This window comes from Archangium sp. (genome assembly GCF_045802675.1).
GTDB lineage: Bacteria > Myxococcota > Myxococcia > Myxococcales > Myxococcaceae > Archangium.
The window spans coordinates 1-43,027 of sequence record NZ_JBJMQO010000146.1 but is presented as its reverse complement, the minus strand read 5'-3'; the positions used below and the strand labels follow the sequence as shown (position 1 = coordinate 43,027).

The following is a 43,027-nucleotide window of genomic DNA, read 5'->3' as shown; positions in this document are numbered from 1 at the left end:
GGGCGCTGGGGTTTTGGGGGGGGGCGGTGCGGGGTTTTGGGTGGGGGGGGGGCACGGCCATCGACGAGTACGGGAAGGACGCGGCGCTCGGCGGGGTGATGCAGCCGGTGCTGGACTTCCTGTACGAGCGCTACTGGCGGGTGTCGGTGCAGGGGGCGAGCCACGTGCCGGCGGGGCCGGTGCTGCTGGTGGCCAACCACTCGGGGGCGCTGCCCTTCGACGGGCCGATGCTGCAGCAGGCGCTCTCGAGGGAGCGGCCGGACCTGCAGGAAGCGCGCTGGCTGGCGGAGGACCAGGTCTTCTACGCGCCGATGCTGGGCACGCTGATGAACCGGCTGGGCGCGGTGAGGGCCTGCCCGGAGAACGCGCTGCGGCTGCTGGACGAATTGCGCCCGGTCATCGTCTTCCCCGAGGGCATCCAGGGATTGGGCAAGCCGTACGCTCAGCGCTACCAGCTCAAGCGCTTCGGGCGGGGTGGCTTCGTGAAGCTGGCGCTGCGCACGGGAGCGCCGATCATTCCGGTGGCCATCGTGGGAGCCGAGGAGACGGCGCCGCTGCTCGGGAAGATTCCGGCCGGCTTCCTGGGGATTCCGTACCTGCCGGTGACGCCGCCGCCGCTGCCGGCGAGGTGGACCATCCGCTTCGGCGATCCCATCGGCGTGGGCGAGCTGCCGCCGGAGGCCGCCGAGGACATGTCGCAGGTGCAGCGGCTCACCGAGCGCACCCGCGAGTCCATCCAGGGCATGCTGCAGGCGCTGCTCAAGGAGCGCCGCTCCGTCTTCGCGGGCTGAGCCGAGCACCCGCGTCGCCGCCATGAGAACCGGCCCCTCGAAGACGAGGGGCCAGCGCTGGACCCGATAGCTCCAGGCACTGCGCGGGAACCGGCCTACTGCATCTCCGTGCGGACCTGATGGTGCAGTTCCGTGCTCTCCAGGTCACCCAACAGGTGGGGCTCGCTCAGAGGGCGCAGACGACTCGGCACCGACCCCAGGGGCCCGGGCTCACGCGCAGACGCGGTTGCGGCCCGCGGCCTTCGCCTCGTACAGCTTGGAATCCGCCGCGCGCTTCAAATCCTCCGGGTCCCGGTGGTCCGCCGCCAGCAGCGCCACTCCCAGCGAGATCGACACCGGAATCACGTTCTTGTCGAACTCGAAGCGCTGCTTCTCCACCAGCTTGCGCGCCTTCTCCGAGAGCTTCACCGCTCCCGCCAGATCGACTTCCGGCAGCAGCAGCCCGAACTCCTCCCCGCCGTACCTCGCGAACACGTCCTCGCGCCGGATCTTCGTGCGCAGCGCCGACGCCAGCTGCTTCAGCACGTAGTCCCCCGCCAGGTGCCCGTACTTGTCGTTCACCTGCTTGAAGTGGTCCACGTCGAACATCACCAGCGCCAGGCTGCGCTCGTACCGGCGCGACCTCGAGACCTCCCGCTCCAGCGCCTCCTCGAAGTAGCGCCGGTTGTAGATCTGCGTCAGCCCGTCCATCGTCGTCAGCCGGTAGATCTCATCGTGGTACGCCGCCTCGATGTTCCCGTCCGCGATGAACTTGAAGATCGTCCGCCCGATCTTCACCAGGTCCCCGTTGCACAGCTGCTTCTCGCCCTGCACCGGCTCGTCGTTCACGAACGTGCCGTTCGTCGACTCCAGGTCCTTGATGAACACCCCGCGCTTCGTGTTCGCGATGCACGCGTGGTTGCGGCTGATGGACTCCTGGTCCACCTGGATCTCCGCCTTCGAGGAGCGTCCGATGAGGATCTCCTCCTTGAACAGATCGTACTTGCGGCCCAGATCCAGGCCGTAGATGACCACCAGCGCCGCGTCTTGATCGACCGGCCGCTCCGAGATCTTCGAGATGACGGTGACCACCGTCTCATTCTGCGCCATACCGGAGAAGACGGTAGCACCCGGAAAACCCCATAAGCCAGTGCACGCACGCATTCGTGCACCGGCGTACGCCCGGTACGTAACGATCTCGTCCCGCTACAAAAGGCAGCGGGGCTCGGGTGCTCAGGGGCTGAGGGTCAGGGTACGCGAGCTCGTCACGGGGGGAGTCAGGGGCTCGCCCGCCGGGTCCACCAGCGTCGCGGTGAGCTGCACGCCCGTCCCCGAGCACGCCAAGGGCAGCGGCAGCTCCACCTCGCCCCGCCCCTGCGAGTCCACCACGTACCCGGACACCGTCTGGCCCTCGCACCCCGCGCCGCCCGCGAACGTCAGCCGCACGGAGCCCTCATCCTGCGGGCCGCTGCCCACCCGGAAGGCCAGCACGCGCACCGTCACCTTGGAGCCTCGCGACCGCATCTGCCCGTCCTCGGCCGGGTCCACCCACGTCACCAGCGGCCGCCCGTACTCGAGCGCCGAATACGCCACCGTCAGCGCCCCCAGGTGCTCGAGATCCACCCCGTCCGCCTCGACCAGCTCGTGGAGATCCAACACCGCTCCCGCCGATGTCCCCGTGCGGCGCAGCGTCAGCGCCTGCATCCCCAGGGGCGAGCGCGAGCCCGACAGGTCCCCGAAGTACGTCCGGTCCTCGAAGGACTCCGGAGGCACCGGCAGCCGCACGCCCGTGGTGGCCCCCGACACGTCCATCAGCACCACCCAGCGGTGCTCGGCCCGGTTGGTGAACACCGCGCGCAGCACCGTCCCCGTGGGCAGCTCGGGCGCCGAGATGAAGCGCAGCTGCCGGCCCTCGAGCCCACCCGCCGCCTCCCGGTTGTAGTTGTAACGCGCGCCCTCGGGCACCGGCAGGAAGGGCCCGCCCACCGCCACCGGTGCGCTCCCCTTTGGATCGAACGGCAGCTTCTCCAGCATCCGGTGGATGAGCACGCTGGAGGCCGCTCCCGCCGTCGCGTCGTTCGCGGCGGCCGAGGACGAGGCCGTGACGACCAGGTCGTACGGACTGCCCTCGAGCCCGTGGTGCGCGGGCGCCATCCGCACGCTCACCAGTCCCGCCGCGGGCAGGCCCGCCTGCTGATCCGTGTTCGGGTCCGCGGGGCTCGTGTTGACGCCCATGCCCAGGCCCAGGGGCACCACGCCGCGCCCCGGCACTCGCGCCGCGCCGAGCACCGCCGCGCTGTCCATCCAGACGCCCCGGTAGCGAGGCAGCGCCGGCACCCGGACGGCGAACGAGAAGGCCAGCCCCATGCTCTGGTCCGCCTTGAAGTCGTGGTCCACCGGGGTGAAGTGCGTCTGGTCGCCGAAGTCCGGCGCGCCCGAGTCCGCCCCCGGCGTGTCCTTCAACTGGAACTCCACGTCCCGCACCACCGAGGAGCTGAAGGTGCGCAGCAGCGGAATCGTCTGCGCCAGCATCTGCCCCACGTCCATCGTCCCGCCCGACACCAGGGGCAGCGCGTTGAGCGGGATGTCGCCACCGAGCGCCCACGCCGTGCGCGTGCCGCACGCCCCCGTGGCCATGGCCTCCTCGGGGCTCTCCACGCCCGCGAGCCCCGCGTCGCACACGCCCGCCAGGCCCTGCGCCGACACATCCGTCACCGCCAGCGTGCTGCCCGGGAGCACCACGTACACCCCCGCGGGCAGCGTCGCCTCGCGGGCCTGTCCTCCCATCGTGAAGCTCACGCGCCGCGCCGGGCCCGTCAGCAGCGACGCCGACACCTCCGACACCGCGTCCGGCGACGAGAGCCCCGCCAGGCCCGTGTGCATGTCCGTACTCACCGGCATGTTGCGGAAGGTGCCCCGGTAGCCGCCGTACCGGTCCGTCGGGTTGCGCCGCAGCGGCAGCGCCAGGTCCCTCGAGCCCGAGGCTCCCTCGTGCGCCAGCGTGAGGTAGCCGAAGTCCTCGTGGAACACGGAGACGCTCCCCGCCGCCGTCAGCGCGGGCAGCATCGCCACGCCGCTCGCGTCCGTCCGGGCCGAGGCCGTCACCGCCCCCTGCGCGTCCGCCGTCACCACCACCGCGTCCGGAAGGGGCCGGCCCGTCTGCTCGTCCGTCACCACCGCGCGCAGCTGCTCCGGCACCACCACCGCCCCCAACACCCATACCCGCGCCGTGCACGTGGCGCTCCCCACCCGCGCCTGCACCGACTCGAGCGCCGCTTCCGTCGCCGCCGACAGCACGAAGGAGGACTCCCCGCCGCTCCCGCCTCCCTGCACGCTCGCGTCCAGCGCCGTCCACGCCACCACCGAGGGCACCACCACCGGCTTGCCCGCCGCGTCCATCGCCAGCACCGAGAAGCGCGCCGAGGTCCCCTCGCGCGCCACCACGTAGTCCGGCGTCACCCGGCACGCCGTCACCGAGGCCGCCGCGGGCGCCGCCTGACACTGGCCGTTGCGGCACACCTGCCCCGCTCCCGCGCACTCCGCGTCCGCCGAGCACAGCGCCTGCACGCACCGGCTGTTGTCACACCGGCAGCCCAGGGGATTCGCCTCGCACTCGGCGATGCGGTACTCGCCCCGCTTCGCCGCCGTGCAGTCGTCCTGCGTCCGGCAGGCGGCCAGGCAGCGCGAGGTCGTGGTGTCGCAGAAGAAGAGCCCCGGATCCGGGCAGTCCTGATCCACCTGGCACGAGCCCGAGGTCGGCGTGTCCGGAGGCGGCTCGGGAGGCTCCGAGGAGTCGGCCGCGCCACAGGCGGTCCACAGGCACAGGCACGACGAGAGGACGGCGCATAGCACCAGACGAAGGGGGGGATTCATCGGCGGCTCCAGTCAGGGGGGAGGCAAACGGCTCCCCTCGGACCATGTCAATCAGGGGCTCGTATACACCGACTAGCCAGCTTCGTGCCGGAGCCTGATTCCGCGAGGTTGCACGTCCGCATTCCGTCCAACCCACGACAGCCCCGCCCTGGACTCCCTGCTCGGGCCCACCTGGCCCCATAGCCTCGAAGGACGCGCCCCTTTCGGGTAACTCCGGACACCCGCCCGTTGGATATGACCTGGAGTACCCGATGGACTCTCTTCGACCTGACTCATCCTGGAGCCGGACGTGGCCACCCGCACGGCTCGTGATTGTGACCTCCGTCGCCGCGCTCCTCTGCCTCTCCTGCTCCACCACTTCACTGCCCCAAGCCTCCTGGGGTGGACCACCCACCGGAGCACGCTCCCGGTTCAATCAGTCATGCGGCGCGGCCTGTGGCGCCACGGTCAGCCCGAGCACCGGGGAGATCCTCATACCGGTGGCCCGAGCCGGTCAGGTCCTCGAGAAGGCAGCCCAGGCGGCCGAGGCCCTCCAGGGCTTCATCACGGTGACCCGGTTCCTGGACGAAGCACAGAAGGGCATCGTCGAGGACGTTCTGAAGAAGTGCGTCAAGGAGGCCAACACGAAGGTGGACGACGAGCTCTTCGGGAAGGGCCGCTCCCTGCCTGACTCGGAGTGCGAAAAAGAGCCAGTCGTCCGGAAGAAGCTCGCTCCCAATTGGCGCAGGCACCTTGGGATCCTGAAGCACGCCGCTGCTTTCGAGTGCATTCAGCGCCGTCTCGCGGAGGAATTCCCCGATAACTTCTCCATCGAGCCGCGCCTTCGCAAAGACCCACTCACCGAGGACGTTCTCCTGACCGATCGGTGGGAGGGTTCGCTGCAACCGGACCTCGTCATCCACTTCACCCGGAACATCACCCGGATTCAGTGCATCTACGACCTCAAGTTCCCCTGCGGATTTGCCGTGGGTCGCAACCGATGGTCAGCGGAGGTCATCGAGCAAATGGCCTTCTATGCAGACCTCGGCGGTGAGTGTCCACCCGCCCTCGTCACCCCTCAGCTTGGCATCGTTCGCCAATAAGATTGAGCCGATGACCTCGACCTACCCGCGAGTCCGAATCCCAGGACCCATTCGATACACATCGTCGACACTCGAGTCAGGGACCGTCGAGCACCTCTGGGACCGCCTCATCGCGCGCGACATCGTGCGCATCGTCTTCTTCGTGCCTCGCGACAACTTCGACATCGCCGCGGGGGTGTCGCATGTCCTCGACAGCTACTTGCGCGCTGTAGAGGGACGCCCGAGCGCCCTGTTCGAATACACCTGCTGCGATTGGGGACCGTCGAAGCTCAGCGACAGGGGTTGGGAGCTCATCCGAGACACCCTGAACCCGAAAGAGCGCCGATACGCCAATGACTACACGCCCGAGGAGGCCTTCTACCCCCTGAAGGACGGTGCGGATCCCTACTTCGGCATCTACGGGGAACAGGACAGCGGCTTCTCATTCTCCTACCACGCTCGGATTCCCTGGCGCGAAGCTCCTCCCACAAGAGCCAGTGTGCTCCGCGTGACCCTGCCCACGGAGTTCCTCGAGGAGCGGGGCGCCGGCTTCGTGCGCGAGCTCGCCCTCGACATGGCTTCCCAACTCCCCTTCGCCTCCGGCCACGCGGGGCTTGCACTCGACGTCGCGTATTCCAGCCGGAGCCGCCTCGACGCCCTGCGCCCCTTCAGCTTCCGTCATCCCGGCTTCGACCTCCGAAACGCCAACATTCGCGACGAAATGGGCACCCGGGTGGATGGCGTCCATTGGATGAATTTCCTCGGCCAGCCCGTGCTTGGAGCACTGGGCGGAGCCACGAGCCTTCGAGCCCGGCTCCAGTCCCCCTCCACCGAGGTGCGTGAGTTGGATGGAGAGCGCGCTCTCGTAACGCTGGGGCCCGAGCCCGAAGCGGGAGACCTGACTCAGGGCCAGTCTCTCCCGGCCTACCGCGAGCTCGCGCGGGTGCTGGAGCCCTGGTTGGAGCCCTTCCCCTGGGGCCACCTGCGCAAGCAGGGCAAGGCCGCCGAGGAAGACGAGTGGCGCCGCTGGTGGCGACGGTTCCTCGACTGAGCTCGCACGCTCGCATTCCGTCCAACCCTCGCCCCGCGTCCCCTCCACTCGCCGGTTGGCATTCCCCCTGCCCCGGCCGATGATGCACCCCCATGGCCCGGCGCGATCCGCAGACCCTCGACCAGCTCCTCCCCCGCGTCCTGGCCCGCCTGGCCGAGCAGTCCGGGAAGGGCCGCACCCTCGTCCCGGTCTGGAACGCCACGGTGGGGCCCCACATCTCCAAACACTCCCGGCCCCATTCCCTCGAAGGAGGCACCCTCGTGGTCACCGTGGCCAGCGCCGAGTGGGCCCACACCCTCTCCCGCCAACAGGACACCCTGCGCGAGCAGCTCAACGCCCGCCTCGGGCCGGGCTCCGTCTCCGCCCTCTTCTTCCGGCTGGAGTAGCGATGCTCGCCCTCGCCCTCAGCGCCCTGCTCGCCTCCACCCCGCTCACCCCCGACGCCATGGAGGCCCGGGCCCGCGGCTACGTCACCCAGGAGTTCGAGCGCGTCGGTCGCCGCGCCCCCCAGGCCGACTCCGCCCTCTCCCAGGCCGCCCGCAAGCTCGCCCGCGAGGCCCTCGACGACAGCCCCTCCGGCGCCGTCGAGCTGCTCGCCCTCACCGAAGCCGTCAGCGACGCGGGGGGGCTCGACCCGAGTCCCCGCTCCTATGTCGTCCGCGCCGGCGCCCGTGAGCACGCCGTGGAGACACTGCTCGCCCGGAAGGATCTCAACCAGGAGCCCGCCACCCACATGGGCGTGGGCGTGGCCGTCGACGAGGACCGCGCCGCGCTCGTGCTGCTGCTCGCCGAGCGCAAGGCCACCCTCCAGCGCTTCCCCCGCACCTTCGACAAGGCCGGCGCCGGCCAGAGCCTCTGCGGCCAGCTCGAGTCCCCGCTGCGCTGGACGGAAATCTACGTCACCCAGCCGGATGGCCGCGTGGAGCGCCCCCCGCTCACCCGCGAGTCCGGGCCCTCGTTCTGCACCCGGCTCCTCTTCCCCTCCGAGGGCCGCTACACCGTGGAACTCATCGGCCGCGGCGCCAGGGGGCCCGAGGTGGCCGGCATCTTCCTCGTGGACGTGGGCAGCTCGAAGCAGGGCCGCGAGAACGAGCGCGTGGTGGAGCCCACCACCGTGCCCGAGGCCCGCGTGGCCGTGCTCGCCCGCATCAACGCCCTGCGCCGCGCCCATGGCGTGCAGGAGCTCGTGCTCGAGGACACCCTCAACGGCGTGGCCCAGGCCTACAGCGATCGCATGGCCACCGAGGGCTTCTTCGCCCACGTGGCCCCGGATGGCTCGGACCTGCGCGGCCGCCTGTCCGCCGTCGGCTCCGTCTACCGCACCGCCGGGGAGAACCTCGGCATGGCCTCCGGGCCGCTCGCCGCCCACTTCGGGATTGAGCACAGCCCCGGCCACCGCAGCAACCTGCTCGGCACCGGGTTCACCCATGCCGGCATCGGCGTCACCTTCCAGAAGGTGGACGGGCGCGACCAGGCCCTGCTCACCGAGGTCTTCTCCTCCGCCGGCGCCACCGCCGCCACCGCCAACCCGGTGGACCCGCGCGAGGAGGCCTTCCAGGCGCTCGCCTCGCACCGCGTCTCGCGGGGGCTGCCCAAGCTGGAGCGCAACCCCGTGCTGGACCAGATCGCCCAGGACCATGCCCGCCGCGCGCTGGAGCTGGACGAGCCCCGGGTGCAACTGCCCGGCTCCAAGGTGCACGACCGCGTCTTCGCCGCGCTGGAGACGGTGAAGAGCGCCTCGGTGGACTTCTACGTGGCGGAGAGCCCGTCCCTGCTCCCGGACTCCAAGAGCCTCGGGGACCGCAAGAACACCCTGGTGGGCGTGGGCGCCGTGCGCGGAGACTCACGCACCTACGGCAAGGGCCAGTACTGGATGGTCATCATCTACGCCGCCACGCGCTGAGCGGGCTCCCGGCCCGGCACGCCGGGAGCCTCGGTCGCGTGACAGCATGCCGCCTCAGATGGCGCGGCGCTGCGTGGCGTACGCCTCGATGCCCATCTGTGGCGGAGCCACTTGCTGGTTCATCTGGCACTTCACGCAGGTGAAGGACTGCCAACCGCGACGCACCGCCTCGTCGAGGCAGTTGTCGTAGTAGCTGCAGTTGAGATTGCGGTGCGTCTCGACGCCGGCCCGCTTGGGCCCGGCCTCGGGGTTGATGGTCTGCGGCAGATCAGTCGGACACGGCTTCAGCATGGAACGGAGCCCTCCCTCGTAGAGCTGTGATTCCCCCCCGAACGCATGGGGCCTTGGGTACGGCCCGGAACGCGAGGTCTCCTCATCGGCGACCTTTCAGGTCATGCGGCAGAAACAGCCGCGCAACCTATGAAGCGCCCCCTTTTGACGCAACGGGTCAGCCCGGTATACGCCCAGTAACACCCATTTCACGGATAACTGGAGCGAATGATTTGACAGGTGCTCAACACCTGACCTTGCCGTCGCGGGGGGGGATCTAGGGCTTGTCGGCCCGGCTGTCAAACCGCACCCTGAGCAAGCTCCCGTTGACCCCGGGTTTGGATGGGGTGGGAATGTGTGGTTTGGGTCTGCTGTTTTCCAGCCCCTCGCTCCGGCGACGGAGGCGGAAGAAGGAGATGCACATGCGGTGGTGGACCGGGACCGGGCTGCTCGCGGTGGTGGTGGGAACGGGGGCGGCGTGGGGACAATCCGCACAGACGCTGGAGGCGGTACGGCTCCACCGCGACGGCGCCCGAGCCCTGGCGCGCCAGGACGTGGAGGCCTGCAAGGCCAGCAAGTGCCCGGATTCCGGACGCATTTCCCTGCTCGCGGGCACGCTCGCGCTGGCGGAGGGGGATGTGGGCGAGGCACGCACCCTGCTCACCGGCGTCACCGTGTCCGAGCCGCTCCAGCCCTACCTGGCCTACTACCAGGGTCAGGCGCTCTTCTACTCGGGGGAGCCGGCGCAGGCGGCGAAGGCCTTCGGGCGGGCGGTGGAGAAGGGCTCGCCGGCGCTGGCGTCGCGGGCGCGGGCACGGCTGGGCGAGTCGCTGCTGGCCGCGGGCCAGGCGAAGGAGGCCGCCGCGCCGCTGGAGGTGGCGGCGAAGGAGGAGCCCTCGGCGGAGCTGCTCTACCAGCGGGCCCAGGCGCGCCGCGCGGCGGGCAACACCGCGGGCGAGCGCGAGGACTTGAAGACGGTGGCGCTGCGCTACCCCGCGCACCCGTACGCGGACGAGGCCCTGACGGCGCTCGAGGCGGCGAAGCCTCCGTTGCGCCTCACGCTCGCCGAGCACCTGCAGCGGGCGCGCGGGCTGCTCGACGCGGGCGCACCCAGGCGCGTGCTGGAGGAGCTGGAGAAGGCCGAGGCGGCGAAGTTGCCGCGCACGAAGCCGGACAAGGCGCAGGTGGCGCTGGTGCGCGCCAAGGCGCTGTACGCCACGGGGAAGAAGGACGAGGCGGAGCAGGCGCTGGCGGTGGCGCGCCAGGGGCCCGCTCCCGTGGCCTCCGAGGCCGCCTACGTCATCGCGCAGCGCGCGCTCAAGGCCAATGAGAACGAGAAGGCCCGCGAGCTGATGGCGGCGGTGGAGAAGACGTGGCCCAAGGAGGACGTGGCCGACGACGCGGGCTTCTACGTGGGCTGGCTGGATTTGCAGGGCGGGCGCTTCGAGGACTCGGTGAAGTCCTTCAAGGCGTTCGACCAGCGGCATGCGGGCTCGCGGCGCCGGGACGAGGCGATGTGGTACCGGGCGCTCGCGCACATCCGGCTGGAGCAGTACGGCCCGGCGCGCGAGGTGCTCGACACGCTGGTGAACACCTTCCCGGGCAGCAGCCTGTTGCCACAGGCGCGCTACTGGGCGGCCCGCAGCCAGGAGCTGGGAGGCGCCGCGGCGGACGTCACCGGGCCCGCGTACGAGACCGTCATCACCACGGCGCCCAACTCGTACTACGCGCTGCTGGCCACCGAGCGGCTGCGGGAGCTGGGGCGTGAGCCGCCCGCGGCCTTCCCCGAGGCGCCGAAGCAGGCGGAGACGGGCGAGACGCCGGCGGAGCTGAAGCTGGCGATGGCGCTCACCGAGGCAGGACTCTTCAGCGACGCGGCCGAGGAGGTACAGACGCGCACGGCCCGCATCCGCAACCCGGAGCAGGCGCTGACGTTCGCGCAGGCGCTGCTGCGGCTGGGCGAGTACGGGCACGCGCACGCGGTGGCGGCGAGGCACCTGTGGGGCCGGGCATTCGGAGCCCGGGCACCGGACGCGCTCGCGGCCTTCTACCCGCGCGCCTTCGCCACCGCGGTGGAGAGCGAGGCGTCGCGCTACAAGGTCAGCCCCTTCCTGGTGTGGGCCATCATGCGGCGCGAGAGCGCCTTCCGCCCCGAGGTGGCCAGCGCCGCCGACGCGCGAGGGCTGATGCAGGTGATTCCGCCCACGGCGCGGGCAATCGCGAAGAAGCTGGCGGAGCCGGAGCCAGCGCCGGCGGAGCTGTTCTCGCCCTCGCTGAGCATCCGGTACGGCTCGTGGTACCTGGCGCAGCTGATGAATCGCTTCTCGCACCCGGCGCTGGCGGCGGCGGCGTACAACGCGGGGCCGGACGCGGCGGTGAAGTGGGTGAAGGCGAAGGGCTCGCTGCCGCTCGACTTGTTCGTCGAGGAGATTCCGTTCAAGGAGACGCGCGGGTACGTGAAGCAGGTGCTGGCGGACCTGTACCTGTACCAGTCGTTCTACGCGAAGGACGGAGCGGCGCAGCGGCTGTCGCTCACGGTGCCCGCCCCGTCGGTCGAGGGCGTGAGCTTCTGAGCCGAGCCAGGCGCCCCTCTCGCCCCATCCCTCGAGCGAACGGCACGGCGAGGTGTGTCACGCCTGCTTCGAGCCCTGGGCGTAGGCCACGGCGAGCTGTCCGGCGAAGCGGGCGTTGTTGGAGAGCAGCGCGAGGTTGGCGCGCAGCGTCTTCCCACTGGTGCGCCGGGCCATCTCCGAGAGCAGGAAGGGCGTCACCGCCTTGCCGCGAATCCCCTGCCGATCGGCCTCGGCGAGCGCGGAGGCGATGTGCAGTTCCACCTCCGCGCGAGGCAGGGACGTCTCCTCGGGAGGGGGCACGGTGAAGAGCACGCCGCCCTGCGCCAGCGTGTCGAAGCGGACGCGGGTGATGCGGGCCGCCTCGGCGGCGTCCTCCACCCGGTGCTCCAGCGTCAGCCCCGACGAGCGGCTGTAGAAGGACGGCAGCTCGTCGGTGCCCACGCCGATGACGGGCACGGCGGCGCTCTCCAGCGCCTCCATCGTCTTGGGCAAGTCGAGCACGGACTTGGCTCCGGCGCACACCACGGCCACGGGGAAGCGGGCCAGCGCCCAGATGTCCTGGGAGATGTCGAGGTGCTCGGCGACGCCCCGGTGCACGCCGCCGATGCCGCCGGTGGCGAAGACGTGGATGCCCGCGGCGGCGGCCAGCTCGCAGGTGGCGCTCACGGTGGTGCCGCCGGTGGCGCCCCGGGCGATGGCCACGGCCAGGTCCCGCGAGGCCAGCTTGAGCAGGCGCTCACGGCCCTCGGCGAGCCGGCGCATCTGCGACTCCTCCAGGCCGATGTACACCTGTCCATCCACCACGGCGATGGGCGCGGGCACGGCACCCGCCCGGCGTACGGCCTCCTCGCAGGCACGCGCCGCCCCGAGGTTGTCCGGGTAGGGCAGCCCCTGCGCCACCACGCTCGTCTCCAGCGCCACCAACGGCACGCCCTGCTCCTTCGCGCGCCGGACCTCTTCGGAGAAACGCAAGTCCATGGGGGCGCATATACGCCACGGGCCCGAGGGCAGGACAAGCGCGGAGAGCATGCCCACCCAGGGACCGTTCGACAGAAGGCGAGGCCTCCGCCGGCATTGCCAGCCCTGCCCGGGGGCGGTATGGCGCTGCTCGCCTTGAGCACCACCACCAGCACTGCCTCCCTGCCCTCCGCCGCTCCGCGCGCGCTGTCCCTGTCGGATCTCGCCCTCATCCTCGTGGTCTTCATTTGGGGGACCAATTACACGGTGGTGAAGGAGGCGCTGGGCACGTTCCCGCCGCTGGCCTTCATGGCGCTGCGCTTCGCGGTGGCGGCGGTGGCCATGGCGGTGGTGCTCCACACGCGCGAGGGCTGGAAGCCCCTGCCGCGCACCACCCTGCTCAAGCTCATCGGACTCGGGTTCGTGGGCAACACGGTGTACCAGCTCTGCTTCGTGCTGGGCGTGTCGCACACCACGGCGGCCAACAGCGGGATGCTGGCCTCGGGCACGCCGGTGGTGACGGCGCTGCTGGGCGCGGCGCTGGGCGTGGACAAGCTGCGCAAGCCGCTCGCGATGGGGCTGCTGCTCGCGGTGCCGGGCATGCTGCTCATCGTCACCGCCCGGGGCCCCGAGCTGGATGCGTCGACGCGTCAGGGCGACTTCCTCATCCTCGGCGCCTCGCTGTGCTGGGCGCTCTACACGGTGGGCCTGCGCTACCTCGGCACCGAGCTGTCCGCGCTGCGCGTCACGGCGCTCTCGATGATCACCGGAGCTCCGGGGGTGGTGCTGCTCGGCCTGCCCTCGGTGATGAAGCTGGAGCTCGCGAGCATCGGGCCGAGCGCGTGGTTTGGCGTGGTGTACTCGGCGCTGATTCCGCTGGTGCTGGCGTACGTCGTCTGGAGCCGCAGCGTGCAGGCGGTGGGCAGCAGCCGCACGGCCATCTACAACAGCGGCACGCCGGTGGTGGCGGCGCTCACCGCGTGGCTCGTGCGAGGCGAGCGGCCCACGTGGATGCAGGCGGTGGGCGCGGCACTGGTCATCACCGGGGTGCTCGTCAGCCGGCGGCGCTGAGTGCTATCCAGGGCCTCCGGGAGTCCGTCCCCCGGTCCGAGCAAGGAGCACGTCCATGGCAGTGCTGTCTCCCACCCAGGCCGCGCCGCTGCTGCGCAGTGCCCACGAGGAGGGCCGGCTCATCCCCTTCCTGGGCGCGGGCTTCTCCATGCCGCTGAACCTGCCGAGCTGGCGGGAGCTGGTCGGGTGGATGGCCGATGAGCTCGGCTTCGAGCACGACCTGTTCGAGGTCCACGGCCGCAACGAGCAGCTCGCCGAGTTCTTCGGCCTCAACCCGAAGAACCTCAAGAACCTCATCTACCAGATGACGCGGCGCTTCGACTCGGCCGAGGCCGAGAAGAAGCGCAGGAGCTCGCCCACGCACCAGGCGCTCGCGAAGCTCGACTGGCACACGCTCTACACCACCAACTACGACTGCCACCTGGAGGGGGCCATCCGCGACGCGGGCAAGGCGGCGGTGGTGCTCGCCTCCTTCGAGGACTTCCAGGGCCCGCGCCACCCGAACGCCTGCGAGGTCATCAAGTTCCACGGCACGCTCGAGCAGCCGGAGACGATCATCCTCACGGAGAGCAGCTACTTCCAGCGCATGGCGCTCGAGGCGCCGCCCGACCAGCGGCTGCGCTCGGATCTGCTCAGCCACAGCTTCCTGTTCATCGGCTACGGCTTCAACGACTTCAACATCCGCTACATCTGGTACCGGATGCACCAGCTGCGCCTGCAGAGCCAGGCCCGGCACGGCTCGAGCACTTCCATGGGGCGCCGCTGCTTCTTCGCCACGCATGGAGCGGGGCCGGTGCAGCCGGAGATCCTCGCGCAGTGGGGCATCGACGTCATCCAGCTGGATCCCACGGACAAGACGGCCAGCGTCGCCGAGTTGCTTCAGCTCATCGGCTGACGGAGGGGGAACATGAAGATCGCCTGGTACAACACCCAGAACCCGGACAAGGTGCGCGAGGTCGAGCACTTCTTCGGCCCCAAGAGCCGGCTCGGCATCCTGCGCACGCCGGTGACGGAGATCCTCGACGCGGACCTGGAGAAGGTCATCCTCGCGAAGGCGGCCTCGGCGTACCAGGCCTGCCGGGTGCCGGTGGTGGTCGAGCACGGGGCCTTCTGCCTGGATGCGCTCGATGGGCTGCCGGGGGCGCTCATCAAGCCGCTGTGGGACACGCTGCGGCACCGGCTGAGCGACCTGGTGGCCCCGGGGCAGCCGAGGACGATGATCGTCAAGAGCGCGCTGTGCTACTGCGACGGCCGCACGCGCACGCTCATCGTGAAGGAAGTGAAGGGAGAGCTGGCGCAGAAACCCCAGGGGACGCGGGGCTTCCACTGGGATCCCCTCTTCATCCCCGAGGGGCACGCGCGCACCTTCGCGGAGATGACGCTGACGGAGAAGCTCGCGGTGTCGCCCTCGGGGCTCGCCTACGAGGAGCTGCGCCAACAGCTCTCGCTGTAGGCCGGGGCCACCCGGGAGGCCTCACATGCGGCGGCGCGACACGGTGAGGCCGTAGTCCTCGATCTTCTTGTCGAGGGTGGGCCGGCTGATGCCGAGCATGCGGGCGGCGACGATCTTCTTGCCGCCGGCGGTGCGCAGGGCCTCGGCGATGGCGTCGCGCTCGAGGCGGGAGACGCGCTCCTGGAGGCTGATGGGCGCGGGAGAGGGACTCCCCGCCTGGATCTCCGGAGGCAGGCCCAGGGCGTGGACGGGCGAGCCGCCGTGCACGAGCGCGAGCCGCTCGGCGAGCAATTCCAACTCCCGCACGTTGTGAGGCCACTCGTAGTCCACGAGCAGCTTGCGGGCCTCGGGGGTGAGCACGGGCAGGCCCCTCCGGGCGGCGCGAGCGCCCCGGGCGGCGAAGAGCTCGAAGAGCGGCGGGATGTCGGCGCGCCGCGTGTGAAGCGGAGGCACCTCCAGCTCGAGCCCCGCGAGCTGCCGGACGAGCGAGGCCTCCACCTCGCCCTTCGCGGCGAGCACATGCAGCGGAGCGCCCGTGGTGACGACGAGACGGAAGTCCACGGGCTCCTCGCCGCCCTGCCGGGCCGGAGCCGTCTTGCGCGCGAGCAACCGGGCGAGGCGCTCGGACAGGGGGCGCGGCAGCAGCTCCACGTGGTGGAGGAACAAGGTGCCCCCATCCGCGCGCAGGAGCGCCGAGGTGACGGGAGGCACGCCCGGCGCGCTGGAGCGTCCGAAGAGCACCTCCTCGAGCGAGGCGGCCTCGCGGCAGTCCACGCGCACCAGGGGCCCGAGGGCGCGGGGCGAGCGCGAGTGGATGTAGCGGGCGGCCAGCGACTTCCCGGTGCCGGGCTGGCCGGAGATGGCGACGGGGGCGGCGCTGGCGGCGGCTCGGCGGGCTTGTTCCACCACCTTGCGGAAGGGGCGCGAGTTGCCCGTCATGTCCACGCGGGCCGGCTGCGCGTCCACGCGCGAGCGCACGGCCGCGTAGGCCTCGCCGCCGAGCCGTCCGAGCATGGCGGCCAGCCGCCCATCGGCCTCGGAGAAGGGAGGCTCGGAGCGCTCCACGAAGAGCACGCCGAAGGGCAGTCCACCGGAGGCCACCAGGGGCGAGCACAGGGCGCTGGCGGAGCGTCCCTGCTCGGCGTGCTCGAGCGCGGCGCGGGCCATCTCACGGGGCACCTCGACGGAGGAAGCGCCCACCACGGCCGCGGTGAGCAGGCCCTTGATGTCTCCGAGGAGCGCCGCGGCCGCGTCCGCATGGAGGGCATGGAGCGATTCCTCGGCCACGCGGCGCAGCACCATGGCCTCGCTGGTGGCGCCCAGGAGCGCGGCCCCGGCCGAGTACAGCGCGGCCTCGGTGCCCACGTGGGGCAGCACCTCCTCGACGGGGAGCTGGCTGGTGCCCACGGGCGTCTGGACGACGAGGGCGGCGGCTCCGGGCGGCTCGACGAGCACGGTCGTCTTCCCCACCTGCACGCGGTCGCCGGGGTGGAGCACCCCCTCGCCGGAGACGCGCTCGCCGTTCACCGAGGTGCCGTTGCGCGAGCCCAGGTCCGCCACGTGTACCCGGCCGTCCCGCACGAAGAAGCGTGCGTGGCGGCGGGACATCTGGTCGTCCTCGGGGAGGGGAATCTCGCACGAGGGGCTGCGGCCGATCGTGGCTTCGCCCTGGACCTCGTAGCGGAGGCCGGCGGAGGGTCCGGAGAGGAGCAACAGGGCGGGCATGGGGGCGCGGGATGCTAGCACCCCTCCCCCACACCGGGCGTCACATCGGACGTTCGGCGATGAGCAGCGCGCGGACCTCGTCCTCTTCCAGGGTCCGGCCCTCGCGGCTGAGCGCGAGCGCGTTGAGGTCGGCCTCGGGCACCTCGACGTGGGCGCCCTTGCGCCACTCGGTGGTATGCACCGCGCCATCCACGAGGCGGCCGACGACGACGCCCTCGTCCCAGGAGAGCACCTCCATCCAGAGCTGCTCCGTGACGGTGCTGCCTTCCGGGTGGGTCTCGAAGGGGGAGCGCACCAGGAAGGTGAGCGGCTCCATGAGGCCGCGGCGCAGCAAGCGGGCCTTGAAGGCGGGCACGAGCGCCTGGGTGTCCTGGCGCATGGCTTCTATCCGCTCGGCGGGCTCCTGGGCGAAGCGCTCGCGGAAGGGGCGCAGCAGCTCCGCGGTGTTGTGCCGGCCCAGCGGCGACACCACGGTGAGGAAGAGGCCCTCATGGCCCTCGAAGGCCTCCAGCGGCACGCCGAGCAGGTTGGCGCGCGCCTCCTCCGAGGGCACCAGCATGAAGCCCTGGCCTTCGCTGGTCCCCATCTCCGTGCGCAGGGGCGGCCCCTGTCCGAAGGCCAGGTCCGTGCACAGCTCGTGGAGGAAGGCCTCGGCGGGCAGCAGGTCCTGCTCGCCCAGGTGGAAGATCTCCAGGTCTCTCGCGCCGAACTTCTCCATGCCGTGCGAGTGCACCCACAGGGGCGTCTCGCCTTCAATCACCTCCACGGCGTGGAGGTTGACGTGGTCGCGGATGTCGAAGTCCAGCTCGGTGATTTCCGCCACGTCCTCGGAGTCGTGGACCTTGGACGAGGTGATGTCCACGAGCACGCCGTCGGCGTGGGTCAGGACGATGCGGGCGCACATGAGCGCCACGAAGACGGGCACGGTGGGCTGGGCGCCGCCGGTCTCGAAGGCGAAGCGGTAGAAGGCGCGGGCGTGGCTGAGCGACTCCAGCGCGGTGTCGCTGCCCGAGAACAGGTCGTGGGTCCACTCGGTGGGAGTGGGCCGGGACTCGAAGACGACCTCCACGCGCGAGCCCTCGGCCTCCAGGGAGAAGCCCTGGCCGTCCGGGGCGGGCGTATAGGCCATCTCCTCGGACTCGAAGGCGGCGCGCAGCGTGTCCTCGGGGATGGCCGAGGCGCGTGCGATGGCGACGAGGTAGACCTCCTTCACAGGTGCTTCTCGATCTGTTTGAAGAGGTCCACGCGGTCCACGAGGTTGGTCAGATAATCCAGTTGGTCCGTCGGGAGAACCAGGACGGGAGACAACTTGTAGCCACTGAACCATTCCTCGTACAGGGTGTTCAGCCGGTTGAGGTACGCGGTGGGGATGTCCTGCTCCATCTCCCGTCCACGCAGGCGGATGCGCTGGCGCAGCGTCTTCACCGGGCAGCGCAGGTAGATCATCAGGTCCGGCGGGTGGAGCGTCTGGGCGAACGTCTCGTAGAGGTCGCAGTACATGCGCCAGTCGCGCTTGTCGATGTAGCGCTGGCGGTGGAGATTCTTCGCGAAGATCTCCGCGTCCTCGTAGAGGGTGCGATCCTGGAGCGTGGTGCCCGGGGAGCTCTCGAGCTCGCGCTGGAGGCGGAACTTCGCGGTGAGGAAGAAGAGCTGGGAGCGGAAGGCCCAGGTCTTCATGTCCTTGTAGAAGTCGGCGAGGTAGGGGTTCTCGTCGTTGGGCTCGAAGAAGGGCGTGAGGCCGTACTTCCGGCAGAGGAAGGACGTGAGCTCCGTCTTCCCGGCTCCAATGTTTCCCGCGATCGCGATGAACTTCTTCCTGGCCAAGGCCCGGTGCTTGTACCCCCACCGGGCGGCGCACACCAGAAACAAGGTGGCGTGGTAGATACGGGGCGCCCATGTCCGAGCCCCGCCCCCACCCCCGTCCCGGCAGCTCCGGCCCTCGTGGCCGTCCTGGCCCTGGACGGCCGGGGGCCCTCCCCCACCATCGCCGGGCGCACGAGCGTGCGGGCGGCCGCTGGCGCCTGGAAGAGCGCCGGGCGGCTGTGCGGTTCGAACGTTTTTGGCGGGACACCGGGTTCAGGGCCGTGGTGGGCTCTCCCCAGGACGAAGCCGAGGTCGCCCAAGGATGCTACGCAACCTGTTGTGCATAGTGGTCGCGGTGGTCGCCACCGCCATCTGCTTTCCCATGACGTTGGTGGTGGCGCTCGTCACCCTGGATCCGGGGGCCTCGGTGTGGGTGGCCCGCCGGCTGTGGGGGCCCATCCTCATCAGGACCGGAGGGGCGCGCGTGGTGGTGACGGGACAGGAGAACGTGGACCCGAAGCGGCCCACCATCTACGTGTCCAACCACCAGTCCACGCTGGACATCCCCATCCACTTCGCCACGGTGCCGGTGAACTTCCGCTACGTGGCCAAGCACCAGCTCAAGTACGTGCCGCTCATCGGCTGGTACCTGTGGCTCTGCGGGCACATCTTCGTCAACCGCGGCCGGCGCGACAAGGCCATCGCCTCGCTGGACGAGGCCGCCCGGAAGATCCGCGCCGGCACCAGCGTGTTCCTCTACCCCGAGGGCACGCGCTCGGACGATGGGCGCGTGCTGCCCTTCAAGAAGGGCCCGTTCGCGCTGGCGCTCAAGTCGCGGGTGCCCGTGGTGCCCATCACCATCGAGGGCTCGGGCTCGGTGATGCCGAAGAACTCGTGGAACATCAAGCCAGGCCCCGTGCACGTGAAGATCGGCAAGCCCATCGACACCACGGGCTTCGCCGAGAATGACCGCGAGGGGCTGGCCAGGGCCGTGCGCGACGTCATCATCGCGCAGAGCCTCGAGCTGGGTGGCAAGGGAGGCGATCCCGAGCGGGTCACCGCCGCCGCCGGTGTCGAGGGCGATTCCCCCACCCGCAACGCCTCCTGAGGAGACCGTCTCCCCGTGCGCCTTCCCTCCCCTGTCCCCCGTCTTTCGCCGCGCCCTCCGCGCCGCTGGCGCCTCTCCTGGGCCGGCGTGGCCGTGCTGGGGTTGGGCCTCGCCACCGGGTGTAGCCATGGCACGGCCGCCGAGCGCCCCCTGGATGCGCGAGCGCAGGCCCGCGAGTACCTGGCGAAGAACCAGCCCGAGCGAGCCCTGCCGCTGTTGGAGGCCGAGGCGGCGCGGGCGCCGGAGGACCTGGAGCTGGCGCGGGCGCTGACGGAGGCGCAGGTGAAGGCGGGCCACACGGACGCGTGGATCGCCGAGCTGCAACGCCGCAACGCGAAGGCCGAGCGGGCGGTGAACCACTACATGCTGGGGCTGGCGTACTTCTCGAGGGCCTCGGATGCGGGGGGCCCGGCGGTGGCCGCCTTCGAGCGGGCGCTGGAGCTCAAGCCGGACGAGCCGGAGTTCCACTATCGGCTGGGGCTCGCCCGCCTGGAGTCCGAGCAGTACGCGGAGGCGGTGGGCCCGTTGCGGCGCGCGGCCGAGCTCGCACCGGAGCGCGCGGGCATCCGTCTGCCGTTGGCCAAGGCGCTGCATCGCACGGGGGATTCCAAGGGAGCGGTGGCGGCGCTGGGCGCGCTGGTGCGGATGAACCCGAGCCCCTCCGAGGTGGCCACGGCGCGGGCGCTGATGGATCAGATCGCCGATCCGTTCGCGCGCTTCCCGAAGGCGGCCGAGGGCAAGCTGGAGGAGGGCATGCGCTACCTGCAGGAGCTGGACGCGCCCCACCCGGCCATCGCGGCCTTCGAGGAGATTTTGAGGGACTACCCGGACCTGGCGGTGGTGCACGCGCTGTTGGGGCTGGCGTGGCAGCGGCTGGACGACGCGGGCCGGGCGGTGGAGGAGTTCAAGCGGGCCATCGAGCTGGCGCCGGAGGACGGCAAGAACCACTTCTACCTGGGCGAGCTGTACCTCTCGAGGCAGAGGCCGGAGGCGGCGAGGCCGTACCTGGAGAAGGCGGTGGCGCTCAACCCGATGCTGGACATGGCGTGGTTCCGGCTGGGGGACCTCCACCTGGAGCGCAAGGATCTGAAGGCGGCGGGCGAGGCCTTCCAGGTGCTGACGGTGCTGGAGCCGGACCAGGTGCCGCCGAGGGGCAAGCTGGCGTTGGTGCGCCAGCTGGAGGGCGACTGGGCGGGGGCCGAGCGCGAGCTGATGGCGGTGGTGGACAAGGATCCGGAGAACGTGGAGTTCGCCTTGCGTCTGGGCATCCTCTTCACGGAGCAGGCGAGGCAGTCCTCGCGGCCCGAGGAGCGGAAGGAAGCGGCCGGGAAGGCGGAGCATTGGCTGCGCAAGGTGCTGGAGACCCAGCCGGAGAACGCGGTGGCGTCGCGGGCGCTGCAGCAGCTCAAGGGCCCGTAGGGGCCAGTAGCCAGGGGCGGCCCGCGCCCTCTAGACTGGAAGCCCGATGAGCAACGGTTCCAATCAGCCCCAGCAGCCGCGCGGAACGCCGTCGTCGGCGAACGTGCCCCGCGTGACGCAGACGAACCCGCGCGTGATGAGCGCCGCGCGTACGGCCCCCCTGCCGAAGGAGCAGCAGCAGGCCCAGCTCGCCCAGAAGCTGAAGTCCGAGGGCGCCAACGTGGCCCTGAACGCCCTCTCCATCGTGAAGGAGAAGGTCCAGGAGTTCCGCGAGCAGGACCGCTTCTTCAAGTACAAGGCCTTCATCGTGGGAGGCTGGGTGATGGTCTCGGTGCTCACCTTTGGCGCCACGTGTGGCCGGGGCGTGAAGCAGACGGGAGACTTCGGCGCGAAGCTGGTGCTCATCCCCAGCCGCAGCTCGGTGTCCATCCTCAACAAGAGCCAGGAGCCCTGGACGGACGTCACCATCGTCGTGAAGGACGATCGCGGCGCGGAGTGGCGGGCGTCGGTGGCGCTCGTGGCGCCGGCGAAGGAGGTCACCATCAGCCCCAAGCAGCTGCTGGGGGCGACGGGCCAGGCGGCTCCCTCGGACATCTCCATCCGGGGCCTGGAGATGCGCACTTCCGAGGGCCGGGCCACACTCCTGCAGGACGGCAACAACCTCACCGAGGACGCGCAGTAGCCCGCACAGGAGCTGCGCAGGAGCCCCGGCTTCACTCGGACGGGCGTCGAGGGCCTCCGGGAGCCCTCCGCCCACGTGGCGCTCACGGTGGAGCCCCGAAAGCGCGAAAGCGCCCTTCCCAGGAGGAAGGACGCTCTCGTGCACTGCCCTACGGACGGCCGACTACTCCGCCTTGGTCTCCGTGGCCTCGGAACCCTCTGCCTTGGCCTTGGCGGGACGATCCACCAGCTCCAGCAGGGCCATCTCGGCGCCGTCACCCTTGCGGAAGCCGAGCCGAACGATGCGGGTGTACCCGCCCGGGCGGCTGGCGTAACGGTCCTTGTACTCGCTGAACACCTTCTGGAGGATGGCGCGGTTGCGCACCGTCCGCTCCGCGAGGCGCACGTTGGCCAGGCCACCGCGCTTGCCGAGGGTGATGATGCGCTCGGCGAGGGCCCGGGCCTCCTTGGCCTTGGGCAGCGTGGTGCGGATGGCCTCGTGCTCGAGCAGCGAGGTAACCATGTTGTGGAGCATCGCGAGCCGGTGGCTCGTGTCGCGGTGGAGCTTCCTCTGTCCGACCTTATGACGCATGGTGCTGACCTCGGGCCCTTTCGGGGCCCACCACTCCGGCCGTACGAGGTACCGGGTGGGAAGGATGGAACCGGCACGGGCTCCACCGTTGCTGGGTTGGACCGGTGAGGGTCCCCTCCTCCCGCGGGGCATGGGGCCATGCCACCCCGTGGGAGGAGGTTACTGCGGGAGTTCTACTACGCCTTGGGCGCGCCGGGGGCGGGGGCCGGGGCACCCGCGGCGGCGGCGGCGGCAGCGGCGGCAGCGCCCGGAGCGGGAGCCGGGGGCGGGGTCTTCGGAGGCCAGTTCTCCAGCTTCATGCCGAGCGACAGGCCCATCTCCGCGAGGATCTCCTTGATCTCCTTCAAGGACTTGCGGCCGAAGTTCTTGGTCTTGAGCATCTCGGCCTCGGTGCGCTGCACCAGGTCGCCGATGGTCTTGATGTTGGCCTGCTGCAGGCAGTTGGCCGAACGCACCGAGAGCTCCAGCTCATCCACGGAGCGGAAGAGGTTCTCGTTGAGCTTGGCCTCCTCCTTGGGCGCCTCGACGGCCACGGGCTCCTCGGTCTCGTCGAAGTTGACGAAGACGGTGAGCTGCTCCTTGACGATCTTGGCCGCGTAGGCGACGGCGTCCTGCGGGGTGACGGAGCCGTCCGTCCACACCTCGAGGGTGAGCTTGTCGTAGTCGGTGACCTGGCCCACGCGGGCGTTGGTCACCTGGTAGTTCACCTTGCGGATGGGCGAGAACAGCGAGTCGATGGGGATGCTGCCGATGGGCGAGCCGGCGAGCTTGTTCGCCATGGCCGGGACGTAGCCACGGCCGCGGCGGCAGGTGAGCTCCATGCGGACCTTGCCACCCTCGGACAGGGTGCAGACGTGGTGACCCGGGTTGAGGATCTCCACGTCCTGGTCGGCGATGATGTCACCGGCCTTGATGTCCTTGGGGCCCTCGGCCTCGATGCGCAGCGTCTTCGGCTCGTTCGTGTGCATCCGGAGGAGGACCTCCTTCAGGTTCAGCACGATGTCCGTGACGTCCTCGGCCACCTCGGGGATGGTGGTGAACTCGTGGTCCACGCCCTCGATCTTCACCGTGGTGATGGCGGCGCCCTGGAGGGACGACAGCAGCACGCGGCGCAGCGAGTTGCCCAGCGTGGTACCGAAGCCGCGCTCGAGCGGCTCGGCCACGAACTTGGCGTAGGTGGGGGTGAGCGAGTCCTGATCGACTTCCAGGCGGCGGGGCTTGATGAGGTCGCGCCAGTTCTTCGCGATGAAAGAGTCAGCCATGTCCTTCTGCTCCTCGTGACGTGCGCCACCACCGACTTACCCGCCGGGGTGGCGGGAGGATGGGCACGTGGGGTTCTTTCGATACAGGCCGGCCCGGGGGTGTTGCAGGGGGGCCGGCAAGAAGCACGACGCCCCGGCGGGTGAGGCCAGGGCGCGTACGACAGCTCCAGCGGTGGGATTCGCCCAGGGGTGGGCGAGCCAGACCGATTACTTCGAGTACAACTCGACGATGAGCTGCTCCTGGATCGGCATGGTGAGGTCCTCGCGGTTCGGGGCGGTCCTCACCGTCGCCTTGAAGCCCTTCTTGTCCAGGTCGATCCACTGCGGCACGCCGCGGCGATCCACGGTCTCCAGCGCCTCGGAGATGCGGAGGATCTTCCGGCTCTTCTCGGCCACCTCGATGGTGGTGCCGGGCTTGACGGCGAAGGACGGGATGTTCACCCGCTTGCCGTTCACCGTGAAGTGGCCGTGGCGCACCAGCTGGCGGGCCTCGGCGCGGGTGTCCGCGAAGCCCATGCGGAACACGACGTTGTCCAGGCGGAGCTCCAGCTGCTGCAGGAGGTTCTCACCCGTCTTGCCCTTGGCCGCGGAGGCGCGGTGGTAGTAGCCGCGGAACTGGTTCTCCAGCAGGCCGTACATGCGCTTGACCTTCTGCTTCTCGCGCAGCTGCACGCCGTAGCCGGAGAACTTCACGCGACCCTGGCCGTGCTGGCCGGGGGGATAGGGACGCCGCTCGATGGCACACTTGTCCGTGTAGCAGCGGTCACCCTTGAGGTACATCTTCAGGTTCTCACGCCGGCAGATGCGGCAGGCGGAGGCGGTATAACGGGCCACGATGCTTCTCCGTGTAAAGATGGTCTAGGACCGCTCCCCGCGAAGGGAGCGGCCCGGGATGGAACTAGACGCGGCGGCGCTTGGGCTGACGGCAGCCGTTGTGCGGGATGGGCGTCACGTCGCGAATGAGCGCGATCTTCAGGCCGGCGGCGGCCAGGGCACGCAGGGCGGACTCACGGCCCGCGCCAGGACCCTTCACCAGCACCGTCACGTTCTTCAGACCATGCTCCATCGCCTTGGCGGCGGCGTCACCGGCGGCCACCTGGGCGGCGAACGGCGTCGACTTGCGGCTGCCGCGGAAACCGCGAGCGCCGGCCGAGGACCAGGAGATCACGTTCCCGGACACGTCCGTGATCGTGATGATGGTGTTGTTGAACGTGGACTGGATGTGGACCACGCCATTGAGGATGTTCTTCTTGCCCTTCTTGCTCTTCTTGCGCGCGGCGGCGGTGTCACCCGCCGCGGGGGCCGCAGCGGCCGGTGCCGCAGGCGCGTTGGTCTCTTCAGCCATGGAAAGCGTTGCTCCTGGAAGTAGGTGATCGACGCCGGCGCCTCAGGGGGCCGGCGCAGGTGGAAGAACTAGCGAGGGCCCGCCGCCGGCTTGGCGCGCACGATGCCGCGCTTCGGACCCTTGCGGGTGCGCGCGTTGGTGTGCGTCCGCTGGCCACGAACCGGCAGACCCTTGCGGTGACGCAGACCCCGGTAGCAACCCAGGTCCATCAGCCGCTTGATGTTCATGGTCACCTCGCGACGGAGGTCACCCTCGACCTTGTAGGTGGCCTCGAGGACCTCGCGGATCTTGCGAGTCTGCTCCTCGGTGAGGTCCTTGGTCCGGGTGGCGAGATCGATGCCCGCCGCCGTGATGATGTCGTGGGCGGACTTGTTGCCGATCCCGTAGATGTACTGGAGCGAGATCACCGCGCGCTTGTTGGGCGGGAGGTCGATGCCGGCGATACGAGCCATCTTCAGTCGTTCCTTCTGGTGAGTTGGTCTGGAGCCGAGCCCTTGTGGGGGCCTAGCCCTGGCGCTGCTTGTGCCGCGGGTTGGAGGCGCAGATGACGCGCACGATGCCCTTGCGGCGGACAACCTTGCACTTGTCGCAAATCTTCTTGACGGACGCCCGAACCTTCATGGCGGTACTTCCCTTCCTTGCTTTTAGAAAAGAAAAGCCTCGAGGGCCGGTCCGCCATTCCGCGGAACCAGGCCCTTGCTACTTCGCCCGGTAGGTGATGCGGCCCCGGCTCAAATCGTACGGGGAGAGCTCCACCTTCACCTTGTCGCCCGGGAGGATACGGATGAAGTGCATCCGCATCTTGCCCGAGATGTGCGCGAGCACCTTGTGGCCATTGTCCAGCACCACGCGGAACATCGCGTTCGGGAGGGGCTCCATCACGGTCCCCTCGACTTCAATGGAATCATCCTTCGGCAATCAGATAACCCTCTCGCGGACCACCTGAACTCCTGGAAGCGCGGCGGGATAACACTTTGGTCCAGAAGTGGCAAGCATCCTCGCGCTGTAAACCCGAATTTCTACCAACCCCCGTGTACTACCGGGTATTCCGCTCGCCTACCCGGCCCTCTGCCGGGTGAGGACTTCCGGCCCTCCCTGGGTGATGAGCACCGTGTGCTCGAAGTGAGCGGAAAGCTTGCGGTCGAGCGTAATCGCTGTCCAGTCATCCTCGAGCAGCTCCACCTCATCCGTGCCCTGGTTCACCATGGGCTCCACCGCGAGGACCATTCCTGGACGAAGCTTCATACCACTGCCCCGCTGGCCCACGTTGGGCACCTCGGGCTCCTCGTGGAGGCGCCGCCCAATCCCGTGGCCGGTGAAGCCGCGGGCCACGGAGTAGCCCCGGGCTTCCACGTAGCTCTGCACGGCGTACCCGATGTCCCCCACCCGGTTGCCGGGGACCATGGCTTGAATGCCCTTGTGGAGCGCCTGGCGGGTGGCGTCCAGCAGGGCCTGGGCCTCGGCACTCACCTTCCCCACCGGCACCGTCCGGGCCGAGTCCCCGAAGAAGCCCCGGTATACCGCCCCGAAGTCCAGCTTCATCAGGTCCCCCTCCCGCAGCTTGCGCCGCTTGGAGGGGATTCCGTGCACCACCTCGTGGTTGACGGAGGCGCACAGGCAGGCGGGGAAGCCGTGGTAGCCCTTGAAGGCCGGCCGGGCCCCCTTCTGGGCGAGGAGCTTCTCGGCCAGGGCGTCCAGGTCCCAGGTGGTGACGCCCGGCGCCACCGCCTTCTCGAGCTCATCAAGGATGTCACTCACGATGCGTCCCGCTTCGCGCATGAGGGCGATCTCCTCGCGGCTCTTGATTTCGACCTGGCCCATGACTGCCTCGACGCTGGTTGAACCGTCGGAGGGCGGGCGCGCACTCCGCGCACCCTCCCCCTGTCCGCCGGCCCGCCCGGCAGACCGTCAGGCCCTGCCCGCCGCCTTCTTGATCTCCTCGTAGATGCCCTCGGGAGAGCCCACGCCGTCGATGCTCTTGAGCAGGCCGCGCTGCGCGTAGAAGTGCTTCAGCGGGGCCGTCTCCGCGTCGTACTTTTTCAGACGCTTCTCGATGACCTCGGCCTTGTCGTCCTCGCGCTGAACGAGCCCGGTGCCGTCCTTGTCGCAGAAGCCCGCCTTCTTCGGGGGGCTCTGGTAGACGTGGTAGACGGACCCGCACGTGGGGCAGGAGCGGCGCCCGGAGCCGCGCTCGATGAGCTTCTCGTGCGGCACCTCGAGCGACACCACGGCGTCCAGCTTCTTGCCTAGCTTGGACAGCATGCGCTCGAGCGCCTCGGCCTGCGGCGTGGTGCGCGGGAAGCCGTCGAGGATGAAGCCGTTGGCGCAGTCCGGCTCCTTCAGGCGCTCCTCCACGATTCCGATGACGATCTCGTCCGGCACGTAGGCGCCCGCGGCCATCAACGGCCCGGCCAGCTTGCCCAGCTCCGTGCCCTCACGAACCGCCTTGCGGAGGATGTCACCCGTGGAGATCTGCGGAATCTTGAAATCCGCGTACAGCTTCTTCGCCTGGGTCCCCTTCCCCGCGTTCGGCGGGCCCAACAGGATGAGGTTCATTTGTTCCTCTCAGCTCGTCAGGAAGAAGCGCGGGAGGGGGCCACGGCCCAGCTCGTCCCGCTACTCACACACCCCTGGAACGACGAGGCGCCCCTCCCCGGGGTGAGGGGGAGGAGCGCCCGCGACACAGCTGCCCCGACTAGGCAGCCACGCGAACCCGGCCGCGGATGCGCGGACCGCGAGGACCCGCGAAGCCCTCGTAGTTGCGGCTGATGAGGTGACCCTCGATCTGCTGCACCGTGTCCAGCGCCACGCCCACCACGATGAGCAGCGCCGTGCCGCCGAACCGGAAGGGCACGCCGAGCATGTTGCTCATGATGGACGGAATCACGCAGATGGCCGCCAGGTAGAGCGCGCCGCCGAAGGTGATGCGGTTGAGCACGCCCTCGATGAAGTCCGCCGTCTGCCGGCCCGGACGGATGCCCGGGATGTAGCCGCCCTGCTTCTTGATGTTGTCCGCCACGTCGTCCGGCCGGAAGGTCAGCGCCGTGTAGAAGTAGGCGAAGAAGATGATCAGCAGCACGAAGACGCCGTTGTACACCCAGGAGCTGGACTCGATGCTGCGCTGGACGCCCTGGAGGAACGGGAACCAGGTGCCCAGCGTAGCCGGGAAGGACAGCAGCGCGCCGGCGAAGATCGGCGGAATCACGCCCGAGGTATTCACCTTCATCGGGAAGTAGGTGGCCTGGCCCGCGAACATGCGCCGCCCGGCCATCCGCTTGGCGTACTGCACCGGGATGCGCCTCATGCCTCGCTCGACGTACACCACCACGCCGACGACGATGATCATGAAGACGAGCAGGGCCGCCACGGCCGCCATGCCGACGACCTCCTGCTGCACCAGATCCAACAGCGTCTTGCCGCTGGGCAGCAGGCCCGCCACGATGCCCGCGAAGATGATGAGGGAGATGCCGTTGCCGATGCCGCGCTCGGTGATGCGCTCACCCAGCCACATGATGAACGCGGTGCCCGCCGTGAGGCTGATCACCGTCATGAAGGTGAACCAGGCGTTGTCGTTGGGGACCACCACCTGGTTGAAGCCGGCCTGGCCCGCGTCGGTGCGGCCCAGCGAGGCCAGCCAGCGCGAGATGCCGATGCCCTGGATGATGGACAGGCCGATGGTGCCGTAGCGGGTGTATTGGTTGATCTTCTGGCGGCCGCCGGCGCCCTCCTTCTGCAGCCGCTCGAAGGTGGGCACCACCACCGCCAGCAGCTGGATGATGATGGAGGCGGACACGTACGGCATGATGCCCAGACCGAAGATGGACATCTGGTTCAGGGCGCCGCCGGAGAACAGGTTGAAGAGCGAGAACAGGCCGCCCGACTGGCGCTGGGCGTCCATGAACGCGTTCATCGCGGCCCGGTCCACGCCCGGGGTATTGATGAAGATGCCGATGCGGTACACCGCGAGCAGCACGAGCGTATAGATGAGCCGGCTGCGCAGCTCCGCGATGCGGAAGACGTTGGCGAAGGCGTTCAGAGCCACGTGGGATCCATCCCCCAAAAAGGTTTCTGCCAGAACAGCAGCGCCCCTGTCCGAATTCGGAAAGGGGCGCGGAATCCTACACGGATGGAAAGGCGCGCACCACTGAGAGTGACACGCGCCCTACCCTCACGACCGGGCCTGCTTCACGCCCTTGCCGGAGTGGGCCTTGGCGGCGGACTCGGGCTTGTGGGCCATCAGGGGGAGCTCCTCCACGGAACCGCCCGCCTTCTCGATGGCCTCACGAGCCGCGGCCGAGGCCTTGTTGACCCGGATGGTCAGCTTCTTGGTGAGGGAGCCGTTGCCGAGCACCTTCACGCCGTCGTAGCGGCCCTTCACCAGGCCCTTGGCCTCCAGCGCGGCCACATCCACCGTGGCGCCCACGTCGAAGCCCTCGAGGTCCGCCAGGTTCACCACCGCGTACTGGGTGCGGTTGGGCGAGTTGAAGCCGAACTTCGGCAGGCGGCGCTGCAGGGGGCTCTGGCCACCCTCGAAGCCCTCGAACCGCATGTTGCCACTGCGGGCCTTCTGGCCCTTGCCACCGCGGCCGGCCGTCTTGCCCAGACCGCTACCCTGGCCACGGCCCACGCGCTTCTTGCGGTGCCAGGAGCCCTCGGGGCGCTTCAGCTTGTTGAGCGTCGTCATTGTCTGAACCCTCTTAGGCCTTGCGGGCGCGCGCGGCGTCCCGGACCCGGATCTTCCGAGCCTTGCGGCGGGTCGCCTTCGGCGCCTCGCCAGCAACCGTCTCGGCCGTCACCAGGTGACGGACCTTGTTCACCATGCCGCGGATGGCCGGCGTGTCCTTCAGGAGACGCTCGTCGCCGAACTTCTTCAGTCCGAGGCTATCGATCGTCGCGAGCTGATCCTCGGACGAACCCGAGAAGCTCTTCGTCAGCTTGACCTTGATGGCCATGATTAACCCCTCGCCTCATCGGACTTCTGGGGACCCACGTCCTTGCCGCGCAGGCGCGACACCTGCTCCGGCGAGCGGAGGGTCTTCAGGCCCGCCACGGTTGCCTTGAGCACGTTGTGGGGGTTCCGCGAACCCTGGCTCTTGGTCAGGATGTTGCGGATGCCCGCCGCCTCGAGGACCGCGCGCACCGCGCCACCGGCGATGACGCCCGTACCCTCACCGGCCGGCTTCAGGAGCACCCAGCCCGCGCCGAAGTGACCGAGCACCTCGTGGGGAATGGTGTGGCCCTGCAGCGGGACGCGGAACAGGTTCTTCTTGGCGTTCTCGCCTCCCTTGCGGATGGCCTCGGGAACCTCGTTGGCCTTGCCCAGGCCCACGCCCACGTGGCCGGCACCATCGCCCACCACCACCAGCGCGGCGAACGAGAACCGCCGGCCGCCCTTCACCACCTTGGCCACGCGGTTGATGTTCACCACGCGGTCGGTGAGGTCGAGATCGTTCGGATTGATCGGAGTTGCCACTTGGAAACTTCCTTATTCGAAAGGTTGCTAGAACTTGAGCCCGGCCTCGCGCGCGGCGTCAGCCACAGCGGCGATCCGACCATGGTAGGGGAAGCCGTTGCGGTCGAACACCACCGCCACGACATTGGCCGCCTTGCACTTCTCGGCGATGAGGGAGCCCACGCGCTTCGCCTCGGCCTTCTTGTCGCCCTCGTCCTTGCCCTTGAGCTCCTTGGAGAGCGACGAGGCGAAGGCCAGGGTGCGGCCAGAGGTGTCGTCCACCACCTGGGCGTAGATGTGCTTGAGGCTCTTGTAGACCGTGAGCCGCGGCCGCTCGGTGGTACCCGAGAGCTTCTTGCGGATGCGGTCCTTCCTCTTGAGGCGCGGATCGAGCTTCTTCGACATGGATGATTCCTTCTCCGTCCGGCGGTGATGGGGACTTCCACCGCCGGATGATTGTGGGACCCCACCAGGAGCCCCACGGTTGGGTGTTCACTCCGACTAGGCCGTACCGGTCTTGCCTTCCTTACGGCGGATCTTCTCGGTCGAGTACTTGATGCCCTTGCCCTTGTACGGCTCGGGCGGGCGCAGGGCGCGGATCTTCACCGCGGCGGCCCCGAGGGCCTCCTTGTCCGCCGAGCGCAGGGTCAGCCCCAGGGTGGGCAGACCGTCCTCGGTGCGGGCGGCCTTGTCGACCTCGGCCGTCACGCCCTCGGGCAGGTTGAACACCACCGGGTGCGAGTAGCCCAGCGAGAAGTTGATCGCCTTGCCCTTCACCTCGGCGCGGAAACCGACGCCGCGGATGTCCAGGCGGCGCTCGAAGCCCGTGGACACGCCCTTGGCCGCGTTGGCCAGCAGCGTGCGGGTGAGGCCGTGCAGGCTGCGGGCCTCGCGCGACTCGTTCTCGCGCTCGACCGTCACCTCGTTGCCGGCGATCTTCACCTTCACGCCGGTGGCGGGCAGCTGAACGACCATCTTGCCCTTGGGGCCCTCGAAACTGACCTGGCGGCCCGACACGGTGGCCTTCGTCTTGTCCGCCAGCTTGACCGGAAGCTTTCCAATCCGACTCATGATTCCCTCAGTGCAGTGGGTCCGGGGTCACGGCAGAAGCCGCGCCACCCGGCAGCTGGCTAGTAGACGGTGCAGAGCAGCTCGCCGCCGACCTTCTGCTTGCGAGCCTCGGAGTCCACCATCACGCCACGCGACGTGGACAGGATGGAGATGCCCAGACCGCCGAGCACCTGCGGAATCTCACGCGAGTTGACGTAGCGGCGCAGGCCGGGCTTGGACACGCGGCGGATGCCGGTGATGGCCGGAGCGCGATCCTGGCCGTACTTCAGCTGAACGCTGATCTCGTTCTGCGGGGCGCGCTCGTGGATGGTGTAGTCCCCGATGAAGCCCTCGCTCTTGAGGACCTTGATGATCTCGACCTTGAGGTTCGAGTGGGGGATGACGACCTTGTCGTGACGCGCGCGCGAACCATTGCGCAGACGGGTCAGCATGTCGCCGATGGGATCGTTGATGACCGACATGAAGGCTACCTTCCGTGCGGAGCGGCTTCACCGCCTCCGCGCTCGCAACCGCCGCGCCTGCCGGGCCCATCCCGGGGGTTCGCCACGGTTGCCATGCTCGTGCTGCTTCGGCCCACCCTCTTTTAGGGCGGGCCAGGCACCCGGGCCCCTGCTCGGGGCCGGACACCCGCGTCCGACTACCAGGACGACTTGGTGACGCCGGTGATCTCGCCGCGCAGGGCGCGGTGCCGGAAGCAGATACGGCACATGTTGAACTTGCGCAGGAACGCGCGGGGCCGGCCGCAGAGCGGGCAACGGTTGTACGCGCGCACGGAGAACTTCGGCTTGCGCTTCGCCTGGGCGATCTTGGAGAGCTTGGCCATGGATGCGTGTCCTCGTTACTGGCGGAACGGCATGCCGAAGTGACGCATCAGCGCCAACCCCTGCTCATCGTTCGCCGCGGTGGTGACGAAGCTGATGTTGAGCCCCTTCACCTTCTCGATCTGATCGTAGTTGATTTCCGGGAAGATGATCTGCTCGCGCACACCGAGCGTGTAGTTGCCCTTCCCGTCGAAAGCCTTGGGGGACACGCCCTTGAAGTCACGCACGCGCGGCAGGGCCACGGTGATGAGGCGGTCCAGGAACTCGTACATCCGGTCGCCGCGCAGCGTGACCGCGGCACCGATGGCCTGGCCCTGGCGCAGCTTGAAGTTCGCGATGGACTTGCGGGCGCGGGTCACCACGGGCTTCTGGCCGGTGATGGCACCCATCTGGTCCACGGCGGACTCGAGGATCTTCGCGTTGGCGAGCGCCTCGCCCAGACCCATGTTCACGACGATCTTCTCGAGGCGGGGCACCTGCATGGGGTTCTTGAGCCCCAGCTCCTTCATCAGCGCGGGCACGCCCTCCTTGCGGAAGCGCAGCTTCAGACGCGCCGGACCGACCTTGAGGCCCTCCTCGATGTTCGCCGCGAAGCCTGCCTTCTTGACTTCTTCCTTCTTGCGGCCCTTCTTCTCCTTCTTCGGCGCCGCTTCCTTCTTCTCTTCAGCCATCGTTTGGTCCTCTGCTTCGGAGCGCCGTCATGGACCCAGCGCGCCGATCAGTACTGCGTGGAAACTGGTAACACCGGAGCCCCCATGGGTCCTTCAGAGCTCCGGGTATGCACGCCCGCCCTCCCCTCGTCCGGGTAGGACAAAGGGCGCGCATAAATGCCCGAACCGGCACCCCTAGTCAATCAGGGCGTCGCAGTTCTTGCAGAACCGCTTCTTCTTGTCCCCATCAGCCCGGACGCCCACGCGGGTCGGCTTGTCGCACTTGGCGCAAACCACCTGCACGTCCGAGATGTGGATGGTGCCCGCCTTCTCCACGATGCCGCCCTCGGGCTGCTGGGGCGTCTTGCGGAGGTGCCGCTTGACCAGGCGCACGCCCTCGACGGTCACGCGCTCGGCCTCACGGTCGATCTTCAGCACCTTGCCGCGCTTGCTCGCCGGGGTCTTCTCCGAGCGCTCGGCGCCGGCGATGACCTGGACGGTATCTCCAACCTTGAGCTTCTCCATGGTTCCTCTCCCTCCTCGCGGACCGCCTGATGCCCTACTAGAGGACCTCGGGAGCGAGCGAGATGATCTTCATGAACTTGCGGGCGCGGAGCTCGCGGGCCACCGGCCCGAAGATGCGCGTTCCAATGGGCTCCATGTCCTTGTTGATGAGGACGGCGGAGTTGCCATCGAACTTGATGTAGCTGCCATCCGGACGGCCCACCTCGCGCGCGGTGCGCACGATGACGGCCTTGGCCACATCACCCTTCTTCACCTTGGAGTTCGGCAGCGCCTCGCGCACCGACACGACGATCACATCGCCGATGGACGCGTACTTGCGCTTGGAGCCTCCAAGCACCTTGATGCAGAACACCTTCTTGGCGCCCGAGTTGTCGGCCACGTCGAGCACGCTCGTCATCTGAATCATCTGGAATCTCCTATCTCAGCTACGGCAGGCCCCACCGGTAGGGGGGGCACTGCGCGGCTCGAGCCACGGCCTCGCGCGCCGGGTGGCAGCGCGAGCTCGGACGGCTCAGACGTTCTTGCTCTTCTCCAACACCTCGACCACGCGCCAGCGCTTGTCCTTCGAGGCGGGCTTGGTCTCGGCGATCCGCACGCGATCACCCTCGTTGATGGTGACCTTGGTCGGATAGTCGTGGTCCTCGACGTGCGCCTTGTACTTCTCGCGCATGCTCATGATCTTCCCGTACTTCGGGTGAGCGGCGCGGCGCGAGACGGTGACCACCACCGTCTTCTGCATCTTGTTGGACGTCACGATCCCCACGCGGGTCTTGGGACGGCCGCGGGTGGAGGTCTTGGCGGAGGTGGATTGAGTCGCTTCAGCCATGAGAAAAGCTCCTAAGCCTTCTTCTCCGTCCGGGTCTTCTCTCCCAGGACGGTCAGGATGCGCGCCAGGTCGCGCTTGTGCTGGGTGCGCTCGGACGGATTGTCCAGCGAGCCGGTGGCCCGCTTGAGCTGATCCTGGAAGAGCGTGTCGCGCAGCTCGGCCGCGCGCCGCTTCAGGTCGTCCGCCGAGAGCTCCTTGAGTTCCTTCGCAGTCGCCATCTTCAAATCTCCTCAGGCCAGCGGGCGGCCCCCTCTTCAGTGGGCCGCCCGGAGGCAGAACTAGAGCGCCAGCTCGCTGCGGCTGACGATCCTCGTCAGCACCGGCAGCTTCGCCTGGGCCAGCTTCAGGGCGGCCGTGGCAACCTCGGGCGTCATACCCTCCATCTCATAGAGGATGCGGCCGGGCTTGACCACCGCCACGTAGTACTCCACACCACCCTTACCGGTACCCATACGGGTCTCGGCGGGCTTCTTCGTGATCGGCTTGTCCGGGAACACGCGGATCCAGATCTTGCCGCCACGCTTGATGTGACGCGTCATCGCGATACGGGCCGCCTCGATCTGCCGCGAGGTGATCCACCCCGGCTGCAGGGACATGAGGCCGTACTCACCGTAGGTGAGATCGCTGCCGCGGTACGCCCGACCGGGCGTGCGGCCCTTGTGCATCTTGCGGAACTTCGTACGAGCAGGCTGAAGCATCGTCGGTGTCCTTCAGGTCCGAGCCCGCCGCCCCTCCCGGGGCGGCGATCCGGAGAGTTAGCGGTTGGCGGCCGGAGCGGCCTGGCCACCCTTGGTGGGCAGGACCTCGCCGCGGCAGATCCAGACCTTGCAACCGATCTTGCCGTAGGTGGTCTTCGCCTCGGCGAACCCGTAGTCGATGTCCGCACGCAGGGTGTGCAGGGGCACGCGGCCCTCGCGGTACCACTCGTAGCGGGCCATCTCCGCGCCACCGAGGCGGCCGGAGCAGGAGACACGGATGCCCTTGGCGCCGAACTTCATCGCCGTCTGCAGCGCCTTCTTCATGGCGCGGCGGAAGGCGATACGGCGCTCGAGCTGGGTGGCGATGTTCTCGGCCACCAGCTGCGCGTCCGTCTCGGCCTTGCGGACCTCGACGATGTTGAGGAAGACCTCGTTCTTGGTGAACTGCTGGAGGTCCTTCTTCACCGTCTCGATGCCGGCACCGCGCTTGCCGATGACGATGCCCGGGCGCGCGGTGTGCACGTTGACCTTCACCTTGTTCGCCGCGCGCTCGATCTCCACCTTGGAGACACCCGCGTGGGCGAGCGACTTCTTCACGAACTCGCGGATGCGGATGTCTTCATGCAGCCACTGCGCGTAGTTCTTGTGCTCGAACCACTTGGAGTCCCAGGTCTTGATGACCCCGAGGCGGAACCCAATGGGATGGACTTTCTGGCCCAACGTGCTTCTCCTTCGAATCGGTTGCGTGGGGCGCCAGGGGGCGGCCTTACTTCTTGGCCGCCTCCTCCAGCACCACGTGAATGTGGCTGGTCTTCTTGTTGATGCGCGTGGCCCGGCCCATGGCGCGCGGCATATAGCGGCGCTGGGTCGGCCCCTGATCCACCGAGATCGTCTTCACGATCAGCTTGTCCACGTCGACCTGGCCCTTGGACAGGTCGGTCGCGTTGGCCACGGCGCTCTTGATGAGCTTGGCCACCGGAACGGCCGCGGCGCGGCTGGTGAAGCGCAGGATGTTCAGGGCCTGCCCCACCGGCTTGCCCCGGACGAGCGCCGCCACCGTGGAAACCTTACGGGGCGACATGCGCAGGAACCTCAGATGTGCCTTCGACTCCATGTCATCTCCTCTGGCGGACGCCGCCTGTCAGCGGGGCCGGCTACTTGCCCTTGGCGACCTTCTTCTCCGCCGAGTGACCGCCGAACGTACGCGTCGGGGCGAACTCGCCGAGCTTGTGGCCCACCATGTTCTCGGTCACGAAGACGGGGATGAACTTGCGGCCATTGTGGACCGCGAAGGTATGCCCCACGAACTCCGGCAGGATGGTGGAACGCCGGGACCACGTCTTCACGACACTCTTCTTGTTCGTCTTGATCATGTCCTCGATCTTCTTCACGAGGAAACCATCGACGAACGGACCCTTCTTGATCGAACGCGCCATTGTGTGAACCCTCGACTACTGGCTGCGCGCGCCCGGACGGCGGACGCTCACGATGAACTTGTCAGTACGCTTGTTCTTGCGGGTGCTGAGGCCCTTGGTCTTCTGGCCCCACGGCGACACCGGGTGCGGGTTACCCTGACCGGACTTACCCTCACCACCACCGTGCGGGTGGTCGACCGGGTTCATCGCCAGACCGCGGACGGTGGGCCGGATGCCCAGCCAGCGGCTGCGGCCCGCCTTGCCGATGCGGATGATCTCGTGCTCCAGGTTGCCCACCTGGCCCACGGTGGCGCGGCACTCGATGAGCACCATGCGCACGGCACCCGAGGGCAGACGGACCTGGGCGTAGCGGCCCTCCTTCGCCATCAGCTGGCCGGAGGAGCCCGCGGAGCGGATGATCTGGCCACCGCGGCCAGGCTTCAGCTCCACGTTGTGGATGATGGTACCGATCGGGATGTTGACGAGCGGCAGCGTGTTGCCCGGACGGATGTCCGCGGCCTCGCCGGCCATCACCGTGTCGCCGACCACCAGACCCACGGGGGCCAGGATGTAGCGCTTCTCGCCGTCCGCGTAGTGCAGGAGGGCGATGTTGGCGGAGCGGTTCGGGTCGTACTCGACCGCCGCGACCTTGGCCGGCACGCCATCCTTGTCCCGACGCTTGAAGTCGATGACGCGGTAGCGGCGCTTGTGACCACCACCCTGGTGACGGCGGGTGATGTGGCCGTGAACGTTGCGGCCGCCGGACTTCTTGAGGGACTCGGTGAGCCCCTTCTCCGGCGAGTCCTTGGTGATGTCCGCGAAGTCAGACGCCGTCATCAGACGGCGGGCGGCGGAGGTCGGCTTGTACTTCTTGATGCCCATGGTGGTTCCTCACGTCGGTCAGCGCCGTGCGCTAGACCGCGCCTCCCTCGAAGAGCTCGATCTTGTCCCCCTCCTTGAGGGTGACGACGGCCTTCTTGAAGTTCGGCCGCTTGCCAATCGAGCGGCCCACCCGCTTCGTCTTCCCGCGCACGATGTTGGTCCGCACGCCCTCGACGCTCACCTTGAAGAGCGTCTCCACGGCGTGGGCCACGTCGTACTTGGTGGCCTTCTTGTCGACGATGAACGAGTACTGCCGGAACTTCTCGCGGGCCGCGTCCAGCTTCTCGGTGATGAGCGGTCCCTTGATGACGTCGTTGGTGTTCACGAGAGCGCCCCCTCGATGGCCTTCGCGGCCGCGGAAGTGAGCACCAGGTGCTTGTGGCGGAGCACGGACTCGAGGTTCAGGCCCTCGGGGGGCAGAACATCGAACTTCGCCAGGTTGCGCACGCTGCGGTGCAGGTTGGTGTTGGTCTTGGCGTCGATGACCAGCGCGCCGGCCAGCTTCAGGCGCTTGGTCAGAGCCTCGAAGGCCTGCTTGCTCTTGGGAGCGGACAGGCTGAAGTCGCTCACGATGATGAGCGTCTTCTCACGGGCGCGCAGCGACAGGGCTGCCTTGAGCGCACCGCGACGGACCTTCTTGGGGGGACGGTAGAAGTAGTCCCGCGGCTTCGGGCCCATCGCCTTGCCGCCGCCCACCCAGTGGGAAGCGCGGATGGAACCCTGACGAGCGCGGCCGGTGCCCTTCTGCTTCCAGGGCTTCTTGCCACCGCCGCTCACCAGCGAGGTGTTCTTCACCGCCACCGTACCCCGGCGCCGGTTGATCTGCTGCATCTTCGCGACCTCGTAAAAGAGGTTCGCGTTCGGCTCGGCGCCGAAAATCTCGTCGGAGAGCTCGAGCTCCGACACCTTCTTCATATCCAGGTCGACTACGTCGAACTTCGCCATGGCTCTTTCCTCTGGGGAACGGAGTGGAACCGCGAGGGCTCAGCCCCGCTTCCTCAGGACTTGATCTCCACGTCAACGCCGGCCGAGAGATCCAGCTTCATCAGCGCGTCCAGCGTCTGCTGGGTCGGCTCGAGGATATCGAGCAGGCGCTTGTGAGTGCGGATCTCGAACTGCTCGCGGCTCTTCTTGTCCACGTGCGGCGAGCGCAGAACCGTGAACTTGTTGATGCGCGTGGGCAGCGGGATCGGACCGGCAACCTTGGCGCCCGTGCGCCGAGCCGTCTCAACGATCTCGCCAGCGCTCTGATCCAGGAGCTTGGAGTCGTAGGCCTTCAGCCGGATGCGGATCTTCTGTGTCGCCATTCGCAAAAACCTCTTTGTACGGCCTCTGCCTGCCTGTGGGAGGCGCTACGCCCAACGTCCCCTGGATGTCACAGAGCCGTCTCTTCGAAGGGGCGCGGCTTGTACCACCGCAGCCCCGGTGTTTGCAACCTTATTCCCACTGCCCCGGCTTTTTTTTAACAGGACCGCCGGGGCAGCTGGTTACTTCCAGATACTACGCGATGATCTCGGCCACAACTCCGGCGCCCACGGTACGACCGCCCTCGCGGACGGCGAACCGGAGCTCCTTCTCCATGGCCACCGGGGTGATCAGCTCCACCTCGATGGCGATGTTGTCGCCGGGCATGACCATTTCGACGTTCTCCGGCAGCTTCACCGTACCCGTCACGTCCGTGGTGCGGAAGTAGAATTGCGGCCGGTAGCCCTTGAAGAACGGCGTGTGGCGGCCACCCTCTTCCTTGGTCAGGACGTAGATCTGTGCCTTGAACTTGGTGTGGGGGGTGATGGAGCCCGGCTTGGCGAGCACCTGGCCACGCTCGAGGTCCTCACGCTTGAGGCCACGCACTAGCGCGCCGATGTTGTCGCCCGCCATGCCCTCGTCGAGCAGCTTGCGGAACATCTCCACGCCCGTCACCACCGTCTTCTGCGTCGGACGCAGACCGACGACCTCGACCTCCTCGCCCACCTTGACCTTGCCGCGCTCCACGCGGCCGGTGGCCACCGTACCGCGGCCGGCGATGGAGAACACGTCCTCCACCGGCATCAGGAAGGGCTTGTCCGTCGCGCGCTGCGGGGTGGGGATGTACGAGTCCACCGCCTCCATCAGCTTCAGGATGGCCTGCTCGCCGATCTCCGAGGTGTCACCCTCGAGCGCCTTGAGGGCCGAGCCGGGGATGATGGGGATGGAGTCGCCGGGGAAGTCATACTTCTTGAGCAGGTCGCGGACTTCCATCTCCACGAGCTCGCGCAGCTCGGGGTCGTCCAGCATGTCGACCTTGTTCAGGAAGACAACGATGTAGGGCACGCCGACCTGACGGGCGAGCAGGATGTGCTCACGCGTCTGGGGCATCGGGCCGTCGGCCGCGGAGACCACCAGGATGGCGCCGTCCATCTGCGCCGCACCCGTGATCATGTTCTTCACGTAGTCGGCGTGACCCGGGCAGTCCACGTGCGCGTAGTGACGGTTCTTCGTCTGGTACTCCACGTGCGCCGTGGAGATGGTGATGCCGCGCTCGCGCTCCTCGGGGGCCTTGTCGATCTGGTCGTAGGCGAGGAACGTCGCGCCGCCCGTCTTCGCCAGCACCTTGGTGATGGCCGCCGTCAGAGACGTCTTGCCATGGTCCACGTGACCGATGGTGCCGATGTTCACGTGCGGCTTCGTTCTTTCGAACTTTTCCTTACTCATTGCTGCTCCTCGCGAGACCGGCTTCCCGGCCGAATCGAGAAAAGGTGCTGCGTCGTGCTCCAAACCCGCCAAAACGTCAATCTAAATCGCCCGCTCCCCTCTCAGGGAGACGGTCACATCAACGGTTCAGCGCGTCCTTCGAAGCGGGCGCGTAGTGGCTGAACCGCATGGTGTACGTGGCTCTTCCCTGGCTGCGGCTGCGCAGGTCGGTCGAGTACCCGAACATCTTGGCCAGAGGCACCTGGGCGTGGATCGCCTGCACGCCTCCCGGCCGGGGCTCCATGCCCATGATCTTCCCGCGGCGGCCATTCAGGTCGCCGATGACGTCGCCCGTGAAGTCGTCCGGGGTGACGATCTCGCAGTCCATGATGGGCTCGAGGAGCACGGGAGCGGCGCTGCGCACGGCGTCCCGGAAGGCCATCGAGCCGGCGATCTTGAACGCCATCTCGTTGGAGTCCACGTCGTGCATGGAGCCGTCGTAGGCCTCCACCTTCACGTCCAGCATCGGGTAGCCAGCGATGGGGCCACTCTGCATGGCCTCCTCGATGCCCTGCTTCGCCGCGTCGACGAACTCCTTGGTCACCACCCCGCCGACGATCTGGTTCTCGAAGGAGAAGCCCGCGCCGGGCTCGTTGGGCATCACGCGCAGCTTGATGTCGCCGTACATGCCCTTGCCGCCCGTCTGGCGGATGTACTTGCCCTCGCTCTGCACGGGCTTCGTGATCGTCTCGCGGTAGGCCACCTGGGGCTTGCCCACGTTGGCGTCGACCTTGAACTCGCGCAGGAGCCGGTCGACGATGATCTCCAGGTGCAGCTCGCCCATGCCGGCGATGATGGTCTGCCCCGTCTCCTCGTTCGTCTTCACCCGGAAGGACGGATCCTCCATCGCCAGGCGCGCGAGGCTCGTGATGATCTTGTCCTGGTCCGCCGTGGACTTCGGCTCGATGGCCACGTCGATGACGGGCTCGGGGAACTCCATCCGCTCCAGGATGATGGGGTGCTTGTCGTCGCAGAGCGTGTCGCCCGTGGTCGCCAGCTTCAGGCCCACCACCGCGCAGATGTCACCGGCGTAGCACTCCTGGACCTCGTCCTTCTTGTCCGCGCGCATCTGCACCAGGCGGCTGATGCGCTCGCGCTTGCCCTTCACCGAGTTCCACGCCGCGGTGCCCGCCTCCAGCTTCCCCGAGTAGATGCGGAGGAACGTGAGCGTCTGCGACTGGAACGCCGGGTCGTTCATGATCTTGAACGCCAGGGCGCTGAACGGGGCCTTGTCATCCGTCTCGCGGACCTCGTCCTCGCCCTTGGGAGTCTTCCCGTGCACCGGGGGCACTTCCAGCGGGTTGGGCAGGTAGTCCACCACCGCGTCCAGCAGCGGTTGCACGCCCTTGTGCTTGAAGGCCGAGCCGCAGAACACCGGGAAGATCTTCAGCCCCAGGCACCCCTTGCGGATGGCGGAGCGGATCTCCTGCTCGGTGAGCTCCTGGCCCTCGAGGAACTTCTCCGTGAGCGCGTCGTCCTGCTCGGCGGCCGTCTCCACGAGCTCGCCGCGGGCGGCGGTGGCCTCCTCGAGGAACTCCTCGGGGATGTCCACCACGTCGTAGCGGCTGCCCTGCTCCGAGTCGTGGAACACCAGCGCCTTCATCCGCACCAGGTCGATCACGCCGCGGTGCTTGTCCTCGGCCCCCAGCGGGAGCTGCAGGCGCACCGGATGCGCACCCAGCTTCTCCTTGATGGTGTTGACGGACATCGTGTAGTCCGCGCCCACCCGGTCCATCTTGTTCACGAAGCAGATGCGGGGGACCTTGTACTTGTCCGCCTGGCGCCAGACCGTCTCGGACTGGGGCTCCACGCCGTTCACGCCGTCGAACACGGCGATGGCCCCATCCAGCACGCGCAGAGAGCGCTCCACCTCGATGGTGAAGTCCACGTGTCCGGGCGTGTCGATGATGTTGATGCGGAACTTCTGATCGTTCCGGGTCCAGAAGGCGGTGATGGCGGCCGAGGTGATGGTGATGCCGCGCTCGCGCTCCTGCACCATCCAGTCGGTGGTCGTGGTGCCTTCATGCACCTCGCCCATCTTGTGGATGGCTCCTGTGTAGAACAGGATCCGTTCCGTGGTCGTGGTCTTGCCGGCATCGATGTGCGCCATGATGCCGATGTTGCGATAGCGCTCAAGCGGATACTCGCGAGGCATTTCTCGGAACCTCTCCAGAACGGGTTGGGCGTGCTCCCCTGCCCTTCCCACCACGAAACCAACGAAACGGTTGTCAAAGACCGGAAACACCCGGACGCGGGAGCCGCATCCGGGTGCCGGGTACTTCAAGACGCCAAGAGCACTACCAGCGGTAGTGGGCGAAGGCCTTGTTGGCCTCGGCCATCTTGTGCGTGTCCTCGCGCTTCTTCACCGCGTTGCCACGGTTGTTGGCGGCGTCCATGATCTCGCCGGCCAGCTTCTCCATGGCCGTCTTCTCACCACGCGCCTTGGCGTAGGTGATGATCCAGCGCATGCCCAGCGCCACGCGGCGGTCCTGACGGACCTCCACGGGCACCTGGTAGGTGGCGCCACCGACGCGGCGGCTCTTCACCTCGAGCACGGGCTTGACGTTGTCCAGGGCCTTCTTGAAGGTCTTGAGGGGATCTTCCTTCGCGCGCTCCTCGATGAGGGCGAAGGCGCCGTAGCACACCCGCTCGGCGATGGACTTCTTCCCCTTGCGCATCAGGTCGTTCACGAACTTCGTGACGAGGCGGTCCTGGAACTTCGGATCGGGAAGGATCTTGCGCTTGGCTACTACGCGACGACGAGGCATTGCGTTCTATCCCTTACGCCCCGCTCCCATGCACCCGGGAGACTCAAATGGGGCTTCAACTGCGTTGGCGAAATCGAGGTGGCTCCCCAGGGTGCGGGGCAAGCGACCTATGCGAATGAAACGAAGGTGATCAGCGGCCCGAAATCAGCTCGGGCGCTTGGCGCCGTACTTGGAACGGCTCTGCTTGCGGCCGGCCACGCCCACGGAGTCCAGCGTGCCGCGGATGATGTGGTAGCGAACGCCCGGGAGATCCTTCACACGGCCACCGCGGATCATCACCACCGAGTGCTCCT

General features: G+C 68.5%; 52 protein-coding genes and 1 pseudogene. 12 read left to right on the top strand and 41 right to left on the bottom strand.

The window, feature by feature from the left end; translation table 11 throughout:
• The coding region (locus ACJ8AN_RS40270) for a lysophospholipid acyltransferase family protein (RefSeq protein WP_407760939.1) at positions 1-791 on the top strand (791 nt) is incomplete at its 5' end.
• A gap of 210 nt (positions 792-1,001) precedes the next feature.
• On the opposite strand, the gene ACJ8AN_RS40265 is transcribed toward ACJ8AN_RS40270, so the two are convergent.
• Positions 1,002-1,880, bottom strand: a complete 879-nt coding sequence (locus ACJ8AN_RS40265; protein WP_407760938.1) for a diguanylate cyclase — start codon at positions 1,878-1,880, stop codon at positions 1,002-1,004.
• Positions 1,881-2,003: 123 nt separating this feature from the next.
• Complete coding sequence (locus ACJ8AN_RS40260; protein ID WP_407760937.1) at positions 2,004-4,643, bottom strand: carboxypeptidase regulatory-like domain-containing protein; 2,640 nt, start codon at positions 4,641-4,643, stop codon at positions 2,004-2,006.
• Positions 4,644-5,122: 479 nt separating this feature from the next.
• Between ACJ8AN_RS40260 and ACJ8AN_RS40255 the strand changes: the two genes are divergently transcribed.
• The 4 genes from ACJ8AN_RS40255 (at position 5,123) to ACJ8AN_RS40240 (ending at position 8,658) form a co-directional block, all read left to right on the top strand.
• Positions 5,123-5,725 (top strand): hypothetical protein, encoded by a 603-nt coding sequence (locus ACJ8AN_RS40255; protein WP_407760936.1) that lies wholly within the window; start codon positions 5,123-5,125, stop codon positions 5,723-5,725.
• 10 nt (positions 5,726-5,735) lie between these two features.
• Positions 5,736-6,755, top strand: a complete 1,020-nt coding sequence (locus ACJ8AN_RS40250; RefSeq protein WP_407760935.1) for a type VI immunity family protein — start codon at positions 5,736-5,738, stop codon at positions 6,753-6,755.
• A 92-nt stretch (positions 6,756-6,847) separates the two neighbouring features.
• Complete coding sequence (locus tag ACJ8AN_RS40245) at positions 6,848-7,141, top strand: DUF721 domain-containing protein (protein ID WP_407760934.1); 294 nt, start codon at positions 6,848-6,850, stop codon at positions 7,139-7,141.
• 2 nt (positions 7,142-7,143) lie between these two features.
• Complete coding sequence (locus ACJ8AN_RS40240) at positions 7,144-8,658, top strand: CAP domain-containing protein (protein ID WP_407760933.1); 1,515 nt, start codon at positions 7,144-7,146, stop codon at positions 8,656-8,658.
• A 54-nt stretch (positions 8,659-8,712) separates the two neighbouring features.
• On the opposite strand, the gene ACJ8AN_RS40235 is transcribed toward ACJ8AN_RS40240, so the two are convergent.
• Complete coding sequence (locus ACJ8AN_RS40235) at positions 8,713-8,946, bottom strand: hypothetical protein (protein WP_203412396.1); 234 nt, start codon at positions 8,944-8,946, stop codon at positions 8,713-8,715.
• A gap of 404 nt (positions 8,947-9,350) precedes the next feature.
• On the opposite strand from ACJ8AN_RS40235, the gene ACJ8AN_RS40230 reads away from it, so the two are divergent.
• The gene (locus ACJ8AN_RS40230) at positions 9,351-11,501 is read left to right on the top strand and encodes a transglycosylase SLT domain-containing protein (RefSeq protein ID WP_407760932.1); all 2,151 of its coding nucleotides are present in this window, start codon (positions 9,351-9,353) and stop codon (positions 11,499-11,501) included.
• Between the two features lie 57 nt (positions 11,502-11,558).
• Here ACJ8AN_RS40230 and ACJ8AN_RS40225 read toward each other — a convergent pair whose 3' ends face one another.
• Positions 11,559-12,479, bottom strand: coding sequence for a pseudouridine-5'-phosphate glycosidase (locus tag ACJ8AN_RS40225; protein ID WP_407760931.1), 921 nt, complete (start codon positions 12,477-12,479; stop codon positions 11,559-11,561).
• Between the two features lie 120 nt (positions 12,480-12,599).
• On the opposite strand from ACJ8AN_RS40225, the gene ACJ8AN_RS40220 reads away from it, so the two are divergent.
• From ACJ8AN_RS40220 to ACJ8AN_RS40210, 3 genes are read left to right on the top strand one after another with little or no spacing between them, the layout of a single operon-like run.
• Positions 12,600-13,529: a DMT family transporter gene (locus tag ACJ8AN_RS40220; protein ID WP_407760930.1), complete on the top strand. Its 930-nt coding sequence runs from the start codon at positions 12,600-12,602 to the stop codon at positions 13,527-13,529.
• Positions 13,530-13,584: 55 nt separating this feature from the next.
• Entirely contained in the window at positions 13,585-14,424 is an 840-nt protein-coding gene (locus ACJ8AN_RS40215) for an SIR2 family protein (RefSeq protein WP_407760929.1), read from the top strand.
• 12 nt (positions 14,425-14,436) lie between these two features.
• On the top strand, positions 14,437-14,982 hold the full coding sequence (locus ACJ8AN_RS40210; protein ID WP_407760928.1) for a non-canonical purine NTP pyrophosphatase: 546 nt from the start codon (positions 14,437-14,439) through the stop codon (positions 14,980-14,982).
• A gap of 21 nt (positions 14,983-15,003) precedes the next feature.
• Here the strand turns inward: ACJ8AN_RS40210 and ACJ8AN_RS40205 are convergent, their stop codons facing one another.
• The 3 genes from ACJ8AN_RS40205 to ACJ8AN_RS40195 are packed head-to-tail and all read right to left on the bottom strand — an operon-like array spanning position 15,004 to position 18,531.
• Positions 15,004-16,707, bottom strand: a complete 1,704-nt coding sequence (locus tag ACJ8AN_RS40205; RefSeq protein WP_407760927.1) for a sigma-54-dependent Fis family transcriptional regulator — start codon at positions 16,705-16,707, stop codon at positions 15,004-15,006.
• 40 nt (positions 16,708-16,747) lie between these two features.
• Complete coding sequence (locus ACJ8AN_RS40200; RefSeq protein WP_407760926.1) at positions 16,748-17,920, bottom strand: DUF2314 domain-containing protein; 1,173 nt, start codon at positions 17,918-17,920, stop codon at positions 16,748-16,750.
• Complete coding sequence (locus ACJ8AN_RS40195) at positions 17,917-18,531, bottom strand: deoxynucleoside kinase (RefSeq protein ID WP_407760925.1); 615 nt, start codon at positions 18,529-18,531, stop codon at positions 17,917-17,919. The genes ACJ8AN_RS40200 and ACJ8AN_RS40195 overlap by 4 nt, the downstream gene beginning before the upstream one ends.
• Before the next feature lie 301 nt (positions 18,532-18,832).
• On the opposite strand from ACJ8AN_RS40195, the gene ACJ8AN_RS40190 reads away from it, so the two are divergent.
• The 3 genes from ACJ8AN_RS40190 to ACJ8AN_RS40180 are packed head-to-tail and all read left to right on the top strand — an operon-like array spanning position 18,833 to position 21,719.
• The gene (locus ACJ8AN_RS40190) at positions 18,833-19,618 is read left to right on the top strand and encodes a lysophospholipid acyltransferase family protein (protein WP_407760924.1); all 786 of its coding nucleotides are present in this window, start codon (positions 18,833-18,835) and stop codon (positions 19,616-19,618) included.
• A 15-nt stretch (positions 19,619-19,633) separates the two neighbouring features.
• Positions 19,634-21,037, top strand: a complete 1,404-nt coding sequence (locus ACJ8AN_RS40185; protein ID WP_407760923.1) for a tetratricopeptide repeat protein — start codon at positions 19,634-19,636, stop codon at positions 21,035-21,037.
• 46 nt (positions 21,038-21,083) lie between these two features.
• Complete coding sequence (locus ACJ8AN_RS40180) at positions 21,084-21,719, top strand: hypothetical protein (RefSeq protein WP_407760922.1); 636 nt, start codon at positions 21,084-21,086, stop codon at positions 21,717-21,719.
• 162 nt (positions 21,720-21,881) lie between these two features.
• Here ACJ8AN_RS40180 and rplQ read toward each other — a convergent pair whose 3' ends face one another.
• From rplQ to ACJ8AN_RS40010, 34 genes and pseudogenes are all read right to left on the bottom strand, one after another.
• Complete coding sequence (rplQ, locus tag ACJ8AN_RS40175; protein WP_407760921.1) at positions 21,882-22,289, bottom strand: 50S ribosomal protein L17; 408 nt, start codon at positions 22,287-22,289, stop codon at positions 21,882-21,884.
• Between the two features lie 176 nt (positions 22,290-22,465).
• Positions 22,466-23,551 carry a DNA-directed RNA polymerase subunit alpha gene (locus ACJ8AN_RS40170; RefSeq protein ID WP_407760920.1) on the bottom strand — a complete coding sequence of 362 codons (1,086 nt, stop codon included), beginning with the start codon at positions 23,549-23,551 and terminating at the stop codon, positions 22,466-22,468.
• 207 nt (positions 23,552-23,758) lie between these two features.
• Entirely contained in the window at positions 23,759-24,385 is a 627-nt protein-coding gene (rpsD, locus tag ACJ8AN_RS40165) for a 30S ribosomal protein S4 (RefSeq protein WP_407760919.1), read from the bottom strand.
• Between the two features lie 64 nt (positions 24,386-24,449).
• Positions 24,450-24,896, bottom strand: coding sequence for a 30S ribosomal protein S11 (gene rpsK, locus ACJ8AN_RS40160; RefSeq protein WP_407760918.1), 447 nt, complete (start codon positions 24,894-24,896; stop codon positions 24,450-24,452).
• Between the two features lie 68 nt (positions 24,897-24,964).
• Complete coding sequence (rpsM, locus tag ACJ8AN_RS40155) at positions 24,965-25,348, bottom strand: 30S ribosomal protein S13 (protein WP_407760917.1); 384 nt, start codon at positions 25,346-25,348, stop codon at positions 24,965-24,967.
• A gap of 52 nt (positions 25,349-25,400) precedes the next feature.
• The gene (rpmJ, locus tag ACJ8AN_RS40150; RefSeq protein WP_002633586.1) at positions 25,401-25,517 is read right to left on the bottom strand and encodes a 50S ribosomal protein L36; all 117 of its coding nucleotides are present in this window, start codon (positions 25,515-25,517) and stop codon (positions 25,401-25,403) included.
• A 78-nt stretch (positions 25,518-25,595) separates the two neighbouring features.
• Positions 25,596-25,814 carry a translation initiation factor IF-1 gene (gene infA, locus ACJ8AN_RS40145; protein ID WP_043409051.1) on the bottom strand — a complete coding sequence of 73 codons (219 nt, stop codon included), beginning with the start codon at positions 25,812-25,814 and terminating at the stop codon, positions 25,596-25,598.
• Positions 25,815-25,952: 138 nt separating this feature from the next.
• Positions 25,953-26,717, bottom strand: a complete 765-nt coding sequence (gene map / locus ACJ8AN_RS40140) for a type I methionyl aminopeptidase (RefSeq protein WP_407760916.1) — start codon at positions 26,715-26,717, stop codon at positions 25,953-25,955.
• 87 nt (positions 26,718-26,804) lie between these two features.
• A complete protein-coding gene (locus ACJ8AN_RS40135) occupies positions 26,805-27,452 on the bottom strand; it encodes an adenylate kinase (RefSeq protein WP_407760915.1) in 648 nt (215 codons plus the stop codon).
• A gap of 139 nt (positions 27,453-27,591) precedes the next feature.
• Positions 27,592-28,938 carry a preprotein translocase subunit SecY gene (gene secY, locus ACJ8AN_RS40130; protein WP_407760914.1) on the bottom strand — a complete coding sequence of 449 codons (1,347 nt, stop codon included), beginning with the start codon at positions 28,936-28,938 and terminating at the stop codon, positions 27,592-27,594.
• Positions 28,939-29,064: 126 nt separating this feature from the next.
• Complete coding sequence (gene rplO / locus ACJ8AN_RS40125) at positions 29,065-29,580, bottom strand: 50S ribosomal protein L15 (protein WP_407760913.1); 516 nt, start codon at positions 29,578-29,580, stop codon at positions 29,065-29,067.
• Positions 29,581-29,593: 13 nt separating this feature from the next.
• Positions 29,594-29,848, bottom strand: a complete 255-nt coding sequence (gene rpmD, locus ACJ8AN_RS40120; RefSeq protein ID WP_407760912.1) for a 50S ribosomal protein L30 — start codon at positions 29,846-29,848, stop codon at positions 29,594-29,596.
• A 2-nt stretch (positions 29,849-29,850) separates the two neighbouring features.
• Positions 29,851-30,369 (bottom strand): 30S ribosomal protein S5, encoded by a 519-nt coding sequence (gene rpsE, locus ACJ8AN_RS40115; protein ID WP_331101176.1) that lies wholly within the window; start codon positions 30,367-30,369, stop codon positions 29,851-29,853.
• 27 nt (positions 30,370-30,396) lie between these two features.
• On the bottom strand, positions 30,397-30,753 hold the full coding sequence (rplR, locus tag ACJ8AN_RS40110; protein WP_407760911.1) for a 50S ribosomal protein L18: 357 nt from the start codon (positions 30,751-30,753) through the stop codon (positions 30,397-30,399).
• 96 nt (positions 30,754-30,849) lie between these two features.
• Positions 30,850-31,419 carry a 50S ribosomal protein L6 gene (rplF, locus tag ACJ8AN_RS40105; RefSeq protein ID WP_407760910.1) on the bottom strand — a complete coding sequence of 190 codons (570 nt, stop codon included), beginning with the start codon at positions 31,417-31,419 and terminating at the stop codon, positions 30,850-30,852.
• Between the two features lie 59 nt (positions 31,420-31,478).
• Complete coding sequence (gene rpsH, locus ACJ8AN_RS40100; protein ID WP_407760909.1) at positions 31,479-31,880, bottom strand: 30S ribosomal protein S8; 402 nt, start codon at positions 31,878-31,880, stop codon at positions 31,479-31,481.
• A 176-nt stretch (positions 31,881-32,056) separates the two neighbouring features.
• Positions 32,057-32,242: a type Z 30S ribosomal protein S14 gene (locus ACJ8AN_RS40095; RefSeq protein WP_043409024.1), complete on the bottom strand. Its 186-nt coding sequence runs from the start codon at positions 32,240-32,242 to the stop codon at positions 32,057-32,059.
• Between the two features lie 15 nt (positions 32,243-32,257).
• Entirely contained in the window at positions 32,258-32,911 is a 654-nt protein-coding gene (gene rplE, locus ACJ8AN_RS40090) for a 50S ribosomal protein L5 (protein ID WP_407760908.1), read from the bottom strand.
• Between the two features lie 174 nt (positions 32,912-33,085).
• Positions 33,086-33,415, bottom strand: coding sequence for a 50S ribosomal protein L24 (gene rplX, locus ACJ8AN_RS40085; protein ID WP_407760907.1), 330 nt, complete (start codon positions 33,413-33,415; stop codon positions 33,086-33,088).
• Positions 33,416-33,452: 37 nt separating this feature from the next.
• The gene (gene rplN, locus ACJ8AN_RS40080) at positions 33,453-33,821 is read right to left on the bottom strand and encodes a 50S ribosomal protein L14 (RefSeq protein WP_043409019.1); all 369 of its coding nucleotides are present in this window, start codon (positions 33,819-33,821) and stop codon (positions 33,453-33,455) included.
• A gap of 105 nt (positions 33,822-33,926) precedes the next feature.
• Positions 33,927-34,241 carry a 30S ribosomal protein S17 gene (rpsQ, locus tag ACJ8AN_RS40075; RefSeq protein WP_407760906.1) on the bottom strand — a complete coding sequence of 105 codons (315 nt, stop codon included), beginning with the start codon at positions 34,239-34,241 and terminating at the stop codon, positions 33,927-33,929.
• Positions 34,242-34,252: 11 nt separating this feature from the next.
• Positions 34,253-34,459, bottom strand: a complete 207-nt coding sequence (gene rpmC / locus ACJ8AN_RS40070) for a 50S ribosomal protein L29 (protein ID WP_331101194.1) — start codon at positions 34,457-34,459, stop codon at positions 34,253-34,255.
• Positions 34,460-34,519: 60 nt separating this feature from the next.
• On the bottom strand, positions 34,520-34,939 hold the full coding sequence (gene rplP / locus ACJ8AN_RS40065) for a 50S ribosomal protein L16 (RefSeq protein WP_407760905.1): 420 nt from the start codon (positions 34,937-34,939) through the stop codon (positions 34,520-34,522).
• 57 nt (positions 34,940-34,996) lie between these two features.
• Complete coding sequence (gene rpsC / locus ACJ8AN_RS40060; protein ID WP_043409008.1) at positions 34,997-35,659, bottom strand: 30S ribosomal protein S3; 663 nt, start codon at positions 35,657-35,659, stop codon at positions 34,997-34,999.
• Between the two features lie 46 nt (positions 35,660-35,705).
• A complete protein-coding gene (rplV, locus tag ACJ8AN_RS40055; protein WP_047857261.1) occupies positions 35,706-36,053 on the bottom strand; it encodes a 50S ribosomal protein L22 in 348 nt (115 codons plus the stop codon).
• Positions 36,054-36,093: 40 nt separating this feature from the next.
• The gene (gene rpsS / locus ACJ8AN_RS40050; protein WP_267537797.1) at positions 36,094-36,375 is read right to left on the bottom strand and encodes a 30S ribosomal protein S19; all 282 of its coding nucleotides are present in this window, start codon (positions 36,373-36,375) and stop codon (positions 36,094-36,096) included.
• Between the two features lie 15 nt (positions 36,376-36,390).
• Positions 36,391-37,236 carry a 50S ribosomal protein L2 gene (gene rplB, locus ACJ8AN_RS40045; RefSeq protein WP_407760904.1) on the bottom strand — a complete coding sequence of 282 codons (846 nt, stop codon included), beginning with the start codon at positions 37,234-37,236 and terminating at the stop codon, positions 36,391-36,393.
• Between the two features lie 31 nt (positions 37,237-37,267).
• Entirely contained in the window at positions 37,268-37,561 is a 294-nt protein-coding gene (locus tag ACJ8AN_RS40040; RefSeq protein WP_407760903.1) for a 50S ribosomal protein L23, read from the bottom strand.
• Complete coding sequence (rplD, locus tag ACJ8AN_RS40035; RefSeq protein ID WP_407760902.1) at positions 37,558-38,181, bottom strand: 50S ribosomal protein L4; 624 nt, start codon at positions 38,179-38,181, stop codon at positions 37,558-37,560. Before rplD ends, ACJ8AN_RS40040 begins: the two co-directional genes overlap by 4 nt.
• A gap of 53 nt (positions 38,182-38,234) precedes the next feature.
• Positions 38,235-38,543 carry a 30S ribosomal protein S10 gene (gene rpsJ, locus ACJ8AN_RS40030; RefSeq protein WP_002625389.1) on the bottom strand — a complete coding sequence of 103 codons (309 nt, stop codon included), beginning with the start codon at positions 38,541-38,543 and terminating at the stop codon, positions 38,235-38,237.
• A 193-nt stretch (positions 38,544-38,736) separates the two neighbouring features.
• Positions 38,737-39,927, bottom strand: a complete 1,191-nt coding sequence (gene tuf / locus ACJ8AN_RS40025) for an elongation factor Tu (protein ID WP_407760901.1) — start codon at positions 39,925-39,927, stop codon at positions 38,737-38,739.
• A 118-nt stretch (positions 39,928-40,045) separates the two neighbouring features.
• Positions 40,046-42,121, bottom strand: a complete 2,076-nt coding sequence (fusA, locus tag ACJ8AN_RS40020) for an elongation factor G (protein ID WP_407760900.1) — start codon at positions 42,119-42,121, stop codon at positions 40,046-40,048.
• Between the two features lie 142 nt (positions 42,122-42,263).
• Positions 42,264-42,734: a 30S ribosomal protein S7 gene (rpsG, locus tag ACJ8AN_RS40015; RefSeq protein WP_043408972.1), complete on the bottom strand. Its 471-nt coding sequence runs from the start codon at positions 42,732-42,734 to the stop codon at positions 42,264-42,266.
• Between the two features lie 144 nt (positions 42,735-42,878).
• Positions 42,879-43,027, bottom strand: a pseudogene (locus tag ACJ8AN_RS40010) (30S ribosomal protein S12); the annotation flags it as partial.

Excerpts from the sequence above, each read along its gene's own strand:
- ACJ8AN_RS40265 (WP_407760938.1), bottom strand. The coding sequence starts at position 1,880 with ATGGCGCAGAATGAGACGGTGGTCACCGTCATCTCGAAGATCTCGGAG.
- ACJ8AN_RS40260 (WP_407760937.1), bottom strand. The coding sequence starts at position 4,643 with ATGAATCCCCCCCTTCGTCTGGTGCTATGCGCCGTCCTCTCGTCGTGC.
- ACJ8AN_RS40250 (WP_407760935.1), top strand. The coding sequence starts at position 5,736 with ATGACCTCGACCTACCCGCGAGTCCGAATCCCAGGACCCATTCGATAC.
- ACJ8AN_RS40245 (WP_407760934.1), top strand. The coding sequence starts at position 6,848 with ATGGCCCGGCGCGATCCGCAGACCCTCGACCAGCTCCTCCCCCGCGTC.
- ACJ8AN_RS40240 (WP_407760933.1), top strand. The coding sequence starts at position 7,144 with ATGCTCGCCCTCGCCCTCAGCGCCCTGCTCGCCTCCACCCCGCTCACC.
- ACJ8AN_RS40230 (WP_407760932.1), top strand. The coding sequence starts at position 9,351 with ATGCGGTGGTGGACCGGGACCGGGCTGCTCGCGGTGGTGGTGGGAACG.
- ACJ8AN_RS40225 (WP_407760931.1), bottom strand. The coding sequence starts at position 12,479 with ATGGACTTGCGTTTCTCCGAAGAGGTCCGGCGCGCGAAGGAGCAGGGC.
- ACJ8AN_RS40220 (WP_407760930.1), top strand. The coding sequence starts at position 12,600 with ATGGCGCTGCTCGCCTTGAGCACCACCACCAGCACTGCCTCCCTGCCC.
- ACJ8AN_RS40215 (WP_407760929.1), top strand. The coding sequence starts at position 13,585 with ATGGCAGTGCTGTCTCCCACCCAGGCCGCGCCGCTGCTGCGCAGTGCC.
- ACJ8AN_RS40210 (WP_407760928.1), top strand. The coding sequence starts at position 14,437 with ATGAAGATCGCCTGGTACAACACCCAGAACCCGGACAAGGTGCGCGAG.
- ACJ8AN_RS40205 (WP_407760927.1), bottom strand. The coding sequence starts at position 16,707 with ATGCCCGCCCTGTTGCTCCTCTCCGGACCCTCCGCCGGCCTCCGCTAC.
- ACJ8AN_RS40190 (WP_407760924.1), top strand. The coding sequence starts at position 18,833 with ATGCTACGCAACCTGTTGTGCATAGTGGTCGCGGTGGTCGCCACCGCC.
- ACJ8AN_RS40180 (WP_407760922.1), top strand. The coding sequence starts at position 21,084 with ATGAGCAACGGTTCCAATCAGCCCCAGCAGCCGCGCGGAACGCCGTCG.
- rplQ (WP_407760921.1), bottom strand. The coding sequence starts at position 22,289 with ATGCGTCATAAGGTCGGACAGAGGAAGCTCCACCGCGACACGAGCCAC.
- ACJ8AN_RS40170 (WP_407760920.1), bottom strand. The coding sequence starts at position 23,551 with ATGGCTGACTCTTTCATCGCGAAGAACTGGCGCGACCTCATCAAGCCC.
- rpsK (WP_407760918.1), bottom strand. The coding sequence starts at position 24,896 with ATGGCTGAAGAGACCAACGCGCCTGCGGCACCGGCCGCTGCGGCCCCC.
- rpsM (WP_407760917.1), bottom strand. The coding sequence starts at position 25,348 with ATGGCTCGTATCGCCGGCATCGACCTCCCGCCCAACAAGCGCGCGGTG.
- rpmJ (WP_002633586.1), bottom strand. The coding sequence starts at position 25,517 with ATGAAGGTTCGGGCGTCCGTCAAGAAGATTTGCGACAAGTGCAAGGTT.
- map (WP_407760916.1), bottom strand. The coding sequence starts at position 26,717 with ATGGGCCAGGTCGAAATCAAGAGCCGCGAGGAGATCGCCCTCATGCGC.
- ACJ8AN_RS40135 (WP_407760915.1), bottom strand. The coding sequence starts at position 27,452 with ATGAACCTCATCCTGTTGGGCCCGCCGAACGCGGGGAAGGGGACCCAG.
- rplO (WP_407760913.1), bottom strand. The coding sequence starts at position 29,580 with ATGACGACGCTCAACAAGCTGAAGCGCCCCGAGGGCTCCTGGCACCGC.
- rpmD (WP_407760912.1), bottom strand. The coding sequence starts at position 29,848 with ATGGCCATCAAGGTCAAGCTGACGAAGAGCTTCTCGGGTTCGTCCGAG.
- rplR (WP_407760911.1), bottom strand. The coding sequence starts at position 30,753 with ATGTCGAAGAAGCTCGATCCGCGCCTCAAGAGGAAGGACCGCATCCGC.
- rplF (WP_407760910.1), bottom strand. The coding sequence starts at position 31,419 with ATGAGTCGGATTGGAAAGCTTCCGGTCAAGCTGGCGGACAAGACGAAG.
- rpsH (WP_407760909.1), bottom strand. The coding sequence starts at position 31,880 with ATGTCGGTCATCAACGATCCCATCGGCGACATGCTGACCCGTCTGCGC.
- ACJ8AN_RS40095 (WP_043409024.1), bottom strand. The coding sequence starts at position 32,242 with ATGGCCAAGCTCTCCAAGATCGCCCAGGCGAAGCGCAAGCCGAAGTTC.
- rplE (WP_407760908.1), bottom strand. The coding sequence starts at position 32,911 with ATGGCTGAAGAGAAGAAGGAAGCGGCGCCGAAGAAGGAGAAGAAGGGC.
- rplX (WP_407760907.1), bottom strand. The coding sequence starts at position 33,415 with ATGGAGAAGCTCAAGGTTGGAGATACCGTCCAGGTCATCGCCGGCGCC.
- rplN (WP_043409019.1), bottom strand. The coding sequence starts at position 33,821 with ATGATTCAGATGACGAGCGTGCTCGACGTGGCCGACAACTCGGGCGCC.
- rpsQ (WP_407760906.1), bottom strand. The coding sequence starts at position 34,241 with ATGGCTGAAGCGACTCAATCCACCTCCGCCAAGACCTCCACCCGCGGC.
- rpmC (WP_331101194.1), bottom strand. The coding sequence starts at position 34,459 with ATGGCGACTGCGAAGGAACTCAAGGAGCTCTCGGCGGACGACCTGAAG.
- rplP (WP_407760905.1), bottom strand. The coding sequence starts at position 34,939 with ATGCTTCAGCCTGCTCGTACGAAGTTCCGCAAGATGCACAAGGGCCGC.
- rplV (WP_047857261.1), bottom strand. The coding sequence starts at position 36,053 with ATGGAGTCGAAGGCACATCTGAGGTTCCTGCGCATGTCGCCCCGTAAG.
- rpsS (WP_267537797.1), bottom strand. The coding sequence starts at position 36,375 with ATGGCGCGTTCGATCAAGAAGGGTCCGTTCGTCGATGGTTTCCTCGTG.
- rplB (WP_407760904.1), bottom strand. The coding sequence starts at position 37,236 with ATGGGCATCAAGAAGTACAAGCCGACCTCCGCCGCCCGCCGTCTGATG.
- rplD (WP_407760902.1), bottom strand. The coding sequence starts at position 38,181 with ATGGCGAAGTTCGACGTAGTCGACCTGGATATGAAGAAGGTGTCGGAG.
- rpsJ (WP_002625389.1), bottom strand. The coding sequence starts at position 38,543 with ATGGCGACACAGAAGATCCGCATCCGGCTGAAGGCCTACGACTCCAAG.
- tuf (WP_407760901.1), bottom strand. The coding sequence starts at position 39,927 with ATGAGTAAGGAAAAGTTCGAAAGAACGAAGCCGCACGTGAACATCGGC.
- fusA (WP_407760900.1), bottom strand. The coding sequence starts at position 42,121 with ATGCCTCGCGAGTATCCGCTTGAGCGCTATCGCAACATCGGCATCATG.
- rpsG (WP_043408972.1), bottom strand. The coding sequence starts at position 42,734 with ATGCCTCGTCGTCGCGTAGTAGCCAAGCGCAAGATCCTTCCCGATCCG.